Genomic DNA, 56734 nt, shown 5'->3' with positions numbered 1-56734 from the left:
AAAACAGTCAAAATTGGAGATACCCCCTTATGTATAAGTTTGTCATGGTCGCCGCTGTCGCTACTGTCCTGGCTGGCCAGGCAATGGCCGCCGAATGCACGCCGATCACCGAAAAGCAGGTGGAAGGCCTCTTCGATCGCTGGAACACGTCGCTTGCAACGCTTAACCCCGAGAAGGTCGTCGAGAACTATGCCCCGGACGCGGTTCTCCTGCCGACGCTCTCCAACAAGCCGCGCCTGACGCAGGAAGAGCGGGTGACCTACTTCACGGACTTCCTGAAGAAGAAGCCGCAGGGCAAGATCGACAGCCGCACCATCAAGATCGGCTGCGACAAGGTGATCGACACCGGCACCTATACCTTCACGCTTGCCGACGGCACGAAGGTTCCGGCCCGCTACACCTTCACCTACAAGTTCGAGCATGGGAAATGGCTGATCACCTCGCACCACTCGTCGGCGATGCCGGAAACCCATAGCTAACACTGGGCCGCAAGATGCGTTCCGATGCGCCGGAAACAGGGCGCATCGGAATTGCTCTTACCAACTCGGCCGCTGACCACCGAAACGGGTTCAGCCACGTGAGGAGCTGGTTGGCGGCATGCTCTCTTCCGGCAGAGGCGAGCGATACGGCTCGCCGCCACGACGCTCGAGAAGCTCCTGCTTCGCGCGGATCAACAAGTCCGGATTACCGATAGCCCTTGCACCCGTCGCCGCCATCACCTTGGCGGCGGTGACCATGGCCTTGTGAGCCGCAGGCAGCTTGCCCTGCGTGACGGTCTGCCATGTATGAAACGGCGTGCCGATTGCCGCCGTCGCCGTCAGGCATTGGGCCGTCGGCACGACCCAGCTCACATCCCCGACATCAGTGGAGCCCGAGAGCAGTCCCGGCTTGTCCCGCAGCGGCAAAATCGCATCATGCAGCGATTTCGGATAGTCCGCAGGTCCTCCGAATGCTTCGGCACCTGCACGGACATCCGCATCCGTCAGCGCGGCGGCCCGCAGACGATCGGCGAAATCGAAATCGGCGGCATCGAAATCCGGGGGTCCAAGCGTCGTGAACGCCTCGTGCATGGCCTCTTCCAGCGCCCGGTTGGGCAAGACGTTGGATGTGGAGCGGTCAAAGACCATTTCGACCCGCGTCTCTGTCATCAGTGCCGCGCCTTCGGCAATCTTGCGGACACGCTCGAACAGGATGCGGGCGTCGGCGATAGCCGGCGCGCGCACCAGATAAAGCCCTTCGGCGGAAGCCTGTACGACGTTCGGAGAGACGCCGCCGGTCTGGGTGATGGCATAGTGGACGCGCGCCTCCGAGGGCATATGCTCGCGCATGTAGTTGATGCCGATATTCATCAGTTCCAGCGCATCAAGGGCACTGCGGCCGAGATGCGGGCTGACGGCGGCGTGGGCGGCGCGGCCGCTGAAGCGGAAATAGGCCTGGACATTGGCAAGCGTCGAGGACGACATCACCGCATTGTAGATGCAGGGATGCCAGCAGAAGGCGGCGTCAAGGTCGTCGAAGACGCCGGCGCGCACCATATAGGTCTTGCCGGAGCCGCCCTCTTCCGCCGGGCAGCCATAATAGCGTATTCGCGCCTTCACCCCACTTGCAGCAACCGCATCGCGCAGCGCCACCGCCGCCAGCAACGACGCCGCACCCAGGAGATTATGGCCGCAGCCATGGCCGTTGGCGCCCGGCGTCGTGGTCTTTTCTTCCGTGACACCCGCATCCTGCGAAAGACCCGCCAGCGCATCGAATTCGCCCAGAAAGCCGATCGTCACATCGCCTTCGCCTGCTTCCGCCATGAAGGCGGTCGGCATGCCGGCGATATCGCGGGTAATGCGGAAGCCTTCGGCCTTCATGGCGGCGATGTGCTCTTCGACCGAGCGATGCTCTTCGAAGCGCAGTTCCGGCATGCCCCAGACGCGGTCGCTCAGGTCGATAAAGGTTTTTGCTTTTGCGTCGGCGCATTCGGCGATATGGCCGGCGGTGAGAAGGCCGTTATGTCCGGCCTTTGGCAGTCCATCTTGCATATCAGTCATTCCCTCGGCTTTGAGAAAGATTGGCGCCCACACATCCATCCGTTCCGAAGGAAATAAGACAACCATCAAAGTCTTGGATCAAACATCAAATCTCCGGAGTAGTCGACAGCACCGCTTCCTTGAGCGCCCGGGAATAGGGATGCTGCGGATTGTCCAGAACAGCCCGCGCCTGCCCTTGTTCGACGATCTCGCCTTTCTTCATGATGACGATGCGATCGCTGATGTAATAGGCGGTCGCCAGATCATGCGTGATGTATATGATCGATAGGCCCAGATCCTTCTTCAGCTGGCTGAAGAGATTGACAATCGCCATGCGGAGCGATGCATCGACCATCGAGACAGGCTCGTCGGCGACCAGAAGCCGCGGTTGCGGTATGAGCGCGCGGGCAATCGCCGTGCGCTGTAATTGCCCGCCGGAGAGCTCATGGGGAAACCGGCCCTTTACCTCGGCTAGGCTCAGACCGATATGCGACAGCGCGGTATCTGCCATGCGCTCGATTTCCTCTCGGCTCGGCCGCTTGCCGTCGGGCGCGAAGCTCCTTGCCGTCTCGAAGAGATAGCGGTCCACCCGTTTCAACGGGTTGAAAGCCTCGAACGGGTTTTGCAGCACCGGCTGGACCTGCCGCATGAAGGCGCGGCGCTCGACCCTGCCGTGAACGGCGACGGGGCTGCCCCGGAAATCCAACCGTCCTTCACTCGGCGCCGTCTGGCCGAGGATCATCGCCGCAATGGTCGACTTCCCCGAACCGGATTCGCCGACAATCGACAGGATCTCCGGCTCCTGCCCGAGCGTCAGGCTGACGTCCTTGACGGCGGTGATATGGCGTCCGCCGAGCAGACCGCCCTGCCGGTAGATCTTGGTGACATGCGAAAGCGAAAGCAGATCCGTCAAACCCGTTCTCCCGTCACCGCAAAGCAGGCCACGCGCCGGTCCGGCTCAACCGTGACCATCGGCGGTACCTCGCGGCTGCAAATATCCATACGCTTCGGACATCTCGGATGAAAACGACAGCCTTCCGGCGGCATGGCAAGATTGGGCGGGCGCCCTTCCAGCGACGGCCGGGTGCTTGCATCGCCGATGCGCGGAAGGCTCGCGACCAGATGCTGCGTATAAGGGTGCAGCGGCAGATGAAAGAGCTTGCGGGTCGGCGCCTCCTCGACCAGGCGGCCGGCATAGACGATGCCGATGCGGTCGGAGACGGCGGCATGAACGCCCATGTCATGGGTGACGAACAGGAAGGAGGAGCCCATGTCACGCTGGATCTCGCGGATCATCGTCAGCACATCGCGCTGCACGATAACATCGAGGGCCGTCGTCGGTTCGTCGGCGATGATGAATTCTGGCGTCAGGATGGTGGCAAGTGCGATGGTCATGCGCTGGCGCATGCCGCCGGACAATTCGTGGGGATAGGCATCGAGAAGCTGGGGATCGAGCTTCAGCCGCTGAAGATGGCTCCCGACCCGGTCGAGAAAAGTAGCCCTGTCGACCTTCATGTGGCGAAAGGCGAAATCCGTGAACGAGTGGCGAATGCGCCGCACGGGATTGAGCACGTTCATCGAGCCCTGCATGATGTAGGACAGATGCCGCCACCGGAGCGCCGCCCTCGCCTCCGGTGTCATGCCATAGATGTCCTGCGTGCCACCGTTGAAGTGAAAGGTGACACTGCCCTCGACAACCCTCAATGGCGGACGGATGGCGCCGGCGATGGTCTTGATGAGCGTCGTCTTGCCGCTACTCGATTCCCCGGCAACGCCGTAGATCTCGCCGCGACCGATCGTCAGGCTGATATCGTCGACGGCGCGCACCTCGCGATCGACGCCATAGAGGAAGGCTTTGTAATAGGCTTTGAGGTTCCTGACTTCGACCACAGCGTCCATGACTTAGCCCCCCATCCGGTTCAGCCGGCTGCGCGGATCGTTGTATTCGTTCATCGACATCGACAGCAGGAAGAGCGCCGTGAACAGCACGACGATGGCTGCGACCGGTGCCGCGACCCACCACCATACCCCGGCGATCAGCGCCGAATGCGCGTTCGCCCAGTAGATCATCATGCCCATGGTCGGGGTTTCGATATCCGTGAAACCGAGCACCGACAGTGTGATTTCCATGCCGATCGACCAGATCATGTTGTTCATCGTCGTGGCGAAGACGATCGGCAGGACATAGGGCAAATGCTCCTGCACGAGGATCTTGTACATGCTCATGCCGGAATAGACGCTCTGGGTCGTGAACGGCCGGCTCTTGAGGCTGATCGCCACCGAGCGGATCAGGCGTGCGTCGTAAGACCATCCGAGCGAGGCCATCACCACGATGAGCACAGTCCAGGTCATTCCGTCCTTGAGCACGAAATAGAACAGGATCAGCAGCGGAAACTGCGGAATGACCATGATGCTGTCGTTGATCGCCATCAGCACGCGGTCGACCGCACCGCCGAGGTAACCCGCCACGAGACCGACCACCAACGAGATGATGCGGGACAGAAACGCCACCCCGATGCCGAAATAGAGCGTGTTCCTGAGAGCTGTCGTGAGCTGCCAGAAAACATCCTGGCCGCGCGAGGTCGTGCCGAGCCAATATTCGCCATCGGGCGGCATGTCGGGCGGCAGGACATAGATGTCCGAGGGACCATAGGGCGAAAAATAGGACAGGATCACCAGCGCGACGATCACCGCGAAAAGCAGCAGGCCGCAAAGGAATTCCGCATTCTGGCGGGCGAGGTCGCGAACGATCGTGAACATGCTTTATTCCACCCTGATGCGCGGGTCGATCAGCGGACCCAATATATCGATGATGAATACGGCGGCGGCGACGCCAGTGATGGAGAGTGCGCTCAACCCCAGCACGAGGCTGTAATCGCCGGCGTGCACCGCTGAAATCAGCAGGTTTCCGATGCCGGGATAGCCGAAGACGATCTCCGTGATGATCGTGCCGTTGAAGACCGCCCCCAGCGACATGGCAAGGCCGGTAAACTGCGGCACCATGGCATTGCGCGCGATGTAGGACCGCAGGATACGGTTCTTCGGTACGCCGCCGAGCTCGGCGAAGGTCACATAGTCCTCGGTGATGATATTGGAGACCAGCGCCCGCATGCCGATCAGCCAGCCGCCTGTGCCGACAAGGATCAGCGACAGCGCCGGCAGGATGGAATGCTTCAGAATGTCGAGAACCAGCGCAAAGGACATTTGCAGATTGGTGTTCATCTCATATCCGCCGTTGATCGGCAGGATCGGCCATAGATAGCCGAAGAGGATGATCAGCACGAAGGCGAGAATGTAGTAGGGGATCGGCTGCATCGCGATGAAGACGAGGCTGACAGCTTTCAGCACCATGCTCTTGCGATAATAGCCCGCAAGCGCGCCGATCATGTTACCGAGGATGAAGGTAAACAGCGTCGCAACCGTCATCAGGCCGATCGTCCACGGCAAGGACCGCAGGATGATGGTCGAGACGGGCGTCGGAAAGGCGGAGAGAGACGGTCCGAGATCGCCGGTCGCAAGACGCGTCCAGAAATGCACATATTGCTGCCAGAGCGAGCCCTCCATGCCGTAGAGTTCGCGGAGCGACTGGCGCATGAGGTCGACGGCGCGCGGATCGGACTGCCCCATCTGCTGGATGGCGCCGATACTCTGCTCGACGGGATCGATCGGAGTCATATGGGTGATGAAGAAGGTCGCGGAAATGCCGAGAAAGACAACGAGCAGGAACTGGCCAAATCGCTTCAATACGAAAATGGGATAGGACGCCATGCCGTCGTTTTCCTTGCTGCTTGCGCTTCATCACTCTTCAAAAAAGGGTCGCCGGACTCGCTTAATGTCCGGCGACAGGTGCCCGACGCGACAGAGCCGCGTCAGGGTTGGGAGGATTTATGGCTGCGCCGGCTTCAGCTTGACCATCATCAGCCGGGAATTCGCCCAATTGGGAACCGGATCGGTATAAGGGTCGGCGATCGTCGGGTAGCCTTTCCAGTAGGTCGTATCCATCGACGTGAAGACGTTGTAGGACATCAGCGGAATGGTCGGCATTTCGCGAGCGACAAGCTTCAGATAGTCCTTGCCAAGCTCGATACCCTTCGGATCGTTAGCACTCACCCGACGGATGCTCTCGATGATCTTGTCGAGCTCCGGATTGGACCAGCGCTGCCAGTTGCGGGCCGACTGGTTCTCGCCCTTCTTGGCAACGAAATCCGAATGCCAGCTTTCCAGGAAGAACGACAGGTCCGGATCGCCACCCCATGTCTCAACGCTCCAGGCGATCGCGCATTGGAAATCGCCTGTTGCCAGCCCCTGCCAGACGGCGGAGGACGGAGCAGCCTTGGAGTCGATGCCGAAGGCTGCCCATTGCTGGGCGATCAGAGTGCCCGCGCGGGTGAAGACCGAGCGCGTATCGCCTTCCACCGTCAGGCGGATCTTGAAAGGCTGGCCATCCGGCGTCATCCATTTGCCGCCAACCTTCTTGAAGCCGGCCTTTTCCAGGAGTTCAGTGGCGGCCTGCGGATCGGGCTTCCACCAGCCATAGCCGAAGGCCGTGCTGATAGCGGCCGGATCCGTCGGGATCTGATCCTTGTATTTCGGCTGCTTGCGCAGCATATCGGCGACCTGCTGGCCGATCGTCGGATCATAGGGCTTGATCTTGCGCTTGCCGGTATCGACTTCAAAATCCTTGAGCCAATCCTGCAACGGCGCCTGATAATCCTTCATTGCAATGGCCGTAGGCGGAACGCCAAGCGCTGAAAGCGTGGCGGCACCGCGATAGCTCGCCATGTCGACTGCCTTGATATCGATGAGCAGTGCGAGAGCCCAACGGACATCGGCGTTCTTGAACAGCGGGTCCTGCGTGTTGAAGATGACCGCCGGCAGTGTCGGATCGGGATGGGCGAAGGGGAAACCCGGGAACCAGCTTTCAATCGTCTTGGATTTATCCTTCAGCGTGAACATGCCCTCGGGCGTGTTATCGTGAATGATATCGAGATTGTGCTCCAGCTGAGCAATGGTGCGTTTATCCGGCGGGCCAGGATCGACGTAAGTGACGTATTTCGGACCCGGCTCGCCAAGGCGGGCAAGCGAGGTGCGCTGCCAATCATCGCGTTTTTCCCAGGTGTACCATTTGCCCTGCGGATCAAAACTTTTCAGCTTGTAGGCGCCGAGCGAGACCGGATTGGCGAAATCGTAGCGAACCGGATCGGCGACTTTTTCAAAGACATGTTTTGGCATGATCCAGGCGCCGTTCCACCGTACGGTGAAGATGGCGTGGAACCGCGAATTCGGCTTTTTGAGCTTAAAGACGACGGTATAGGGGTCCGTCGCCTCGACGCTGGCGACCTGCACGGAAAAGGCGGCGCTCCAGTTCATACCCGGATGATCTATCTGGGTCTTGACCGTATAGACCACGTCATCAGCGGTGAACTCGACGCCGTCGCTCCAATAGAGCCCCTTGCGCAGCTTGACCGTCATCTGGGTGAAGTCGTCATTATATTGCGGCTTGTCGGCGGCGAGAGAATTGTCCCAGGCCGAACCACCGAGCCCCTGTTCAGGATCGATGTACCAGAGCGTATCCATGGTCAATTGCTGCAGGCCGGTCGAGACACCGCCGCCGCCATTGACCCAGACGTTGAACCAGCCGGGATTCTTGATCGTCCCTTCCGGGTTTTCGACGATCAGCGTCTCCTTGCGTGGCAAGGTCGTATATTCTTGTGCCTTGGCCGCCGCGACCAGGCCGAACGTGGCCAGCGCGACACCAAAAGCAAGCCTCTTCCACTTCTGCATGATCTCCTCCCTAGTTATCCATCGGACGACACGCCAAACGACGTGCCGTGACTTTCAAACTCCCTGCGTTAGCCGGACCTTGAACATCGGATGTCCAAACCAGCTCGCAACAGATCACCGTACCAACATGTATCGCCTCCTCGCGACATGTCGGACGTCATTGCAGGCCGGGGCGCGTTCAACCGCGTCCCGGCAACCAGCTATCACACCGACAGCCGGATCACGTTATAGGACAGTGGCTTCAGCGTAGCGCGAAGCCGGCCATCCTCGACCTTGGCGTCACCCGTCTTGGCGGGAACGACGGCATTGGGCCGGGACGCCGTGTTGACCGCCTCAAGCTTCTCGTGAACCATCTCGTACTGCTCGATGACGCGCGCGCCGGGGAAACCTTCCAGCCGGGTGTCGAGATCGAGTGCAGAGTCCAGATGGCGGTTCACGGCAAACAGGGTGACCGTATTCCCCGTGGCGTCATGAACGGCGGAGACATCGAGATAGGGCACGTCGTCGGCCTCGTCGCTGTCGTAGGTCGGGCCGTCGGTGACCAGCCGAAGCGCGAAGCCCCGGCCGTATTTCGAGGCGAAATAGAGCGGATAATAGATGGTCTGCCGCCAGGCGGGACCGCCATCTTCCGTCATAATCGGCGCAATGACGTTCACAAGCTGGGCGATGCAGGCGATGCGGACCCGATCGGACCGGCGGATGAACGTGTTCAGAATGCCGCCGACCTGAAGAACGTCCTCGAAATTATAGACGTCTTCGAGGAGGTGCGGCGCATCCGGCCACTCGTCGCGCGCAAGGATGTCCTTGTCCTGCTGGTTCGAGTGATACCAGACGTTCCATTCGTCGAAGGAAATGCCGATCGTCTTCTTGGAGCGCTTCTTCGCCTTGATATAGTCGATCACACCACCGATCGTGCCGATATAGCGATCGAGCTTCTCCGCCTTGGCGAGATAGTTGAGCGTGTTCTTCTCACGATTGGCGAAGTACATGTGCAGCGAGATATGGTCGGCGCTGTCGTAGCACTGTTCCAGAACCTGCGCTTCCCAATCCGGATAGGTCTTCATTTCCGAATTGGACGAACCGCAGACGACCAGCTCCAGCGACTTGTCGAAGCCGCGCATGGCCTTGGCCGTCTCGTCGGCCAGGCGGCCATATTCGTAAGCCGATTTATGACCAACCTGCCACGGACCGTCCATCTCGTTGCCGAGGCACCACAGCTTCACGCCATGGGGATCGGCCCAGCCATGCTTGCGGCGGAGATCCGACCAATAGGTGCCGCCCGGATGATTGCAATATTCAAGGAAGTTGCGTGCGTCATCAAGACCGCGCGAGCCCAGATTGACGGCCAGCATCGGCTTGGTGTTGGCCTTCTTGCACCAGTCGACGAACTCGTTGACACCGATCTGGTTGCTCTCGCGGGTACGCCAGGCAAGATCAAGACGCACAGGACGCTCGGAACGGGGACCCACCCCGTCCTCCCAATTATAGGCGGATACGAAATTGCCGCCGGGATAACGGCAGTAAGGTGAATTCAGTTCGCGGACCAGTTCGATAACGTCCTGACGAAATCCGTCCGCATCCGCAGTCGGATGGCCGGGCTCATAGATGCCCCCATAGATCGCCCTGCCCAGATGCTCCAGAAACGAGCTGTAGAGCCGATCGTCGATATCGGCAATCCGGAAATCGCGATGGATGACCACTTGCGCCTTCACTGCTATCCTCCCGTATATGTATCAAATATTTCGTTCTTATACCTAGATGCTGATACACTTTTGGCAAGTCGTCAACGCCAATTTATGCGCCATCAAAGCTAAAAAATCGCCTCGCACTGCGGAAAATATAGACAAAATTTAGCAAATTCAATGAATTGCGCGAAAATTGCCCGAAACCATCATTCCATAGGAACGCCGGCTATATATCACAATTTATGATTTGAACTTACGAGAGATCAATCCGCATCAGGATATCGCGGCCATAATTGCCGAAGCCCCGGCCGAATATGTTCACGCCGCCCGTGTGGCGTGCATCGTCGGCGATGCCGATCCGAAGCCGGATCGAGGAATGCTGGCCGATGGCAAGATCATCGATGGTGACATCCGAGGCGGCGATGCCATCGATGAACGTACCCTTTTTCGAGATCCGCCAGGTCTTGAGTTTGCCGTATTGGGAGCCCTCAAGCTTCCACCAGGCCGGCGTGAAGGCGCCACGCTTGTCGCCATAATCGCCCGGCGACGTCCACATGCCCACAGCAACGCCATTGACCCAGATGGTGATATCGGAGGGCCAGTCGGGATTGGTGCCGGGAACTTCGGAAGACAGTTCCACCGAGAACTCGATGGCATTGACATTCTTGTTCAAGATCTTGGCATTATTGGGGAATTTATATTCCACATGGCCACGCCCAAACCACAGCAAACCGGCCTGCATGCGCTGAGGATCAAGGAAATAGTCGGGAACGTCGAGCAGACCGATCACGCCTTCGGTGGAGCAGAGACCACACGGCGCATGGGTCTCGCAGCTCGTATAGAGACCGATCGGCATCGCCACCTCGATCACATCCTCGTCGTGCTTCAAGGCGGGATCCTCGAAGCTGACAAGGATCTCGTCATAAAGCGCGGAGCAGATCTTCTGATATCCCTTGCGGGCTTTTGCAGCCTTGGTTTCGACCAAGCCGGCCTCTTCCAGGATCATGATCCCGGTCGCAACCGTCGACTGCGGCAGATCCAAAGCCCGTGCGATTTCATTCACATTCAGGGGGCCTTTGGAGCACAGCAACCTGAGCATGTCCACGCGCGCGGGCACTGAGAGCGCCCGCAACGCCGCAGCATTCTCACCGGCATAGATCGTTAGAAAGCCGCGCTTCATCGTTTCCTGCGTGCCCCATCAATTACCTTCATTTATATCAGCATTTCTGATTTAACAAGGCCATCGATGAACAGGGATGGATTTCGAGCTTCGCGGATTAATCTCCTGTGTGTGGCTGCTGCGGCCTGACTGACTGGGAGTTATTCGGCGCTCACAATGTCGGTGTCTTGGATCGCGTCAAAATTCTGGCCAAAGTCCTGAGGTACGTCCGCTCCCCTCGCCCAGGCTTCCGCCTGGTTCATCAGGGAGACCATTTCCTGTTTCAACACATGCGATCGCAGGATATCGATCGCGTGATTGGGGTTGGTACGCGGATTGTAAAAGGCTCCGATATCCTCGCCGGTCTCCCGCCTTGCCGTTTCCAGGCGCGCTTTCAATTCACTTACGTCGGCCTTCACCACAAAGTACCGTCTCATCGTTTCGATAAGGCTCCGGTCGCTTTCATTCAACGTCATCAATTTTCCGTCTCGCTATTGTCGACCCGGCCTATTGATCTGATTCGAATGGCGAAATCTGGATTATGATGTCGCCAGCGGGAGAGCAGCCATGGATGGAGCCAAGAGCGCGGCCGGCGATAGATCTCTCCCCACACAGCCGGCATTTATAAGATTTTTATATCTTTCCCCTCCCCGCCGTCTCGAACCTTAATGCAGTTTGGGCGCATATTGACATTAGAGATATCTAAAGGATGATCTCCATGCCGGGAAGAAACGAAAGGCGCCTTCTTTGAAGGTGCCTTCGGTCCATTTCGGTGTTCAACAAGAACAGTCAAGGATCAACGATCGATGATGGACATTCTTCTTATCGGGATCGGCGTTTTATTTTTCATTCTGTGCATCGCTTATACCAAAGCCTGCGACAGCCTCTAGTCGGAGAGACACCAATGCTCCTGGATTATATTCTCGGCGGCGGCGTGACGCTCTTTCTCACCGCTTACCTGATCTACGCTCTCATTCGCCCTGAGCGCTTTTAATTTTTAGCGCCAGATAGGGAAAGTTACCCCCATGACCTTCAATGGATGGCTTCAGATCCTGATCTATATCGGGATCCTCCTTGTGCTCGTCAAACCGCTCGGCGGTTACATGACGCGTGTCTTCACGGGCGAGCGCACACTTCTCTCCTACGTCCTCGGTCCGCTGGAACGGGGGCTTTATCGCATTGCGGGAACGGATGAGCGCGAGGAACAGCACTGGACGACCTATTCGATCTCCATGCTGCTTTTCAGCCTCGCCGGCTTCTTCGTGCTCTATATGCTGCAGCGGTTCCAGGCGAGCCTGCCCTACAACCCGGCGGGCATGAGCTCGATCGGTCCGGAGCTCTCGTTCAACAACGCCGCCAGCTTCGTGACCAACACCAACTGGCAGAACTACGGCGGCGAAAGCACGATGTCGTATCTCGTGCAGATGGCCGGCTTGACCGTCCAGAACTTCGCCTCCGCCGCGACCGGCATCGCGCTGGCCATTGCGCTGATCCGCGCCTTCTCGCGCGCCTCGGGCAAGGCGATCGGCAATTTCTGGGTCGATCTGACCCGGGCGACGCTCTATGTCCTGCTTCCGGCCTGCATCGTCATGACATTGGTCTTCGTCTATCTCGGCGTGCCGCAGACACTCGGCCCCTATGTCAACGCGACCACGCTCGAAGGCGCGCAGCAGACGATTGCCGTCGGCCCGGTTGCCTCGCAGCTTGCGATCAAGATGCTCGGCACCAATGGCGGTGGCTTCTTCAACGCCAACTCCGCTCATCCCTTCGAAAATCCGGATGCGATCTCCAACATGATCCAGATGCTGGCGATTTTCGCCATCGGCGCGGCGCTCACCAACGTCTTCGGGCGCATGGTCGGCAACCAGCGTCAAGGCTGGGCAATCCTCGCCGCGATGGGCACGCTGTTCATCGCCGGTGTCATCGTCACCTATTGGGCTGAAGCTGCCGGCAATCCGCTGGTGCATGCGCTCGGCGTCCAGGGTGGCAATATGGAAGGTAAGGAAGTGCGCTTCGGCATCACCATGTCGTCGCTCTTCGCGGTCATCACCACGGCGGCGTCCTGCGGCGCGGTCAATGGCATGCTCGGCAGCTTCACGGCGATTGGCGGCATGATCCCCTTGATCAACCTGCAGCTCGGCGAAGTCATCGTCGGTGGCGTCGGCGCCGGTTTCTACGGCATCCTGATGTTCGTCATCATCGCCATCTTCGTCGCCGGCCTGATGGTCGGGCGCACGCCGGAATATCTCGGCAAGAAGATCGAGGCCAAGGAAGTGAAGATGGCGATGCTCGCTGTTCTCTGCTTGCCTGCCGGCATGCTGATCTTCACCGCGATCTCCGTCGTCCTGCCTAGCGCGGTCGCGGCCATCGGCAACCCCGGTCCGCACGGTTTCTCGGAAATCCTCTACGCCTACAGCTCGGCAGCCGCGAATAACGGCTCGGCCTTCGCCGGCCTCTCCGCCAACACGACCTGGTACAACATCACGCTTGGTGTCGTCATGCTGATCGGCCGCTTCCTGGTCATCGTTCCCGCACTTGCCATTGCCGGTTCGCTGATCGCCAAGAAGACAGTTCCGGCCTCGGCCGGCACCTTCCCGACGGACGGTCCGCTATTTGTCGGCTTGCTGGTTGGCACGATCCTAATCGTCGGTGGTCTGACCTTCTTCCCGGCGCTCGCGCTCGGTCCGATCGTCGAGCATCTGTCGATGATCGCCGGCCAGGCCTTCTGAGGAATATGGCGATGACGCAGCCACTCATGCCTAAGCTTCGAAAGCTCATCGATCCACGCCCCTTGGACAGTGGGCGTGGCCCGGCCCGAACGGCCTGCGCTTCCGATGCCATACTGGTGGCGATGGTCACGCTGTTCCTCGGCCTTGCCGTCTTCGGATTCTTACTTGGCTGACCGGGCAATCCCGGTCTCCCTTTTCCCTCTTCACGCTGGAGTCTCTTATGAGCCAGTTAAAATCCGCGAGTATTTTGGATTCTCGCATCCTCGTTCCGGCCGTGGGCGCCGCTTTCAAGAAGCTGAACCCGCGGACGCTTGCCAAGAACCCCGTCATGTTCGTGGTTGCCGTCGTCTCGGCGCTGACCACCGTGCTCTTCCTGCGCGATCTTTTGACCGGCGGTGGCAATCTCGGCTTCTCGCTCCAGATCAATATCTGGCTCTGGTTCACCGTGCTGTTTGCCAACTTCGCCGAAGCCGTCGCCGAAGGCCGCGGCAAGGCCCAGGCCGACTCGCTGCGCAAGGCGCGCACCGAGACGCAGGCCAAGCTTCTCTCCGGCAATAGCCGCTCCGATTATAAGATGGTGCCCGGCACCAGCCTGAAGGTCGGCGATGTCGTACTGGTCGAAGCCGGCGACATCATCCCCTCCGACGGCGAAGTCATCGAAGGTGTGGCCTCGGTCAACGAAGCGGCGATTACAGGTGAATCGGCGCCTGTCATCCGCGAATCCGGCGGCGACCGCTCGGCCGTCACAGGCGGCACGCAGGTGCTCTCCGATGAGATCCGTGTTCGCATCACCGCGGCTGCCGGCTCGACCTTCATCGACCGCATGATCGCGCTCGTCGAAGGTGCTGAACGTCAGAAGACCCCGAACGAGATTGCGCTCAACATCCTGCTCGCAGGCATGACGCTGATCTTCGTACTCGCCACGGTGACGATCCCGAGCTTTGCGACCTATGCCGGCGGCTCGATCCCAACCGTCGTTCTCGTCGCTCTGTTCGTAACGCTGATCCCCACCACCATCGGTGCGCTCCTCTCCGCCATCGGCATTGCCGGCATGGACCGCCTTGTGCGCTTCAACGTGCTTGCCATGTCCGGCCGTGCCGTCGAGGCCGCCGGTGACGTCGACACGCTGCTGCTCGACAAGACCGGCACGATCACCCTCGGCAACCGCCAGGCCACCTCGTTCCGCCCGGTCAAGGGCGTGACGGAGCAGGATCTGGCCGATGCGGCACAGCTCGCTTCGCTCGCCGACGAAACGCCTGAGGGCCGTTCCATTGTCGTGCTCGCCAAGGAGAAATACGCGATCCGTGGCCGCGACATGACCAGCCTGAAGGCCACTTTCGTGCCTTTCACCGCCCAGACCCGCATGAGTGGCGTCGATGTCGAAGGCTCTTCCATCCGCAAGGGTGCGGTGGACGCGGTGTTGGCCTATGTCAACGGCAGCGCCACTGCTGCCTCCAGCGCCGGCGCGACAGTGATTTCGCGCACCAGCAGCGAGACCGTCCGCGAATTGCAGGCGATTTCGGACGAAATCTCCAAGGCCGGCGGCACACCGCTTGCCGTTGCCCGCGACGGCCGCCTGCTCGGCGTCATCCAGCTCAAGGACATCGTCAAGGGCGGGATCCGCGAGCGTTTCGCCGAACTGCGCCGCATGGGCATCCGCACGGTGATGATCACCGGCGACAACCCGCTGACGGCTGCAGCCATCGCCGCGGAAGCCGGCGTGGACGATTTCCTTGCCCAGGCAACGCCGGAAATGAAGCTGGCGCTGATGCGCGAGGAGCAGGCGAAGGGCAAGCTCGTTGCCATGTGCGGCGACGGCACCAACGACGCCCCGGCACTTGCCCAGGCCGACGTCGGTGTCGCCATGAACACCGGCACGGTTGCCGCCCGCGAGGCCGGCAACATGGTCGACCTCGACAGCGACCCGACGAAACTCATCGAGATCGTCGAAATCGGCAAGCAGTTGCTGATGACCCGCGGCGCGCTCACCACCTTCTCAATCGCTAACGACATCGCCAAGTACTTCGCCATCATCCCGGCGATGTTCATCGCTTTCTATCCGCAGCTGAAGATGCTGAACGTCATGGGGCTAGCAACGCCGCAGAGCGCCATTCTCTCCGCCATCATCTTCAACGCGCTGATCATCATTGCGCTGATCCCGCTGTCGCTGAAGGGCGTTCGCTATCGTCCGATCGGCGCCGGCGCCCTGCTCAGCCGCAATCTCTTGATCTACGGCCTAGGCGGCATCATCGTGCCCTTCATCGGCATCAAGGCCATCGATATGGCGATCACCGCCATCGGCCTGGTCTAAGGAGTCTTTCCCATGCTGAAACTAATCCGACCGGCCATCGTCATGATCGTGGTCACCACCGCCGTCACCGGCCTTGCCTATCCGCTTGCCATGACAGGGATTGCCCAGGCGCTCTTCCCGCATCAGGCGAACGGCAGCCTCGTGGAGAAGGACGGAAAGGTGATCGGCTCCAGCCTCATCGGCCAGAGCTTCACCGCCGACCGCTACTTCCATGGACGTCCGTCGGCGACGACCGGTGCAGACCCGAACGACGCAACCAAAACAGTTGCCGCACCATACAACGCGGCCAACTCCATGGGCTCCAATCTCGGCCCGACCAGTTCGAGCCTGATGACCCGTATCAAGGGCGATGTCGCAACGTTGCAGGCGCAGAACCCGAATGCCCCTGTTCCGATCGATCTGGTCACGACGTCCGGCAGCGGCCTCGATCCGCATATCTCGCCGGAGGATGCCTATTTCCAGATCCCGCGCGTCGCCAAGGCGCGCGGCCTGGATGAGGCCAAGCTCCGCGCGACCGTCGACGCTGCCGTCGAGCCTCGCGAACTCGGTGTTTTCGGCGAGCCCGTCGTCAACGTCCTGGCATTGAACCAGGCGTTGGATGCTTCTATGACTCAATAAGACCAAGAGGTTGAGGCGGCCATCACCGCCTCGACCACCGCCCGTCGAGAAAGACCGATCGATGCCAGATGATAGCCGCGACACGCTGAACAGGCCTTCCCCCGACGCGCTTCTGGAGAAGGCTCGGCAGGAAACGCGCGGCCGCCTGAAGATCTTTCTGGGTGCGGCGCCCGGCGTCGGCAAGACCTATGAAATGCTGCTTTCCGGCAAGGCCAAGATTGCCGACGGCGTCGATGTCGTCGTCGGCGTGGTCGAGACCCATGGCCGGCGCGAGACGCAGGCCTTGCTCGAAGGCTACGAGATCATTCCCCGCGTCAACATCGACTACAAGGGCCGCGCGCTCGACGAGATGGACCTCGATGCCATTCTCAAACGCCGGCCCGGCCTTGTGCTGGTCGATGAACTCGCCCACTCCAATGCCCATGGCAGTCGGCATCCGAAGCGCTATCTCGACGTCAAGGAATTGCTCGATCGCGGCATCGACGTCTATACGACGCTGAACATCCAGCATGTCGAGAGCCTCAACGATGTCGTATCGCAGATCACCCGCGTCCGCGTTCGCGAAACCGTGCCGGATTCGATCATCGACCTGGCCGACGATGTCGAGATCATCGATCTGACCCCCGACGACCTGATCAAACGCCTGCACGACGGCAAGGTCTATGTGTCGAGAACCGCCGAGCGGGCGCTGACCAATTATTTCACCCCCGGCAATCTGACGGCGCTGCGCGAGCTGGCGCTGAGGCGCACGGCGCAGCGGGTTGACGACCAGCTTCTGACCCATATGCAGGCGCATGCGATACCCGGTCCTTGGGCTGCGGGCGAACGCGTGCTGGTCTCCATCGATCATCATCCGCGCTCGGCTTCGCTGGTGCGCTATGCCGCCCGCATGGCCTCGCGCCTGCGGGCGCCCTGGGCGGCCGTCTATGTCGAAACCAACCGGGCGATCAGCCTGACCGAGGCGCAGCGTGATACCATCGCCGCGACACTCAGGCTTGCCGAGCAGCTTGGCGGCGAGGCCATTACCATTCCCGGCCGTGAAGTCGCCGAGGAGCTGCTCCGTCATTCGGCCAGCAACAATGTCACCCATATCGTCATCGGCTCGCCGAAGGTCGGCACGTGGCGGGATTGGTCCAGGGCTTCGGTCTCCTACGAATTGATCCGCAAGGCCGGCGACATCAGCGTTCACGTCATCTCCGGCACTGACGCTGAGGCGTCGAGGGCGAGCCACGGCGTCAAGTCGGCGCCAGTGCCAACCCCGTTCCAGCTTCGTGGCTACATCCTTGCGACGCTCTATGTCGCCGTCGCCCTCGGTGTCTGCGTCATTCTCGACCAGGTTCTCGACGTCCGGAACCTGGCGCTGGTATTCCTGATGGCGGTGCTCGCCACGGCCGTCACCCAAGGCCTGCGGCCAGCGCTCTATTCCTGCCTGCTCGGCGCGCTCGCCTTCAACTTCTTCTTCCTGCCGCCGCGCTATACGCTGACGATCAGCGATCCTGAAAGCGTGCTAGCCTTCTTCTTTTTCCTCGGCGTCGCCATCATCGCCAGCAACCTGACCGCGACTGTGCAGCGGCAAGCGGCATCGGCGCGACAGCGGGCGCGAACGACCGAAGATCTTTATCTTTTCTCGAAGAAACTCGCCGGGACCGGAACGCTTGATGACGTGCTCTGGGCAACGGCCTTCCAGTTAGCATCGATGCTGAAAGTGCGCGTGGTGCTGCTTCTACCCGAGGACGGCACGATCGCGGTCAAGGCCGGCTATCCACCCGATGATACACTCGATGACGCCGATATCGCCGCGGCACGCTGGGCCTGGGAGCACAATCACGCCGCCGGCCGTGGCGCCGATACTCTGCCGGGCGCTAAGCGCCTTTATGTGCCGCTGCGCACCGGCCGCACCGCCGTCGGCGTCATCGGCCTTGATAGCGACCGTCGCGACGGGCCGCTTTTGACGCCGGAGCAGCAGCGGCTTCTCGATGCCCTCGCCGATCAGGCCGCCCTTGCCATCGAGCGCGTACAACTCGTCGCCGATGTCGACCGCGCCAAGCTGGCCGTCGAGGCCGACCGGCTACGCTCGGCCTTGCTGACCTCGATCTCGCATGACCTGAAAACACCGCTTGCCGCCATTCTCGGGGCTGCCGGCACCTTGCGCGACTATCTGGAAACCATGTCGCATGAGGATCGCGTCGATCTGCTATCGACGGTGGTCGACGAGTCCGAGCGGCTGAACCGCTTCATCGCCAATCTTCTCGACATGACCAAGATCGAGTCCGGCGCGATGGAGCCGAATTATGCTCTCCACTATGGTGGCGATATCGTCGGCAGTGCGCTTCGGCGTGGCGCGAAAATCCTTGCCCGACATCGCGTCGAGACACAGATGCCGGCCGATCTGCCGATGGTGAAGGTCGATCCCGTGCTCTTTGAGCAGGTGCTGTTCAACCTGCTCGACAATGCCGCCAAATACGCGCCCGAAGAGTCCACCATCCGCCTGGAGGCCTGGGCGGATGTCGACAATGTCGTCTTCCGGATCATGGACGAAGGTCCCGGCATTCCGCCCGCCGACCTCGAACGAGTCTTCGACACCTTCTACCGTGTGCGCAAGGGCGATCAGGTGCGGGCCGGCACGGGCCTCGGCCTTTCCATCTGCCGCGGCTTTATCGAGGCCATGGCCGGTACGATTACGGCCGGCAACCGCACGGACCGTCAGGGCGCGGTCTTCACCATTCGCCTGCCGAAACCAACAGATTTCCCTAAGCTGGATGAATTGAAATGAACACGACCGCCGTCAAGATACTCGTTGTCGATGACGAGCCGCCGATCCGCAAATTGCTGCGTGTTGGCTTGAGCGCCCAGGGCTATCTGGTCAACGAGGCCCCGAACGCCGCGGCGGCAAAGCAATCGGTGGAGGAAGATCGGCCCGACCTGATCATTCTCGACCTCGGCCTGCCTGACAAGCCCGGCCATGACCTGCTACAGGAATGGCGCGAGGACGGCTTGGAGATACCGGTCGTCATTCTTTCAAGCCGCACCGACGAAGCCGGCATCGTCAAGGCGCTGGAAACCGGCGCCGACGATTATGTCACCAAGCCTTTCGGCGTGAATGAACTCGCCGCGCGCATCCGCGTCGCTCTGCGCCATCGCCTGCAGCAGCAGGGCGAGAAGGCTATTTTCCAGACCGGTGGCCTGTCGCTCGATCTCGTCAAGCGCATCGTCAAGGTCGACGGCAAGGAGGTAAAGCTCTCGCCGAAAGAATACGACATCCTGCGGGTGCTGGCGCAGCATGCGGGCAAGGTGTTGACGCATCAGTTCCTGTTGAAACAGGTCTGGGGGCCGGCGGCGGATGTGCAATATCTGCGCGTCTACGTCCGCCAGCTCCGGCAAAAGATCGAACAGATTCCGGATCAGCCGCAATACATCACCACGGAGACCGGCGTCGGCTACCGCCTGCGTGAGCCGGAATGACGCCATGATCCCGTGGCTGCGCACCAGGCAGCGCCTCGTCGTAGAGACCGACGAGGCCAAGTCATGTTCGAATTATCGATGTCCGAGCCCGAGAGTGACCATGGACCTTTCCACCATCATCCTGCCCGAACACGTCTTCGTCAGCGTTTCAGCACCGACAAAGTGGCGGGCGCTGCAGCTTCTTTCCTCGAAGGCGGCCCGTTGCCTTGATCTCGATGAGGGCTCGGTCCTGCAGGCATTAGAGGGACGGGAAAATCTGGGAACGACCGGGATTGGCAACGGCATAGCCGTCCCGCATGCGGCAATCCCGGGAATGACGCGGCCGCGCGGATTGATGGTTCGTTTCAGCCAGCCCGTCGACTTCCAGGCGATCGATGATGTGCCGACGGACCTCGCCTTCGTCCTGCTCTTTGGCGAAAACGGCCGCAGCGAATATCTGAATGTGCTCGCTGCCATCGCCAGACGGCTCAGAGCCGAAGGCGTGCTGCCGGCCATGCGGCAGGCAAAAACCGCCGACGAACTCTACTCGGTTTTCATGTCTGACTCGATTTGATAGCTTGCTAGCTGTTGGCCGCAGTCAAAGCGCAGGAATGTGATTTCACATTCCTTGATTATATGGGATTCCGTTCTATGTATGCGCGCTAAGCGGGAACAATCTTCGTTACTTTATACGACCAAGTTGATAGGGTTTAAGTAACAACGAAGGAGGTCACCCATGCAGACGATAAAGCTTTCCCGGCTTCTCGCCACCGCAGTTCTCATTGGCAGTTTCTCACTGGCTGGCGCCGTAGCGCCGACATGGGCCGCAGACAAGACGCTTCTCAATGTTTCCTACGATCCGACGCGCGAACTGTACAAGGACTTCAACGCAGCCTTCGCCGCCAAGTGGAAGAAGGATACTGGTGAAACCGTCAATATCAAGGCGTCGCATGGCGGCTCGGGCGCGCAGGCTCGCTCGGTCATCGACGGCCTTGATGCCGATGTCGTGACGCTGGCGCTTGAGGGCGACATCGACGCCATCGCCAAGGCCACGAAAAAGATCCCCGCCGACTGGAAGACCAAGTTCCCGAATAACAGCGTTCCCTACACGTCGACAATCGTATTCCTGGTGCGCAAGGGCAATCCGAAGGGCATCAAGGATTGGTCTGACCTCGTCAAGGACGGCGTCGAAGTCATCACGCCGAACCCGAAGACCTCCGGCGGCGCCCGCTGGAACATCCTGGCGGCCTGGGCCTGGGCCAAGCAGGCCAATGGCGGCGATGACGCCAAGGCGCAGGACTATGTCGCCCAGCTTCTGAAGCATGTGCCCGTGCTCGATACCGGTGCCCGTGGCGCGACCACGACCTTCGTCCAGCGCGGCCTCGGCGACGTTCTGCTCGCCTGGGAAAACGAGGCCTATCTGTCGCTCGAAGAACTCGGCCCGGATAAGTTCGAGATCGTAACGCCCACCGTTTCGATCCGCGCCGATCCGCCGGTCGCCGTCGTCGATGGCAATGTCGACACCAAGGGCACCCGCAAGGAAGCAGAGGCTTACCTCAACTACCTCTATTCCGACGAGGGCCAGAAGATCGCGGCCAAGCATTACTACCGGCCGATCAAGCCGGAAGCGGCCGATCCCAAGGATATTGCACGGTTCCCTGCATTGAAGCTTGCAACCATTGACGATTTTGGTGGATGGTCTCAAGCTCAGCCGAAGTTCTTCGCCGATGGCGGCGTCTTCGACCAGATTTACAAGCCGGGACAATAATTCTGAATGCATGCAATAACCCGCAAACGGTGGCGGTTTCGGCAGCCGAGTGTCATTCCGGGATTCGGATTGGCGCTCGGCGTTACCTTGACTTGGCTTATCCTGATCGTTCTCATCCCGCTTTCGGGATTGCTGTGGAAGAGCAGTTCTCTCGGTTGGTCCCAATTCTGGGCGATCGCGCTTGATCAGCGCACGCTCAATGCCTTGCGCATGAGCTTTGGCGGCGCCTTCATCGCGGCGATCGTCAATGCCGTCTTCGGGCTGATCATGGCCTGGGTCCTGGTGCGCTATCGTTTCCCCGGCAAGCGCATCATCGACGCGATGGTCGACCTGCCCTTCGCGCTGCCAACCGCGGTTGCCGGTATCGCGCTGACGACGCTTTATGCGCCGAACGGCTGGATCGGGCAGTTCTTGGCACCGCTCGGCATCAAGATCGCCTTCACACCCATCGGCATCGTCATCGCACTGATCTTCGTTGGCCTGCCCTTCGTGGTGCGGACGGCGCAGCCGGTCATGGAGGAGATCGACCGCGAAGTTGAAGAGGCCGCGGCAACGCTCGGCGCCAGCCGCTTCCAGACGATCACCCGCGTTCTGCTGCCGGGCCTCGCGCCAGCTGCCCTCACCGGCTTTGCGCTCGCTTTTGCGCGTGCGGCCGGCGAATATGGCTCGGTGATCTTCATCGCCGGTAACAGGCCCTATGTTTCCGAGATCGCGCCATTGCTGATCGTCATCAAGCTCGAGGAATATAATTACGCCGCAGCCACGGCGATCGCGACGATGATGCTGATCATCTCTTTCATCATGTTGCTGATCATCAATCTCATTCAATCCTGGAGCAGAAGGAGGTACGGCTATGGCGCATGATGCCCCCTCCTCTGCAGACGCGGTTCATTCGGTCATCACCGAGAGCCGGTTCGCGCGCTGGATTTTCGTGGCTATCACGCTTGCCTTCCTGACGCTGATGGTGCTGATGCCGCTCGCCGCGGTCTTCGTCGAAGCTTTCCGCAAAGGGGTCGAACAGTTCTTCAGCTCGCTGGTGGATGAGGAGACGTTTGCTGCCATTCGACTGTCGTTGATCGTCGCCGGCATCAGCGTGCCGCTTAATCTCGTCTGCGGTGTTGCCGCCGCCTGGGCGATCGCCAAGTTCGAATTCAAGGGCAAGGCGTTCCTGACGACGCTGATCGATCTGCCATTCTCCGTGTCACCGGTTATCTCGGGCCTGGTCTTCGTGCTGCTGTTCAGCTCGAACAGCACGCTCGGCCCCTGGCTCCAGAGCCATGGCATCCAGATCCTGTTCGCGGTTCCCGGTCTCGTGCTGGCGACGATGTTCGTGACCTTCCCCTTTGTCGCCCGTGAGTTGATCCCGCTGATGCAGGAGCAGGGAAATGCGGACGAGGAGGCGGCCCTGTCGCTTGGGGCCAATGGCTGGCAGACCTTCTGGCATGTGACGCTGCCCAACATCAAATGGGGTCTGCTTTACGGCGTATTGCTCTGTAATGCCCGTGCCATGGGTGAGTTTGGTGCCGTGTCGGTCGTTTCCGGCCATATTCGCGGTGAGACCAACACCATGCCGCTGCAGGTCGAAATTCTCTATAACGAATATAATTTCTCGGGGGCTTTCGCGGTAGCCACGCTTCTCGCCCTGCTCGCCCTTGTCACACTTATACTGAAGACGCTGCTGGAATTGCGCTATAGCGATGAGATCGCAGGCAGCCGGCGTCACTGAAGGATTGTTAATGGAAGTTCGCGTTCAAAACCTCCGCAAGGAATTCGGTCGCTTTCCGGCGCTGCATGATGTCTCCCTGGATATCCGCTCCAGCGAACTGATCGCGCTGCTCGGCCCTTCCGGCTCGGGCAAGACGACGCTTTTGCGTCTCATTGCCGGATTGGAATCGCCGACCGAGGGCCAGATCTTCTTCGGCGAGGAAGACGCATCGAGGAAGACGGTGCAGCAGCGCAATATCGGCTTCGTGTTTCAGCACTATGCGCTGTTCCGCCATATGACGGTGCTGGACAATATCGGCTTCGGTCTGAAGGTCCGCTCGGCATCACGCCGCCCTCCCCGCGCCGAAATCCATCGCCGCGCCGTCGAATTGCTGGAACTGGTGCAGCTCAACGGTCTCGAGAAGCGCTACCCGGCGCAGCTGTCCGGCGGTCAACGGCAGCGCGTGGCGCTGGCCCGCGCCATGGCGGTTGAGCCGAACGTGCTGCTTCTGGACGAGCCTTTCGGCGCACTGGACGCGCAGGTTCGCAAGGATCTGCGCAAATGGCTGCGCGAGATCCACGACCGGACCGGCCACACCACCGTTTTCGTGACCCATGACCAGGAAGAGGCACTCGAATTGGCCGACCGCGTCGTCGTACTCAACAAGGGCGCGATCGAGCAGGTGGGCACGCCGGACGAGATCTACGACACGCCGAACTCGCCCTTCGTCTACGGTTTCATCGGCCAGTCCAACCGTGTGAAGGTGCGCGTCACCAATGGTGAGATCTGGTTCGAGGATCGTCCGCTGGGCTTGAGCACCCCGCACGAGCCCGATGGCGAGGCCTATCTCTATTTCCGCCCGCACGATATCGAGCTGCATGAGGGCGACGGCGGCTGTATCGCCGGTCTGCTGACCTCCAGCCGCCGCGTTGCCGGCACCCGTCACATTGAAATGAACATCGGCGCCCAGCACGAGACCATCGAAATCGAGCTGTCGCCGGACAAGGCCGACGCGCTTGACCGCAACCGCATCGCCTTCAAGCCAACACGCTGGAAGCTGTTCCGCAACGTTGATTGAGGTTGTCTAAGCCCCTCAATCCTCCGGGTGTCCCGCTGCCGCAAAGCCGCCGCCCTGATAGATGACGGCCGGATCGGTCGGGTCTTCGGGAGTGGTGTTTGCCAATATCTGCTCGCGCCAAGCCGCGGCGCTGTCCTGCGGCTTCCAGCCGAGGAATGCGGCGTTGCGGTTGTCCCACCATTGCTCGTCATTGTTGGAGGCGCCATAGACGATCGTGTGCCCGAGGCGGGATGTCTCAAAGGCGCGGCCGCAGAGCGACAGAAAATCGCGGACGCTGAACCACGTCGCCAGCATGCGCGGATTGCGCGGCTCGGGAAAGCAAGAGCCGATGCGCACCGACAGCGTCTCCTGCCCGAACTTATCGAAATAGAGGCTCGCCACCGCTTCGCCATAGACTTTCGAGACGCCATAGAGCGAATCCGGACGCGTCGGCACGGCGCTGTCGATGCGCTCGTCCCGGCGGTAATAGCCGATCGCATGGTTGGAGCTGGCGAAGATGATGCGCGGCTTGCCGGCTTGCCGGGCCGCCTCGTAGAGATTGTAGAGCCCGATGATATTACCCTGCAGGATGAGGTCGAAGGCCTTTTCGGTTGAGACGCCGCCGAGATGGATGATGCCGTCGACACCCTGGACCAGCGCATCGACGCCGCTGCGGTCGGCAAGATCACAGGCAACGAAGCGCTCGTTAGGGCGCAGATCGTCCACCGCGACAATGTCGGAGAGCACGACGTTTTCGGCGATCTCTGAAAGAAGTGGTCTCAGCACCTGACCGACGCCACCAGCGGCTCCGGTCATCAACAGGGTCTTCAGCATGGGTTTCCTCCCTTATGGGTCTCGTCGAAGCGGAACCTATAAGATGGGCTTTCGCTCGTCACCAACTATCCGTATCGTCCGCGCCTGAAAATCTGGAGATGCGGGATGCCGCGAGGCGCTCGAGCAATACCGACTGAAGGATTGAGGCGGATAGGTCTATTGCCCAGCCTTCGGTGCCACTGTCAGCTCGGAACCATAAGCCTCGCGCAATTCGGTCTGCCCCGCGATCCGATCAACCGCCTTATGGAGCAAAATTGACGTATAGCCGTCCTTGAGGCTTCCCTCGATCAAGGTGACATCGGCATTTCCGGGATTGTCCGAACGCTCGAACCAGTCGACGGAATGGTGCAGGAAATTCATTTCGAACGCCCTGTTGGTAACGCCGTGGCCAACCATGATGACGTTGTCCTTGCCATTCTTCGCGTCGTGCATGACGGTCTGAAGGAACAGGCGGACGCGCTGGGCCACATCGGCCCGGCTCTCGCCGTCCGGCGGCCGCGCGTAGAACTTCCCGCTATTATTGCGCAGTCTCGCCCATTTTTCGAACTCCTCGGGAAACTTCCGTTTCTGTTCGGCATGATCGTAGATCTCGGTAAAGAGGCCGAAATCCTGTTCCCGCAACAGATAATCCTCGCGAACATCCTCAACCAATGCGTTCGGCAAGGCTTCCAGCAGGGCATCCTTGCTCTGTCGCGTCCTGAGATAGGGCGAGTACCAAATGCTCTGTTTCCGCACTTCAGCGGCCGGCAAACCCTCCAGATAGGACGCGATCACCCGTCCGGCCTCGAGCGCCTGCCGATAGCCCCACTGCGTCAAAGGAACATTGTGATCACCGAACTGCCGGTAGGCCTGGTCGCTGATGTTACCCAGGGATTCGCCGTGTCGAACGAGAAAGATACGCATCAGCAGTCCGCAGTGTCGGATGAGGATTCGAGATCATCATGGACGGGAAGTGCATTGCGCGCAACGGTTTAGCCTGCCCGCGCCCGGATGATTTCGAGAGTGTTCGCCTTTCAGGCCGTTGCGGCGCGCGCCTCGGTCTCGGCCCTCAACGTCTCAAGGCTGACCACGGCCTTGATCGGCAGATGATCCGAGGCGACGCGCGCCAAGGGAGAGTCATGGACTTCGACGGTCGAGATCAACCCGCTTCGGTTTGCCATGATGCGGTCCAGCGCCAAAAGCGGCAAAGTGGACGGAAAGCTGGGGACCGCTGGCGGCAATGGACCGAACGCGGCCTGGAAAGTGTTGAGCGACGAGCGGTCGCCGAGCCGCCATTCGTTGAGATCGCCGAGCAGGATGGTCGGCGTGTCGTTATCCCTACTCATCAGCTCGACGATCAGGCGCGCCTGCTGAGCGCGGGATCGAAGCAGCAGCCCGAGATGGGCGGCGATGATCCGGAGCACTCCACCGCGCGCCAGTTCGATTTCGGCAAGCAGCGCGCCGCGCGGCTCGAGCCCCGGCAGGCTGATCTGATGCACATCGCGCACCGTGCCCTGCTTGAACAGCACCACATTGCCGTGCCAGCCATGCGCCTTACTGGCGCCCGCCACGGGCACGGGAATAAGCCCGGTCTCGCGCTCCAGCCGGCGCAGATCGAGCAGGCCCGTGCGCTCGCCGAAGCGGGTGTCGGCCTCCTGCAGGCCGATGACATCGGCGTCGATTTCATGGATGACCCGGCTGATCCGCTCCGGATCGAAGCGACGGTCGGCACCGACGCATTTGTGGACATTGTAGGAAGCGATCAACGTGCCTTCCGGACGCGTCCGATCGCCAGCCTGCTTTGCCCGCGACTTCTTTCGGTTCTTCAGGGACTCGAAGATGCTTGTCCGAAGATTTTCGTTGTTTTTTCGCATCTGTCCGTTGGCCGTTTCCGTTTTCAAAGCCCCCCAAGCTATGTCTCAGCGAGTATATGAACCGATTGCCGGCCTTGTCATGTGAAAAGGCTCGTTACAGGAAAGACGGACCGCTGCATTTTGTTCAAAGATAAGGCGAACCGAGCCAAAGAATCTTTTCAATCAGCCGGACGATGAACGGGCGCGCTCGAAGCTTGGCCAGGTCGACCGGCTTTGCCGCTTCAAGAACAGTGGCGATGCGGGCTTCGATCGCGCGGGCAAAGCCATGGTCAATCACTTCCAGATCGACCTCGAAGTTCAGCCGCAGGGAGCGCGGGTCCATGTTCGAGGAACCGACATAGGCCCAGGTGCCATCGATTGCCATAAGCTTCGAATGGTCGAAGGCGCCCTCGGCGCGCCAGATGCGGCAATAATTCTTCAGCATCTGGTCGAACTGCGCCGTCATGGCGCGGTCGACCAGCACGAGATTGTTGGCGGCCGGCACGACCACATCCACCTCGACGCCGCGCCTTGCCGCCGTCACCAGCGCGCTGATCAACTCGCGGTCCGGCAGGAAATAGGGTGACATGATGCGGATGGAGGTGCGGGCGATCGACAGCGCGCCGATGAGCATCTTGTGGTTCGTCTCAAGGCTGCGATCGGGTCCGGAGACGATCACACGCATGAAGACCGGCGCGCCGGGCTCGTTCGCTGGCGTCGCAATCCGCCAGTGATCGCCGCTCAATACTTCGCCGGTCACAAAACGCCAATCTTCGGCAGCGGTGTTGAAAAGGTCTGCCACAGCCGGGCCGGTGATGCAGAAATGCGTGTCATGGGCGCAATGATCGGCGGCAAATTCCCGGGTGAAGCCCTGGCGGATGTTCATGCCGCCGGTAAACGCGATGCGGCCGTCGACGACCAGGATCTTGCGGTGGGTGCGCAGGTTGGCATAGGGCAAGCGCAGGCCGATGATGACGTTGCCGTTGAAGACGTAGACCTCAACTCCGCCTTTGCTGAGATAGCCCATGATGCTCGGGACCGAATAGCGGGCGCCGACGGCGTCGATCAGCACGCGCACGCTGATACCACGCTTGACAGCGGCGATCAGCGCGTCGGCGATGCGCAGGCCGATGGGATCGCGATCGAAAATATAGGTCTCTAGCAGAATACTGCGCTCGGCACCGTCGATGGCCGCTTTCATCGCCGCATAGGCGGCATCGCCACTTTCCAGCATCTCGATGGTGTTGCCGGTGCTCATCGGATAGCGCGACACGCGATCGCCAAGCGTCTTCATCGATCCGAACCGTTCGCCGAAGGTCCGGCGTACGATGTCGCCCTGCGCGTCGAAGCTGGCGAGCTCGCCCGCCGCGTCCTTCTGGAAGAGAACACTACGCTGCGAGCTCAGCGATGCCCGGCGGATGCGGTTGATGCCGGCGACCGCATAGAGTACCGCCCCGACGATGGGCGATAGGATGATGACGCCGACCCAGCCGATCGCGGCGCGAACATCCTCCTTCGTCATCGCCGCATGGATGGCGGCCACCGTCCCCATGGCGATGGACAGGACGGCGAGGAATTGGCCCCAATGGGCAATCAGCAAATCGAACATGCGCGGAGTATAACTTTGCCTACAAAAGCTGCAATCAGCCGTATGCTTCATCTACGCCGCTCGACCGGTAGCAGTAAGGATGTGGATAGGTTGTGCATTAGATATTTTTAATTGAACGATGGTCGTGCTGTCGTCATATTGATTGTTCGGCCGCTTCGCTACCGTGCACAATGGTAGGTTATATTTCTCGTACGAAGCGCCCGCCGTGGTTCGGGAGTCGAGACTTGAATTTCTCCATGGCTCGTCGGAGCCAGCGTCTCGGATGCTCGGGGGAGGCATGCAAGCCCGCGTTTCAAGAACGGGTATTTTTCATCAACCAATGTTCAATGATGCGAACGGAGATCGGCAATGTTGGAATCGCGGGATGAATGGATCGAGAAACGTGCCTACGCCATATGGGAGGCCGAAGGTTACCCTTCCGGCCGTGATGCGGTTCACTGGGAGCAGGCAAGCCAGGAGCGCATCGCGCTTGAGAAAAGCACCGGCAAGGGCAAGAAGAGCGCCGCCAAGCCCAAGGCGAAGATCGACGTCAAGCCCAAGGCAACGCCTAAGGTGAAGGTTACCGCGGCTGCGCCGGCCAGTGACGTCGCCGCCAAGGCCGCGCCGAAACGAGCATCGAAAAAAGCCGTTGAAGCGAAGGTTTAAGGCGCTTTTTGCTTTTGATGATCAGTCGATGAAGTGAGCGGCCCGGTGTCAAACACCGGGTCGTTTGCTTGGAGCTGCCAGCCATCGAAATTCTCAACAATTTCGGCTAATTGCCCGCTCGTCACAAACAGATGTCACACATCGATGCTATCGGGTGAAGAGGGAGCTTGATCATCATGAGCGACAGGTGTGTGGATTACATGCGACGTCTCTGTTCCGACCATAGTCGTGGCAGCTTGGCCTCGCATGGCCGCGCCGATGTGACGCCATGACATCGCTCCTTATTCTCGCAACGCTCTATCTTCTAGTGACGCTGGTGGTGATCCTCATCATCGACCGTTCCGTCGGCATCATGTTTCCCGCATCGGGCAAGGAAAGCCGCACAGCCACCCGCCGGCCGCTTCCGGATGTGTCGAAGCAGTCGTCGGCACCCCACTAAGATCGGAACTTTTTCCATGGCGACGGGTTGGTCTCCTCATCCACAATGAGGAGAAAGATCATGCCAAGAGGAGACAAATCCGCTTACACCGACAAGCAGAAGCACAAGGCCGAGCACATCGAGGAAAGCTATGAAAGCCGTGGCGTTTCCGAGGATGAGGCCGAACGCCGCGCCTGGGCGACCGTCAACAAGGAAAGCGGCGGCGGCAAGAAATCCGGCTCTGGCCGAGGTCATCCCGAGAACCATGCATCGTCCGAAAAGGGTGGTCGGATCGGGGGAAAAGCCTCCGCGAGCCGCTCCGCAGCAGAACGTTCAGCATCCGCGAAGAAGGCGGCTGCTACCCGCAAGCGCAATGAGCAACAGGCTCATCATTAGCCCGGCATTTGCGGAAAGCATCCAAGCGGCCCGAATCGAGAAGAAATGGTCGCAGGTCCAGCCCCTTCCGTTCCGCCACGCCGATGCTAAGCTTTCATGACGATTGTGCGGGAACAGCAGGCGGCACACGGGACGGGAGGATCTTCGAATGGCCTATGAGCTCTACTACTGGGACGGCATCCAGGGCCGTGGCGAATTTGTGCGTCTGGCGCTTGAGGAGGCTGGTGCCGATTACGTCGACGTCAGCCGTGGCCCGACGAGCGAGGGCCAGGGCATGCGTGCGATGTTTGCCGTGATGGAGAGCAAGTCGGAGGCGCATATTCCGCTCGCCCCGCCCTTTCTGAAGGATGGCGATCTCGTCATCTCGCATGTCGCCAATATCCTGATGTATCTGGGTCCCAAACTCGGCCTTGCGCCGGAGGATCAAGGCCATCGCCATGTGGTCAACGGCCTGCAATTGACGATCACCGATCTCGTTGCCGAGGTGCACGACACGCACCACCCGATCGCCATCTCGAAATATTATGAGGAGCAAAAGGAGGAAGCCAAGGCCCGCGCCGCCGAGTTTCTCGACAATCGCATGCCGAAATTCCTCGGCTATTTCGAGCGCGTCCTGGAGCAGAATCCGAAGGGGCCAATACACATATTCGGCAACCGGCTTACCTATGTCGATCTGTCATTGTTTCAGGTGTTCGAAGGGCTGCGCTACGCCTTCCCGCGCGCAACGGCGCATCTGACCGACGAGTATCCACACTTGGCGGCTTTGCGCGAGACCGTTGCAAAACTCCCGAACATTGCCCGCTACCTCACATCCGAGCACCGCATTCCCTTCAACGAAGATGATATCTTCCGGCATTATCCCGAGCTGGACAGGAGCGCGGCATGAGCGAAGCACGGTTACTCGCGCTCTTCTTTCCGGCCTGCTGGAGCATCTGGGGATTGATCTGGGCTACCGCAGCGTTCAGCGTCAAGAAGACGATGCGGAGCGAGGATCCATTGTCGCGGTTTTCGAACACCGCCCCGATCTGGATATGCGGCCTTCTGCTGTTGGTGCCCCCGGCCCGGCTTGGCCCACTCTCATTCCAGATTGTTCCGCAGAATCTGATCTATTATGGCATTGGCGCGGTGCTAATGGTCGTCGGCCTAAGCTTTGCCGTCTGGGCGCGCTATCACATCGGCCGCAACTGGAGCGGCGTGATCACAGTCAAGGAGGATCATGCGCTGATCCGCACTGGTCCCTACGGCATCGTCCGTCATCCGATCTATTCCGGCCTGCTGCTCGCCATCATCGGTTCGGCGCTCGCGCGTGGCGATGTCGCCGCCTTGCTGGCGATCGCCTTCATGCTCCACGCCGTCCTGCGCCGCGTCAGCATCGAGGAACGCTGGATGAGAGAGACATTCGGGCAGGCCTATGTGGACTATAAGGCCACGACACCGGCGCTGGTGCCGTTCATTCGATAGAGGCTAGGCTTTCAGCGGGTTCGCAGCTTCGAAGAATTCAGCCCATGGATCGGCCGAGCGGTCGTCCAGCCGCGAAGCCGCATTCTTGACGGTGAAGGATGCCGGACCGATCTTCTCGGTCAACTCCTCCCAGGCAAGCGGCATCGAAACAGCCGCCCCCGGCCTTGCGCGTGTCGAATAGGGCGCGACGGCGGTATTCCCACGGCCATTGCGCAGGTAATCGATGAAGATATGGCCGGTCCGTTTCGCTTTCGCGGCAACCGAGAGATATTTTTCGGGGCTGTCGGCGCTCATACCATGCGCGATCGCTTCGGCTACGGCCTTGACATCCGGCCACGTCGCTTTCGGCTTGAGCGGAGCGACTACATGTAATCCCTTGCCGCCAGACGTCTTGACGAAGGAGGCAAGGCCCATCTCCGCAAACCGCGCCTTTATCTCCTGCGCGCCTGCGATGACCGCGCTCCAGGCGATGTCATCGCCGGGGTCGAGATCCATGATGATCATGTCGGGCTTTTCCCAATGAGCCGTCGTCGTGCCCCAGGGATGGATCTCCAGCGCGGCGGATTGGACAAGTGCGGCAAGTCCGTCGAAATCCCTGATCCGCAACAGTTTTTCGCCGTCCTTGTCCTGCGGATCAGCGATTTCCTCGATATGCGGATTGATGCCCTTCCAGGCATGCTTCTGGAAGAAACGCGGGCCTTTTATACCATCAGGGCAGCGCAGCAGCGCCAGCGGCCGATCGACGACGAAGGGCGCCATGCGTGGCCAGACGAGCGCATAATAGTCGACAAGATCCTGTTTGCTGACGCCGTCGTCCGGCCAATAGATCCGCTCCGGATGCGTCAGCTGCACGGAGGTCTTCGCAAGGTCCTGTGTGGGCGTCTTTGCCATCCGCATACGCTCCGTCATCGATGCTCCGCCGGGCATAGATTACCATTGCCCGGCGCTAAAAGTCGATTGCCGGCCGCACCTCACGGCATCAGCTGGCCGCCGTTGACCTCGATCACCTGGCCGGTGATGTAGCCGGAAAGGGTTGGCGAGGCGAGGAAGAGGTAGGCACCGACGCAGTCTTCCGAGGTGCCGACGAAGCCCATCGGGATAGTCTTGCGCTGCAATTCCATCTGCTCGTCATTGGTATAGCGCTCGTGAAACGGGGTCGCGATAACGCCCGGCGCCACGGCGTTGACGCGGATCTTGTCACCGACGAATTCCTTGGCGTGGCCATGGGTGATGGTCGAGACGAAGCCCTTGGAGGCGGCATAGAGAATAGCGCCGTTGCCGCCGCCATTGCGGGCCGCGATCGAGGTGGTGTTGATGATAAAACCGCCCTGCTTCTTCAAGTACGGGTGTGCGGCCCGGGTTGCGGCGAGCACCGAGCGGGCATTGAGGTTCATCACGCGCTCGTAATGTGCATCACTCATCTCGGACGTCGGAACACGGCCAAGCATGCCGCCGGCATTGTTGACCAGACCATCGAGGCCGCCGAAGGCTTCCGCCGTCTCATTGACGACACGCTCGGTCTCGCCATCCTGCGAAACGTCGCCCTGGATCAGATACACCTGCCCGCCGGCGGCAGTGATCTCAGCGGCGAGCTTTTCGGCCGGCTCGCGGCTGGCATTGAAGTGGATGCCAACCTTCATGCCCTGCTGCGCAAAAGCGCGGGCAAGGGCCGCACCGATGCCGGTCGAGGCGCCGGTAATCAGCACCCGCCTGCCGGCGAGGTCGGGAATGCGAATGGATGCGAGGGATTGCGCGAGTTCTGTCATGATGGCTCCTCCTGAAAGTCGACACTAAATCATACGACGAAATCGCGACTGTAATATCAGGCGGAAGCGCGGCGCGGCAATGCGCGAGAGGCAAACAAAAGCGTGCCGCCCGGAACATTCCGCGCGGCCCGCCGTCAATTCAACGTGAGCGGTTCAGACCCGCTCGAGCGCGATGGCAATACCCTGGCCGACGCCGATGCACATGGTCGACAGCGAGTAGCGTCCGCCGGTTTCCTGCAGCTCCAGCGCTGCCGTGCCGGTGATGCGAGCGCCGGACATGCCGAGCGGATGGCCAAGCGCGATGGCGCCACCGTTGCGGTTGACGCGGGCATCGTCGCCGGCAATGCCGAGCTCGCGCAGGACAGCGAGACCCTGCGAGGCGAAGGCCTCGTTGAGTTCGATGACGTCGAACTGTTCCTGGCGCAGGCCGAGGCGAGCCATCAGTTTGCGCGAGGCCGGGACCGGGCCGATGCCCATGACGCGCGGCGGCACACCGGCGGCAGCGCCCCCGAGGATGCGGGCAATCGGCGTCAGGCCATATTTCTTCACTGCCGCTTCCGAAGCGATGATCAGCGCCGTGGCGCCGTCGTTGACGCCGGAAGCATTGCCGGCGGTGACCGTGCCGCCCTCCTTCTTGAACGGCGTACCGAGCTTTGCCAGTGCTTCCATGGTCGTGGCGCGCGGATGCTCGTCCTTGCCAACGACGACGGCATCGCCTTTGCGCTGCGGGATCGTCACCGAGGTGATCTCCCTGGCGAGACGGCCATTCTCCTGCGCGGCGGCGGCCTTGGCCTGCGAGCGGACGGCGAAGGCGTCCTGATCCTCGCGGCTGACCTTATAATCCTCGGCAACATTCTCGCCGGTTTCCGGCATGGAATCGACGCCATACTGCTTCTTCATCAGCGGATTGACGAAGCGCCAGCCGATAGTGGTGTCGTAGATTTCTGCATTGCGTGAAAAGGCGCTCTCGGCCTTGGGAATAACGAAGGGCGCCCGCGACATGCTTTCGACGCCGCCGGCGATCATCAGTTCGGCTTCGCCCGCACGAATGGCGCGCGCGGCGGCAATGACGGCATCCATGCCGGAACCGCATAGGCGGTTGATCGTCGTGCCAGGAACAGAGACTGGCAAGCCAGCAAGCAGAAGCGACATGCGCGCAACGTTTCGGTTGTCCTCGCCCGCCTGGTTGGCACAGCCATAGATCACGTCGTCGACGGCTTCCCAATCGACGGAACCGTTGCGCTCGATCAGTGCCTTCAAGGGCACCGCACCGAGATCGTCGGCGCGCACGGAGGAGAGCGATCCGCCGAAACGGCCGATGGGGGTGCGGATATAGTCACAGATGAAAGCTTCGGTCATGGTCTTTTCCTTAAAGCGCCGGCACGACGAGGTCGGCGACGGGGCGGTCGGTATGGAGCGGAGCGCCGGTCATCGCCTGCAACTCGTCCATGGTCATGGCAGCCAGCTTCTCACGCACGACGAAGCCTCCGTTGACGATATCGATGACGGCATGGCTCGTATAGACGCGGGTGATGCAGCCAACGCCGGTGAGTGGGAAGGTGCAGGCGTCCACAAGTTTCGGCTTGCCGTCCTTCGTTACATGCTCGGTGATGACGAAAACCTGCTTGGCGCCATGCACCAGATCCATCGCCCCGCCAACGGCAGGCACGCCCTTGGAGCCGACACGCCAGTTGGCGAGGTCGCCGTTCTGCGCCACCTGGTAGGCGCCGAGGATCGCAACATCCAGATGGCCGCCGCGCACCATGGCAAAGCTATCGGCATGGTGGAAGAAGGCGGCGCCGGGCTTCAGCGTGACGGCCTTCTTGCCGGCGTTGATCAGATCCCAATCCTCCTCGCCCTCCGCCGGCGGCTCGCCGAAATCCAGAATGCCGTTTTCCGTGTGAAAGATTGCCTGGCGCCCCGGGGGCTGGTAGCGGGCAACCATTTCCGGGAAGCCGATGCCGAGATTCACATAGGCGCCGTCTTCGATGTCCTGAGCTGCACGCCAGGCGATCTGGGCGTTGGAGAGCTTGATGTCGTCGCGTGTGTCGATGGTCATGCGTATACCACTCCGGCCCGAATGAGGCTTTCTTCCTGTTGCGGATCGGCGACTTCGACGACGCCGTTGACGAAGATGCCGGGGGTAACGATGTGCTCCGGATCGAGTTCGCCGAGGGCGACGATTTTCGAGACCTGCGCGATCGTCCTGGCGGCGGCCATGCACATCAGCGGATTAAAGTTGCGACCGGCCTTGTTGTAAATAAGGTTGCCGTGGATGTCGCCTAGTTGGGCTTTGACGATGGCGAAATCGGCTTTCAGCCAGCGCTCCTGAACATAGTTGCGGCCGTCGAATTCGGCGATGACCTTGCCGTTGGCAAGCTCAGTGCCATAGGCGGTTGGGGTATAAAAGGCCGGGATGCCGGCACCGCCGGCGCGGATGCGTTCGGCCAGCGTCCCCTGCGGCACCAGTTCCAGCTCGATTTCGCCGGCCAGATAGCGGTCCGTGAAAGCGCGTGGGTCGGAGGAGCGCGGGAAAGAGCAGATCATCTTCTTGACCATGCCCGCATCGATCATCGCCGCAATGCCGATACGCCCGTTGCCGGCATTGTTGTTGATGACAGTCAGGTTCTTCGGACCCTTGTCGATTAGCGCATGAATGAGTTCGATCGGCGCGCCGGAGCCGCCGAAGCCGCCGATCATGATGGTCGCGCCATCGCCGATATCCGAGACGGCAGCCGCCGTGCTCGCGATTGTCTTGCCCATGCAGAAACTCCCGTTTGCCATTGCGGGCGGATAAAAACGGCCCGTCCTCTCCCTTCGAAATAGAACAGCGCAGGCTGGACGGCAATTGATTTGTGCGTTATTTGATATTTGTTCATATATCGCACAAATTGAAGGCAAATTTGGAGAGCATCATGCGGGAAACCGACTTTGTCAGCGGCTTTGCCAGGGGCCTGAAAGTCATCGAGGCTTTCGGCGAGACTCAGCAGCGCCTGTCGATCGCCGAAGCGTCGAAGCTGACCGGCCTCGATCGCGCCACCGTACGCCGCTCGTTGCTGACGCTGGCTGAACTTGGCTATGCCGACTATGACGGCAAATTCTTCACGTTGACGCCGAAGATCCTGCGGCTCGGCCATGCCTATCTCGCCGCCACGCCGCTGCCAACGATCATCCAGCCCTATCTCGATCAACTTGCAGAACAGGCCGGCCACAATGCCTCGGCCTCGGTGCTCGATGGCACAGAGGTCGTCTATATCGCCCGCGCCTCGCAGCGCCGCGTGATGTCGATCAATCTGACGCCAGGCAGCCGCCTGCCCGCCTTCTGCGCCTCCATGGGCCGCGTTCTGCTTGCCGCCTTGCCAGAGGGCGAAGCGCGCGCCGTTCTGGCCCGAACGGACCTCAAGGCGAATACGCCGAATACAAAGACAGACCCGGAGGAGCTGTTAGCCGAGTTTCGCCGGGTGAGAGTGCAGGGCTACGCCGTCATCGACCAGGAACTGGAAATCGGCCTCTGCTCCATCGCCGTCCCGGTGGAAAACGACCGTGGCCAGACGGTAGCAGCCATCAACATCGGCGCCCCGGCCGCCTATGTCGCCGCCGCCGAAATGACAGAACGCTTTCTGCCGCTATTGAGGGAGACGCAAAAGGCGTTGCGATTGGTTTTGCGCTGAGACGCGCTACACCCCAAGCCTATCCCGCTCGGCAATGCGCCAGGCGCGCGGCGTCTCTCCGGTCTGCTTCAGGAAGAAACGTGAGAAATAGGCGGGATCGGCAAAGCCGAGCCGGTATCCGATCTCCTGCACCGAGCCGAAGGTGAAGACCAGTTCGCGCTTGGCTTCGTCGATCAGTTTGCGGGCGATCAATTCGTGGATGGCTTGACCTGTCTTTCCGCGCACGATGCGGTTCAAATGCGTCGGCGAGATGCCGAGGGCTTCGGCGTAAAAGGCAGCCGGCTTGTGGGAGCGGAAATGGCGCTGGATCAGGCCGTATAATACTTCCATCCGCCGCTCGCTTTCGTCGGAAGCGCCCTGTCCTTCGCCCTCCTGCTGAGACAGGCGGGCGGTCAGGAGCAGCGCCGATGTGAGATAGGCTTCGAGCAGATCGTTGCGGCCACCACGCCGGTTTGCGAATTCGCCGCCGAGGCGCCTCAACGTTCCGGCGACATACGCCGCGTCCTCGTTGTCCATATCGAGCCGCGTCAGGTGCGGCTTGGCCAGCCATTCGCCGAGCCGGCTGCGGTCGCCGGGTGAGGTCTTGAGGTGCGAGATCAGCACCGTGATGACGAAGCCGTCTATATCTCGCGAAAAGCGGAAGCCGTGGTTGAGGCGCGGCGGCACGGTGATGACGGCGGGCGGCATGATCGCGTGGCTTTCGCCGTCGAAGACCGCGTCGCCCGAGCCGGCGTCTATGTACAAGATCTGAAAGAAACTCTCGTGGCGGTGTGGCCGGATTTCCCAATGATGCAGGCTGCTACGCGAGGGTATGGTTTCGCAATGCAGCCAGAAATCGGGCTTCCGGCCGGTATTTTCACCATAGAGTTCATAGGTTGGCACAGGTCTCGACATGGCTTTCTCCCTCCGCCATGTTCGATTTGTGCAATTTCTCGGGTGAAATGTCCATTGTTCCCGCCCTCTCCGCCGCGCAGAATTCGACAAAAGACGAAGCGCGGGAGGAGACTATGCGTACCCAGGTTGCCATTATCGGTTCCGGCCCTTCCGGCCTCTTGCTCGGCCAATTGCTGACGGAAGCCGGCATAGACAACGTCATTCTCGACCGCGTCGGCAAGGATTACATTCTCGGCCGCGTGCGGGCCGGCGTATTGGAGGAAGGCACTGTCTGGCTGTTGGACAAGGCACAGTCCGCGGCGCGCCTGCATGCCGAAGGCTTACCGCATGACGGCTTTTCGCTGGCTTTCGACGGCCGTGATCACCGTATCGATCTTCATGGCCTGACCGGCGGCAAGCGCGTCATGGTCTATGGCCAGACAGAGCTGACCCGTGATCTGATGGCACGCCGCGAACAAAGCGGGGGACTGACGATCTATGATGCGGCCAATGTTCAGCCATATGCTTTTGACGGTGCCGCCCCCTTTATCACCTATGAAAAAGACGGCGTCACCCACCGCATCGACTGCGATTTCATTGCCGGCTGCGACGGCTTTCATGGCGTCAGCCGCAAATCGGTTCCGGAAAAATCAATCCGAAGCTTCGAGAAGATCTATCCCTTCGGCTGGCTTGGCCTGCTTGCCGACGCCCCGCCCGTCAATCATGAATTGATCTATGCCAACCATCCGCGCGGCTTTGCGCTTTGCTCCATGCGGTCGATGACGCGCAGCCGCTATTACATCCAGTGCCCGCTGGATGAGAAGGTCGAAAACTGGAGCGACGACCGCTTCTGGGACGAGCTACGCCGCCGCCTGCCGGCACACCATGCCGAGGCCCTGATCACCGCGCCCTCGTTCGAAAAGTCCATCGCACCGCTGCGCTCCTTCGTCACGGAGCCCATGCGCTTCGGCCGCCTGTTCCTTGTCGGTGATGCCGCCCATATCGTGCCGGCGACGGGCGCCAAGGGCCTGAACCTTGCGGCGAGCGATGTCCATTATCTCTTCTCGGGCCTTGCAGAACATTATCAGGATCACTCCAACGCCGGCCTGGACGCCTATTCCGCCCAGGCGCTTGCCCGCGTCTGGAAGGCGGTGCGCTTTTCCTGGTGGATGACGACGATGATGCATCGCTTCCCCGAAACCGGCGATTTCGACCAAAAGATCCAGGAGGCGGAGCTGGACTATCTTACGCACTCGCGTGCCGCCTCGACAGCTCTTGCCGAGAATTATGTTGGCCTACCCTATTGAGATTGAGGTGGCTTAGCGCTTCTTCGCCACCTCATCGGCCGCCTCGCGGATCGTTTGCATCAGGATCGACAGTGGCATGCTGGGAATGGCGTCGGTGCGCATGGTGAGCCCAACTGGTCCCCTTGTCTCGCTGGTGTCGATCGGCAGCAGGCTCAGCAGACCATCCTCGACGTCGCCGGCGACGACGCCGGTCGAAATGATCCAGACCGCATCGCTGGAGCGCACGAAGGCGCGACCGAAGGAATCCGATACCGTCTCGATCTGGTTCGGCAGGCTTGCGACACCGTTGGCGATCAGGAAACTTTCGACAGAGGGCCGGATGATCGAGCCGCGAGAAGGCATCAGGATCGTGTATTTGCCGAGATTGGAAAACAGCGATTGTCTTGCCCTTAGCAGCGGATGCCCTGCCCGCACCACGAAGACGACCTGTTCGGAATAAAGATGCTCGAAGGAAAAACCTGCCATCTTGTCTGGGCTGCTCAGGCGCCCGACCACGAGATCGAGATCGCCGACGCGGAGCTGCTCCAGAAGCACGGCATTCTCGCCGGTGACGATCTTGATGCGGCTCCAGGTTTCTTCCTTCAGGAACAGTTCCATGGCCCGCGGCATGATCCGCGTCGAGACCGTCGGCAGAGCGCCGATCCGGATCGGCGGCGCCTCGCCGGATCGCTCCTGCGAAACGGAATCGAGGCCCTGCCTCAGCGCCGTCAGCGCAGCGCCCGCATGGCGCAGGAAGACTTCGCCGTAGCGGGTGATCTTGATGCCACGCCCGTCGCGCTCGAACACCGCGACGCCCAGCGCCTCCTCCAGTTCGCGGATGGTCTTGGTCACCGCCGGCTGGCTGACATGCAGGAGACCGGCCGCCTTGACCACGCTTTTCTGCCGCGCGACCTCGACAAAAGTCTGGAGATGGCGGAATTTGACGCGCGTGTCGATCATGGATTTAATAACCTTTTGGTTATCGGAAAGCCATAAAATATCATTTTACTTAACCAGATTAAACCTACAATCTCGCTGTCGAGGAGATTTTCAGTGCAGTTCGCCCGTATCAACGACGTCACGATCCATTATCAGATCATCGGTGCTGCCGGTGACAAGCCGGTGCTTGTCTTTGCCAATTCGCTTGGCACGGATTTCCGCATCTGGCGCGACGTGATCGTCAGGCTCGCCGGCGATTTCGCCATCGTGCTCTATGACAAGCGCGGCCACGGTCTCTCCGATATCGGCCAGGTACCCTATGCCATCGAAGATCATGCCACCGATCTCGCCGGGCTGCTTGATCTCCTCAATGTCAAGAACGCCATCATTTGCGGCCTATCGGTCGGCGGGCTGATCGCGCAGTCGCTCTACCAGAGACGGCCGGATCTGGTCCGGGCGCTGATCCTTTGTGACACCGCCCACAAGATCGGCACTACCGATAGCTGGAATGCCCGTATTGCGCAGGTGGAAGCTCAGGGCATTGAATCGATCGTCGACGCAGTGATGGAGCGCTGGTTCACCCCGGCTTTCCGCCGTCCGGAAAACACCGCCTTTGCCGGCTATTCCAACATGCTCACCCGTCAGCCGGCGGCTGGCTATACGGCAACCTGCGCCGCTTTGCGCGATGCCGATTTTACCGAGGCGGCGAAGAAGATCGCGGTGCCGACCATCTGTATCGTCGGCGATCAGGACGGCTCGACATCGCCGGACCTGGTGTTGTCGACCGCCAAGCTCATTCCAAACGCGCGCTATGAAGTGATCAAGGATGCGGGGCACATTCCCTGCGTCGAACAGCCCGAGGCGCTGACCGCCGTCATTCGCGCTTTCATCGATTTCGCCTTGCATGGAGAAAAGGCCCATGAATGAACCCAACGCTCCGTCCGAGCGCTATCGCCAGGGCATGGCGACGCGACGCGCCGTTCTCGGCGACAGCCATGTCGACCGGGCCCAGTCAGCATCGACGGAGTTCGACCAGCCTTTCCAGGAGTTGATCACCGAAGCCGCTTGGGGTCATGTCTGGTCGCGTCCGACGCTCAGCAAGCGTGAGCGCTCGATCGTCACGATCGCGCTTCTGGCGGCACTCGGCCAGGATGACGAAGTGGCGATGCATGTCCGCGCGACGATCAATACCGGCGCGACACGCGACGATGTCCGCGAAGCACTGCTGCATGTGGCAATCTATGCCGGCGTGCCGGCGGCCAATCACGCGATCAAGATCGCCAAGCAGGTTTTCGAACAGATGGACGCCGAGAAGGCGGCCTGAAGCGAGGCAAAGATGTCTGACAAAAGCAATAGCAGGCCCGAAACCGGCGCCTTTTTCGCCCGCGATCGCGCCTGGCACGCGCCGGCCTTAACGCCTGGCTACAAGACGTCGGTGCTGCGCTCTCCGCAGCGCGCGCTGCTGTCGCTGGACGGCACGATCTCCGAAATCACCGGCCCTGTCTTCGGGCATTCCATTCTGGGCGAGCACGACAACGACCTGATCCATAACTTCGCCAAACCCGGCGAAAGTGCGATCGGCGAGCGCATCATCGTGCATGGCCGCGTGCTCGACGAGCGCAATCGGCCGGTTCCGGGCGCTCTCCTCGAATTCTGGCAGGCCAATGCCGGCGGGCGGTATCGCCACAAGAAAGAAACCTATCTCGCCGCCCTCGATCCGAATTTCGGCGGTTGCGGCCGTGCCATCACCGACGAGGACGGCCACTATGCCTTCCGCACGGTGCGGCCCGGCGCCTATCCCTGGCCGAATGGCGTCAACGACTGGCGCCCAGCGCATATTCATTTCTCCGTCTTCGGCCACGGCTTTGCGCAGCGACTGATCACACAAATGTATTTCGAGGGTGATCCGATGATCTGGAAATGTCCGATCGTCGGCACGATCCCCGACAAAAAGGCGATCGAGCAGCTGATCGCGCCGCTCGACTGGGGCAACACGATCCCAATGGACGCGCGTGCCTATAAATTCGATATCGTATTGCGCGGACGCCGCTCGACCCTGTTCGAAAACCGGCTGGAGGGCAACTGATGGTGCAGGAACTCGGCTACCTCAAGGAAACTCCGTCGCAGACGGCTGGCCCCTATGTCCATATCGGCCTGACGCCAAACTTTTGCGACATTGGCGGCGTCTACGACGTCGATCACGGCGTGTCCATGGTCAACGACAAGACGCTGGGGCAACGCATCACGGTCAAGGGCCGGATTTTCGACGGCGCCGATACACTGGTGAAGGATGCCGTCGTCGAGATCTGGCAGGCCGACAGCGCCGGCCTCTACAACAGCCCTTCGGAGATGCGCGGGACGGCCGATCCGAACTTCACCGGCTGGGGCCGCTGCCCGACCAGCGCTGAAGACGGCGTCTTCTCCTTCGAGACGGTGAAGCCCGGCTGCGCTCCCTATAAGGACGGGCGCAAGATGGCGCCACATATCACCCTCTGGATCGTGGCGCGCGGCATCAATATCGGCCTGCATACCCGGATGTATTTTCCCGACGAGGCCGAGGCCAATGCCGAGGACCCTCTGCTGGCCCGCATCGAGCATCGCCAACGTGTCGCCACCCTGATCGCCAGCCAGGAGGGGACGGTCTATACGTTCGACGTGCATTTGCAGGGCGACAAGGAAACGGTTTTCCTCGATATATAGACCATGAGCATTTCCGCCTTCGACCATCCGTTTCTCTCCGGCCTCCTCGGCGACGAGGAGATTTCCGCTTATTTTTCAGCGGAAGCCGATATCCGCGCCATGCTCGCTTTCGAGGCCGCACTCGCCAAGGCCGAGGCGCGGCATGGTGTCATTCCACAAGACGCGGCTGAGCGGATCGCGGCAGTCTGCGGCACCTTCCAGCCGGACATTGCCAGCCTGAAATTGGCGACGGCCACGGACGGGGTCGTCATTCCCGACCTCGTCAAGCAGTTGCGCAAGGCTGTTGGCGGCGAGGCCGCGAAGCATGTGCATTTCGGCGCCACCAGCCAGGATGTCATCGATACCAGCCTGATGATGCGCCTGAAGGCGGTCTCTTTCCTGTTCACCGGCCGTCTTTTCGCTGTCACCGCTGGGATCGAAAAACTCGACAAGCAATTCGGCAAGAACCAGTTTATGGGCCGCACCCGCATGCAGGCCGCCATTCCGATGACGGTCTCCGACCGGCTGCGCGCCTGGCGCATCCCGCTCGACAAATATCGAGACCGGCTGACGCAGGAGAGCTTTCCGCTCCAGTTCGGCGGCGCGGTCGGTACGCTGGAAAAATTGGGATCGAACGCTGCCGCTGTTCGTGCATCGCTGGCGCAGGAACTCGACCTCACCGACGAACCGCAATGGCAGAGCCAGCGGGGAGGCATTGCCGAGTTCGCAGGCCTGCTCTCGCTGATGACTGGCAGTCTCGGTAAGGTCGGCCTGGACATCGCCCTTCTGGCGCAGACAGGCGAGGAAATCGAGCTTGCCGGCGGCGGCGGCTCCTCGGCCATGCCGCACAAGCAGAACCCGGTCGCCGCCGAGACGCTGGTCGCGCTTGCCCGCTTCAACGCCGTTCAGCTCTCCGGCATTCATCAATCCATGGTGCATGAGCAGGAACGTTCGGGCGCCGCCTGGACGCTCGAATGGCTGCTGTTGCCACAGATGGTGATGGCAACAGCCGCGTCGTTGCGATCGGCGCCGGAGTTGATCGGGAACGTGAGGCGGTTGGGAACAAACTTTTGAGATGAAATTCAAGAAATAAACATAACCCTGGCATTATCGATGCAAGCATTTATTTCATTTTACATCACTGTTTCGTATGCCAGATTGACCTTAACAGATCTGCGTAAAAGCAAGCTGGCCCGGGGAGCAGGCCGGTAGGGGAGGAAGAAATATGAAACGGGTTATTCTGGCCGCAATCGCGGCTATCGCCATCAGCAGTGCCGCCTATGCCGACACGATCAAGATTGGCGTCATCGGGCCGTTTTCGGGGCCATTCGCCCTGCAGGGCAAGAATTTCAAGGCCGGCATCGATGCCTATATGGCCATGCATGGCAGCAAGGTTGGCGACAGCGAGGTCGAGGTGATCTACCGCGACGTGCCACAGGCCGATCCGGCGCAGTCGAAGTCTTCAGCGCAGGAACTGGTGGTCAAGGAGCATGTGCAATATCTGGCCGGCTTCTATTTCACCCCGGACGCCATGGCGGTGACGCCGATCCTCAAGCAGGCCAATGTGCCGATGGTGATCTTCAACGCCGCGACATCGGCGATCGTGACGAAGAGCCCGCTGGTGGTGCGAACCTCGTTCACAACCTGGCAGACATCGACACCGATCGCCAAGGTCGCGCATGACGGCGGCGTCAACAAGGTTATCTCCGTCGTCAGCGACTACGGTCCCGGCGTCGATGCGGAAAATGCCTTCAAGGCCGGTTTCGAGAAGGTCGGCGGCCAGGTGGTCGAGACGGTACGCATGCCGTTGTCGACCAACGATTTCAGCCCGATCATGCAACGCATCAAGGATTCCGGCGCGCAAGGCGTCTTCGCCTTCCTGCCCTCCGGCCCGACCACGCTCGGCTTCGTCAAGGCTTACAATGAAAACGGCCTGAAGGGCGCCGGCATCAAGCTGTTTTCGCCCGGCGACCTAACGCAGGAATCCGATCTGCCGGCGCTTGGCGACGCGGCACTCGGCATGCAGACGACCTTCCACTATGCGATTTCGCATGACTCCCCGGAAAACAAGGCCTTCGTCGCCGCTGCCGACAAGGCAATCGGCAATCCGGCCGAACTCACCTTCCCGGCGGTCGGCGCATTCGATGGCATGCATGTCATCTACAAGATGATCGAGGCGACCGGCGGCAAGCAGGATGCACAGAAGGCCGTCGACGCGGTGAAGGGCCACTCCTGGGTCAGCCCGCGCGGCCCGGTGACCATCGACCCGGAAAGCCGGCATATCACCCAGAACATCTATCTGCGCGAAGTCGCCAAGGCGGCCGACGGCACCTATTACAACAAGGAAATCCAGACCTTCGAAAAGCAGGGCGACCCCGGTTTGGCGGCGGTGAAATAGAACCGCTCTTCCTGCGTCCTTCGACATGGCCAGGGAACGGGCGGCTTGCGCCCGGTCCAGCGGCAGAGGATTAAGGGAAGAGCAGAAGAAAGCAAACGGACCAGCCCGATCCATGCAAACCGTGTTCAGCATTGCAGTCGATGCCCTCGCCTACGGCATGGTGCTGTTCGTGATTTCCATTGGCCTCTCCGTCACCATGGGGCTGATGCGCGTCGTCAATCTCGCGCATGGCGCCTTTGCCATGATCGGCGGCTATATCGCCTCCTATGCGGCGCGGGATCTCGGGCTGGGTTATGCCGCCGCGGTTCTGCTGGCCGTCGTCGGCACGGTAATCATCTCAATCCCGATCGAGCGGCTGCTCTACCGCCGTATCTATGGCGCGCCGGAGCTGACGCAGGTGCTGATGACAATTGGCATTACCTTCTGCATCATCGGCATCGCCAACTATGTCTTCGGCCCGACGCTGAAGACCATCCCCTTGCCAAGCGAGCTGCAAGGCTCTGTCGATCTCGGCTTTCGGACCATTGGCACGCATCGCATCTTCGCAATTGTCTGCGGGCTCGTTGTCGCCCTGGCGCTATGGTTCACCATCGAGAAGACCTCGTTCGGGGTGAAGCTGCGCGCCTCCGTCGACAATGCCTCGATGGCGGCGGCCCTCGGCGTGCGTACCGAGATCGTCTATGCCGTTAGCTTCGCCGTCGCCGTCGGGCTTGCCGCCTTCGGTGGCGTCGTCGGCGCCGAACTGCTGCCGGTCGAGCCCTATTATGCCCTGCGCTATATGGTGACCTTTCTTGTCGTCGTCTCAATCGGCGGCGCCGGTTCGATCGGAGGGGCGCTGCTTGCCTGCCTCATCCTTGGCGGCATCGACACTACCGGCCGCTATCTGATGCCGGAATATGGCGAGTTCTTCTTCTATCTCGCCGTCATCGCCATCGTCTGCATCTTCCCGCGCGGTCTAGCCGGAAGGGCGAAGTGATATGGCATTGACCATGGACCGAGAAAGTATAGCCGCCATGAGCAACCGCCTCGCACTCAAGCGCGATGGTATTGCCATAGCGGTCATCCTCGTTCTGGCAGCCGCCGGCTATCTGCTGTTTCCCGACAATCTCGCGCTCCTGACACGATTGATCGCCATTGCCCTGCTTGTCCTGTCGCTCGATCTGGTCACAGGTTATTGCGGCGTGGCGACGCTCGGCCATGCGGCCCTGTTTGGCGCCGGCGCCTATGCCGCCGGCATCGCCTCGGCGCATTACGGCATCAATGATCCCTTGCTGATGACACTGGTCGGCATCGTCGCCGGCGCGGTCGCGGGATTGATCTGCGGCATTGTCATTCTGAGAGCGCATGGCCTGCCGCAGCTCGTGCTGTCGATTGCGCTGATTTACCTCTTCCATGAATTCGCCAACAAGGCATCCAGCTGGACGGGTGGCAGCGACGGGCTCTCCGGCATCTCCACCGACCCGCTGTTCGGCCTGTTCGAATTCGATCTCTATGGGCATACGGCCTATCTCTATGGCGTGGCGTTGTTGCTGGTCACGCTGGTCCTGCTGCGTTTTCTGGTACGCTCGCCCTTCGGGATGCTCTGTCGCGGCATAAGGCAGGATCCCCTGCGCATCCGGGCCATGGGCGTCTCGCCGAAGGTCACGCTCATCAAAATGTATGTGATCTCAGGCGCCGTCGCCGGCGTTGGCGGCGCGCTGAATGCGATCTCGACCCAGGTGGTCGGGCTCGATAGCCTCTCCTTCACGCAATCGGCCGAGGCCCTGGTCATGCTCGTGCTTGGCGGCACGGGTTCGCTGTTCGGGGCGCTCGCCGGCACGCTGGTCTTCATGCTGTTCGAGGATTATGTCTCCGCCGCCAATCCATTCCACTGGCTGACCATCGTAGGCCTGCTGCTGATCCTCGTGGTGCTGTTCGCGCCGAAGGGCATTTACGGCACGGCCGCGGCCTATCTCGCGCGGCGCCGGGAGGCTCGTTCATGAACGCAGTCTTCGAAGTCAGTCATCTGAAGAAAGCCTTTGGCGGATTGACGGTGACCAATGATGTCAGCCTGTCGATGGCGCCGGGCGATCGCGTGGCACTGATCGGCCCCAATGGCGCTGGCAAGACCAGCTTCGTCAATCTGGTCACCGGCAATCTGCGGGCGGATGCTGGCGAGGTCAGTCTTGGCGGCGAGAGAGTGAGCAAAATCGACGCCATCGGCCGCGTTCGGCGTGGACTGGTACGCTCCTTCCAGGTGACCCGGCTTTTTCAGGACATGACGCCGGCCGAGCATGTGGCGCTTGCCATCCTGCAGCGCTCCGGCCGCTCCGGCCGCATGTTCGGCAATTTCCTCGCCATGCGCGACGTCATGGCCGAGACTGGTGATCTGCTGGGCAAGCTCGGCCTTGCCGATCTCATGCATCGCAAGGTCAGCGAAATCGCCTACGGCCAGCAGAGATTGCTGGAGATCGCCGTCGCCATGGCGCTGAAGCCGAAAGTGCTGTTGCTCGACGAGCCTGCCGCCGGCGTGCCGCAGAGTGATACCGGCCGCATCGAGCAGGCGCTGGCCGATCTGCCCAAAGACCTTGCCGTACTGATGATCGAGCACGACATGGATTTGGTCTTCCGCTTCGCCAAGCGCGTCGTCGTGCTTGCCGCCGGCACCATCATCTTCGACGGCTCACCCGCCGACGTCACCAAGGATGCGCGGGTGCGCGAGGCCTATCTGGGGAGCTACGCCAATGCCGGCCACACCGCTTGAAGTGGAAAACCTTTCAGCCGGTTACGGGCCGACGCGGGTGCTGGAAGGCGTATCCCTTTCCGTTCCGGCCGGCGCGCGGCTTGCCGTGCTCGGTCGCAATGGCATGGGCAAGACGACGCTGCTTGCCACACTTGCCGGCCAGACGCGCCGCTATGAGGGCAGCATCCGCCTGGGGTCTACCGATGTCACCGGCCTGCCGAGCGCCAGGCGCGCGCATCAGGGTCTCGGCTACGTGCCGCAGACGCGCGATGTCTTTCCGACGCTGACGGTGGAGGAAAATCTCTCCGTCGGTTTGAAGGGTCGCCCTAAGGCCGCGCTGCAGGAAGCCTACGACATGTTTCCGCGCCTCAAGGAGCGCCGCAAGAACCTGGGCAACCAGCTTTCCGGCGGCGAGCAGCAGATGCTGTCGACCGCCCGCACCATTCTCGGCCGCCCCTCGGTACTGCTTCTCGATGAACCGCTGGAGGGTCTCGCCCCCGTCATTTGCGAGGAACTGATGGCAGCCTTTACCAATCTCGCCAAGACCGGCGACATGACCATCCTACTGGTGGAACAGCGCATCCAGAGCGCACTAGACTTCGCCGATCAGGTAATCATCCTCGAACGCGGTCGGCTCGCTTGGCAGGGAACGCCCGGTGCGCTCGCTCAGGATCATGCAACGGTCGAGCGCCTGCTCGGCGTCGGCGGTTTGCACTAGGCGATTTCACAGGCAGCGCCAACGGACTTCGACAGCCTACCTCCTTTCAAGTGGTTTTGAGCGGCTAAGGGCGCCGAGATCGGGTTTTGTTATTGACGACAAAACGTTGACGATTTATCGATATTTTATCAGTGAATTTTCGAACGATTTTGATGGAGGCAGTCTTGGCAGGCAGCGTAGCGGGTCATTGGGATTTCTGGATTGATCGTGGCGGCACTTTCACCGATGTCGTGGGGCGTGATCCCTTAGGAGAACTGCACGCCCGCAAGGTCCTGTCGGAAAATCCCGAGGCCTATCGCGATGCCGCCGTCTATGGCATTCGCCTGCATCTTGGTCTGGCAAACGGCGAGCCGATCCCGGCCGGCCTCATCGGCGAGGTGCGCATGGGCACGACGGTCGCCACCAACGCGCTTCTGGAACGCAAGGGCGAGCGGCTGGCGCTGGTGACGACCAAGGGCTTCCGCGACGCACTGCGCATCGGCTATCAGGAGCGCAAGAAGATCTTCGCGACCGAGATCATCAAGCCGGAAGCACTCTATGACGATGTCGTGGAGCTTGACGAGCGCGTGCTGGCCGACGGCACGGTGGAGCAGGCTATCGACGAGCAGGCGGCGGAAGCCGCGTTGCGGGACCTGCGCGCCAAGGGCTATCGCGCCGTCGCCATCGTCTTCATGCATGCCTATAAGTTTCCCGCCCATGAGGCGGCAGTTGCCAGGATCGCTCGGAATATCGGTTTCGAACAGGTCTCCGTCAGCCACGAGGTCTCGCCGCTGATCAAGCTGGTCGGCCGTGGCGACACAACAGTGGTGGACGCCTATCTCTCGCCAGTGCTCGGCCGCTATATCAACCAGGTATCCGACGAGCTCGATATCGCCCGTACGGGCGCGCGCGTCATGTTCATGATGTCGTCGGGCGGGCTGACGGCCGCCGATATGTTCCAGGGCAAGGATGCCATTCTCTCCGGCCCGGCCGGTGGCGTGGTCGGTCTCGCCAAAACCGGCGAACAGGCCGGTTTCGGCAATGTCATCGGCTTCGACATGGGCGGGACATCAACAGACGTCGCGCATTTCGACGGCGAATATGAGCGCGCTTTCGAGACGGAAGTTGCCGGCGTCCGCGTCCGTGCCCCGATGATGCTGATCCATACGGTGGCGGCCGGTGGCGGCTCGATCCTGCATTTCGATGGCGACCGTTTCCGCGTCGGCCCGGATTCCGCCGGTGCCTTTCCCGGTCCCGCCTGTTACCGCAACGGCGGCCCCTTGGCAGTCACCGACGCCAATGTCATGACCGGCAAGCTGCTGCCGGAATTCTTCCCTGCAATCTTCGGGCCGAACCAGGACCAGCCGCTGGACGTCGAGACCGTGCGCGGCAAGTTCGGGGAGCTCGCAGCCAAGATCGGTGACGGTCGCGGCCCGGAAGAGGTGGCGGACGGTTTCATACGCATCGCCGTCGCCAACATGGTCGAGGCAATCAAGAAGATTTCGGTGCAGCGCGGCTATGACGTGACGCGCTATGCCCTCAACTGCTTCGGCGGTGCCGGCGGGCAGCATGCCTGCCTGGTCGCCGATGCCCTGGGCATGAAAAGCATTCTGCTGCATCCGATGTCCGGCCTGCTCTCGGCCTATGGCATGGGCCTCGCCGATATCCGCGCCACGCGTCAGAAAGCACTCGGCGTGCCGCTCAACGATGCCGCGCCGGCCGCCATCGCCGCGCTGGGCAAGGCGTTGCAGGGCGAATGCCTGCCGGAGCTGGAAGCGCAGGGCGTAGAAGCCGACGATATCCGCACCGTCCAGCGCGCCCATATCCGCTATGCCGGCACGGACACGATGCTGGCGGTGGAAGTGACCTTTCCCGAGCTCGACGATCCCGCGCGGCTGCGCGGCGAATTCGAAGTTCTGCACAAGCGCCGCTTCGGCTTCGTCGCCGAGGATAAGCCGCTGGTGGTCGAGGCCATCGAGGTCGAGACCATCGGGGGAGCAGCCGCCGAGATCGATCTCGAGCGGAAAGAGGTGGGCAAGGGCGAAGCCGATGCGGCTCGCCGCACCTCCTTTCATTCCCAGGGTGAGAGCCATGACGCAGCCGTCGTGCTACGCGAGGCGATCCTGCCCGGCCAGACCGTGACTGGGCCGGCCATCATCATCGAGCCGAACCAGACCATCGTCATCGAGAACGGTTGGCAGGGGAAGCTGACGGCGAAGGATCACATCGTTCTCACCCGCATCAAGGCGCTGCCGCAGCGTACCGCCATCGGCACCAAGGCCGATCCGGTGATGCTGGAGATCTTCAACAATCTCTTCATGTCGATCGCCGAGCAGATGGGCGTCACGCTGCAAAACACCGCCTATTCCGTCAACATCAAGGAGCGACTGGATTTCTCCTGCGCCGTCTTCGACGCCGAGGGCAATCTCGTCGCCAATGCGCCGCATATGCCGGTTCATCTCGGTTCCATGGACGCCTCGGTCGCGACCGCCATCCGCGAGAACCCGGTCATCCATCCCGGCGACGTCTTCCTGATCAATGCGCCTTACAACGGCGGCACACACCTGCCCGACCTCACCGTCTGCACGCCGGTCTTCGACGATGCCGGCAAGGAGATTCGCTTCTGGGTCGCCAGCCGCGGCCATCACGCCGATATCGGCGGCATTTCGCCGGGCTCGATGTCTCCGCTCGCCACCCATATCGAGGAGGAAGGCGTCTATATCGACAATTTCAAGCTGCTCGACCGTGGCCGCTTCCGCGAGGCAGAATTGTCGTCGCTCTTGCTTGGCGCGCGTTATCCCGTGCGACAACTGGCGCAGAACGTCAACGACCTGAAGGCACAGGTCGCGGCCAATGAGAAGGGCGTCACTGAGCTGAAGAAGATGATCGTCCACTTCGGCGAAGACGTGGTCGACGCCTATATGGGCCATGTCCAGGACAATGCCGCCGAAAGCGTGCGCCGCGTCCTCGACCGCCTGCCGGATGGCGAGTTCAGCTATGAGATGGATCAGGGCTGCAAGATCGTCGTCAAGATTTCGATCGACAGGGACAAGCGCGAGGCGACGGTGGATTTTACCGGGACGTCCGAGCAGCGTGCCGACAATTTCAACGCGCCTCAGCCAGTGACGCGCGCCGCCGTGCTCTATGTCTTCCGCGTTCTGGTCGAGGCCGATATCCCGATGAATGCCGGTTGCCTGCGGCCGGTTCGGATCATCATTCCCGAAGGCACGATGCTGACGCCTAGGTATCCGGCCGCCGTCGTTGCCGGCAATGTCGAGGTGAGCCAGGCCGTCACCAACTGCCTGTTCGGCGCGGTCGGCACACTTGCCGCCGCGCAAGGGACGATGAACAATCTGACCTTCGGCAACGACGCCTATCAGTATTACGAGACGATCTGCTCCGGCGCTCCAGCCGGCCCCGGCTTCAACGGCGCCGATGCGGTTCATACCCACATGACCAATTCGCGCCTGACCGACCCGGAAATCCTTGAAACCCGCTTTCCCGTGGTGCTCGAAGACTTCCATATCCGCCCGAATTCTGGCGGACGCGGACAGTGGAATGCCGGCAACGGCACGCAACGCACCATCCGCACCCGGGAAAAGCTGGAATTCGCGGTGCTCTCCGGCCATCGCCGCGTCGCACCCTTCGGCGTCAAGGGCGGCGAGCCGGGCCAGACCGGCCGCAACTATGTCCGACGCAATGACGGCACGGTCGAGGAATTGATCGGTTCCGCCCATACGGTGCTGGAGACAGGCGAGGCCTTTACCGTGGTCACGCCGACCGGCGGCGGCTACGGCAAAAAAGACCGATAGGAGCGCTCTTTGGACAAGTCGAAAGAAGCAAAATCTCCGCGTGACCTGATCGTGTCGTCCGCCCATCTGGCGGTCGGCACCTCTCCGGCCCTCTCTGAGCTCGAATACGGATCGATCCTGTTTTCGCACGCGTTCAATCGCTGGATGGTACGCTGCATGGCAGCTGCCGGCGTGCCCGGCCTCTCGCCGATCGAGATCCTGATCATTCATTCCGTTCGGCACAGGGACCGACCGAAGACACTCTCCGATCTCTGCCTCGTGCTCGACATCGAGGACACGCATGTCGCCAACTACGCCGTGAAAAAGCTGGAGGCCGCCGGCCTCGTCAAGACCGGCAAGAGCGGCAAGGAAAAACAGATCCAGGTAACCGACAAGGGCCTGGAGGCGCTGACGCGCTATTCCGAGATCCGCGAGCGATTGTTGGTCGAGGCGACCAAGGTTTCCGGCCTGTCGCAGGACGATCTTTCCGGGATCGCATCGCATCTGAGGACGCTGTCAGGCTATTACGAACAGGCAGCCCGGTCGGCCGCGACCCTGTGAGGACAGTGCACCAACCGTGAACCAAAGCGCTTATTTTTGCTTCAGTTTTCTCGCAATCGGTAGACATTGCTCATGGATTAGGCAACGTCCTGAGGGACCGGTTTCACGATGATCTCAATCCAGCGGGGCAACGATGACCACTATTCTCGATCTTGATGTCCCGCGTACGCTCGACGAGCTGCTTTCCCAGCTGCTCGCCCGCCCGCCGGCCCATCCGGTCGAGGCATGGTTGTTCGATGACGGCCCGTCGCGCCGGGCAGCGGAGGAAACGCTCGCCGCCGCCGGCGTCAGGGCCCGCATCCGCAGCGCCTACAAGCCGTTGGTCCATTTCTTCCTGGAAGAGGTCGACATCTCCTCCCTCGCGCGGGTCGAAATCGGTTACCCCGTGCATGCCACCGCCGATCCGCACCGTTTCCTGATCGAAGCCTATCCGCTGGCAGCACTTCTCGGTGACGCCGAGATATCGTTCCATGCCAACGAACTCGATCTCGTCTACGACGTCGCGCTGACGGCAAAGAACGGCGGGACGAGCACCCATGCGGTCTTTGCCCCGAATGTCATCGAGGACGACCATGTCGGCCGGCCAGTGCTGCGCTGCTGCGGCTGGCGGCGGGCAGTCGGCATCGCGGACAGTGGTCAGCGGCTGAAGACCGATTTCGAGATCCTGTTTCTCGCCGCGGTCGATGCCGTCAAGCAGCATCCTTGGGAGCGGCGACACCCCTATTTCGACCGGCTGCGGATCACCGTCGATCTGCCGGCAGACGATCTCGCACTCGATTTCTTCAGCGAAAGCATCAGCTTGCGCGAGGCGATGCATGAAGACCTGTTCTTTGCCGTGCGCGAATGCCTAAACGCGGACATGGGCGCCATGGCCGACCGTGAGGCGCGGCCCGGTCAGGTCGTGCCGGATATTCGTGCAGCAAAGGGCAGCCCACGGATCGTGATCACCGTCGAGGATTTCGGCGAACATGATGAAACCACCGGCCCCGACATCGCCATTAAAACCGCCGACCGCCCGCTGAAGATCGGTCAGATCAGAAGAGAACTATCGAAGATCGGAGGCGAGCCGATCAGCGCGGTCTCGCTCGAAGGCCGCGACGTGCTCGGCCGCTATCGCAAAGGCACCGGCCCGGCCATCTTCATCTCGTCGGGCCAGCACGCCAATGAGACCAGTGGCCCGGTTGGCGCGCTAAGGGCTGCGCAGGTTCTGGCGGCCGACCCCGACGCCCACTTTGCCATCGTGCCCGTGGAGAATGTCGACGGCTACGAGCTGCATCAACGCCTGATCGTCGAAAACCCGCTTCATATGCATCATGCCGCACGCTATTCGGCGTTTGGTGACGATATTTCCTTCAGCGTCTCCACACTCGCCTACGAGCGCGATGCACGGACGGCTGCCCTGGGGATGTCTTCGGCCAAGCTGCACCTTAATCTGCACGGTTATCCGTCGCATGAGTGGACACGGCCGATGTCCGGCTATCTGCCGCGGGGCTACGAGCTTTGGACGATCCCGAAGGGTTTCTTCCTGATCCTCGGCGTGCATCCAGGCTGGGAAGCGATTGGCGACGCGCTACTCGATGAGGTGGCACGGAGGCTGGCCGAGGACGAAGATCTCGTCGCCGCCAATGCCCGGCAACTCGCCTGCGTCAAGGTCCACATGCCGAACGCACCCTTCGAGATACGCTACGGCATCCCCTGCATCAGCGTCGTGGGCATGCGCTACCAGGCGCCGTTGACGATCGTTACCGAGGCGGCTGACGAGACGGTCTATGGCCAGACCTTCGTCGATTGCCACGAGGCGCAGACGCGGACAGTGCTCTATGCGATCGAAGCCTACAGGCGGCTGGCTGAAGACGGCGCCTTTCCCACGGCGTGAGACCACGCTGTTACCAGCCCCATGCGGCCTCCTCAAATTTCGGCGGGGAGTACCTATATTAGGTGCATGCGATCCATCGTTGGACATCGACCCGAAACACTCGCGTCGATGAAACGACAGAATTTAGTTTCTCCCGGAGCATGACTTTTGTGAAAATTGCTGGCTTCGCACGGTAGGAAAAGTGTGCTTACGTTGACGGAAAGGGGAATGGTGTCAAAACTTCTATGAAAAACGATAGTTTCGAGCTTAAATTCTGGGGTGTACGGGGAAGTATCCCCGTATCAGGACCGGAATTCGAGCGTTACGGCGGAAATACTTCCTGTATCGAATTGCGACATAACGGCAGGCACATTCTTTTTGACGCCGGTACCGGAGCGCGAGAAGCAGCCTTGTCGCTCGCGAAGGCAGGCGTCAACGATGTCGATGTCTTCTTCACCCACTCGCATTACGACCATATGATCGGCCTGCCTTTCTTCAATCCGATCTATGATCCCAAGGTCAGTGTCGATCTTTGGTCGGGCCATCTCGCCGGCAAGACGACGACACGGCAGCTGATCGGCCAATTCATGCGGCCGCCATGGTTTCCGGTAGAACCGGATATCTGTCGCGCCACCATGGGTTTTCGTGATTTCGCAGCTGGCGATACGCTGAAGCCGCATCCCGGCATCGTCATCCACACCGCCAAGCTCAACCATCCGGGCGGTTGCGTTGGCTATCGCGTCGAATGGGGCGGGCGGATCATCGCGCTGGTCTACGATACCGAGCATGTGAACGGTCACCTGGACGAAGCGGCCCTCTCGCTGATGGCCGGCGCCGATCTCGCCATCTATGACGCCACCTATGTCGAAGCGGAGATGCAGAAGCATCTGGGGTTCGGGCACTCCACCTGGCAGGAAGGCGTCAAGCTGGCCAAAAAAGCAGGCGTCAAGCGTCTCGCGCTCTTTCATCATGCGCAGTGGCGCACGGACAAGCAGTTGGACGACATGCAACGGGAGGCTCGGGAAAGCTTCCCCGAGACCTTTGCCGCTTTCGACGGCCAACTCCTCGAACTTTAATTGACGAAATCGCCGACCGGGCGCCAGTCGACGGCGGCATTGCCGGACGTCTCCTGAAATAGCGCCTCGATGAAATCCCAGGCAAGCGCATCATGGACGAGATGATGCGTTAGGATGCCGATCGGCTCGTCATTGCCCCCGAAGCGGTTCTTGAGCTCGCCGATCAAAACCTCTACCAGCTCCCCATGCGGACGCCCGCCACGCGTGCCGTGCCAGTCCATGATGTCGACATGGGTATTGACCAAGGCGATCGGCCTTGGTTTGGCCAGCCCGTAGACGGAGACGGCCCGATAGCCGAAGGGGGCGAGCTCCGGCAGCAGCGCCTTGTCGATGCGGTTCCACGGGGGCACCAGCATCGGTACGAATTGCTGAGGATAGAGTTCTCTCAATTTCTCGAACCCCTGGCGGAGTTCATCGAGCACGACCGCCTGCGGGCGGTGCAGGCCGAGTTCCTGCTTCTTCGTCTCATCCGGCGCATAGTTGTGATGCGTCCAGCCATGCACGGTCACAGTCACGGCTTTCTGGCGTGCCAGACGCTCCGCGAGTGGCTGGCCGGTCGGGCCGGGAATGACCGCCAGAGCCATGGGCACACCGTATCTGTCCGAGAGCGCCAGCAATTGGTCGAGGGCCGCCGTCGGCTCGATGGCATCGTCGTCGCGGAACCATAGCTTCGCCTTTCGCCCCGCCTCGGCCCAGCGCTGCAATTCATCGCGCAGAGGCTGCCATTCAGCTCTATCGCTCATAGTAGGGATCTCCCAGATGTTTCCGCAGAATGGTCTCAAGCCGTTTCGAGGCCGCGATCAAGGACCTCTCCACGTGAACGAAGCGATGGGCCGCCTTGGCCATCGCTTGCCGCGACCGGTCATCGCCCAGCAACCGCGCGATCGCGTCGGCATAGGCACTCAGATCACCTTCGGGTGTCAATATTCCCGTTACCCCGTTCATCACCA

Annotated in this window: 56 protein-coding genes (1 of these 56 running past the window's edge); 34 read left to right on the top strand and 22 right to left on the bottom strand. The window is 61.0% G+C overall.

The window, feature by feature from the left end; all coding sequences use genetic code 11:
- Positions 1–83 precede the first annotated feature (83 nt).
- The gene (locus AB6803_RS01515; RefSeq protein WP_371107686.1) at positions 84–479 is read left to right on the top strand and encodes an SgcJ/EcaC family oxidoreductase; all 396 of its coding nucleotides are present in this window, start codon (positions 84–86) and stop codon (positions 477–479) included.
- A gap of 90 nt (positions 480–569) precedes the next feature.
- Here the strand turns inward: AB6803_RS01515 and AB6803_RS01510 are convergent, their stop codons facing one another.
- The 9 genes from AB6803_RS01510 to AB6803_RS01470 all read right to left on the bottom strand — a co-directional run bounded on the left by AB6803_RS01510 (position 570) and on the right by AB6803_RS01470 (position 11122).
- Positions 570–2030 carry a M20 family metallopeptidase gene (locus AB6803_RS01510; RefSeq protein ID WP_371107685.1) on the bottom strand — a complete coding sequence of 487 codons (1461 nt, stop codon included), beginning with the start codon at positions 2028–2030 and terminating at the stop codon, positions 570–572.
- A 94-nt stretch (positions 2031–2124) separates the two neighbouring features.
- Entirely contained in the window at positions 2125–2931 is an 807-nt protein-coding gene (locus AB6803_RS01505) for an ABC transporter ATP-binding protein (RefSeq protein WP_371107198.1), read from the bottom strand.
- On the bottom strand, positions 2928–3917 hold the full coding sequence (locus AB6803_RS01500; RefSeq protein WP_371107197.1) for an ABC transporter ATP-binding protein: 990 nt from the start codon (positions 3915–3917) through the stop codon (positions 2928–2930). The genes AB6803_RS01505 and AB6803_RS01500 overlap by 4 nt, the downstream gene beginning before the upstream one ends.
- A 3-nt stretch (positions 3918–3920) precedes the next feature.
- Entirely contained in the window at positions 3921–4778 is an 858-nt protein-coding gene (locus AB6803_RS01495; protein ID WP_371107196.1) for an ABC transporter permease, read from the bottom strand.
- A gap of 3 nt (positions 4779–4781) precedes the next feature.
- The gene (locus AB6803_RS01490) at positions 4782–5786 is read right to left on the bottom strand and encodes an ABC transporter permease (protein WP_371107195.1); all 1005 of its coding nucleotides are present in this window, start codon (positions 5784–5786) and stop codon (positions 4782–4784) included.
- Positions 5787–5903: 117 nt separating this feature from the next.
- Positions 5904–7802 (bottom strand): ABC transporter substrate-binding protein, encoded by a 1899-nt coding sequence (locus AB6803_RS01485; RefSeq protein WP_371107194.1) that lies wholly within the window; start codon positions 7800–7802, stop codon positions 5904–5906.
- A gap of 203 nt (positions 7803–8005) precedes the next feature.
- Positions 8006–9514 (bottom strand): alpha-N-arabinofuranosidase, encoded by a 1509-nt coding sequence (locus AB6803_RS01480; RefSeq protein ID WP_371107193.1) that lies wholly within the window; start codon positions 9512–9514, stop codon positions 8006–8008.
- A gap of 226 nt (positions 9515–9740) precedes the next feature.
- Positions 9741–10667, bottom strand: coding sequence for an ArsR/SmtB family transcription factor (locus AB6803_RS01475; RefSeq protein WP_371107192.1), 927 nt, complete (start codon positions 10665–10667; stop codon positions 9741–9743).
- 140 nt (positions 10668–10807) lie between these two features.
- Positions 10808–11122 (bottom strand): hypothetical protein, encoded by a 315-nt coding sequence (locus AB6803_RS01470; RefSeq protein ID WP_371107191.1) that lies wholly within the window; start codon positions 11120–11122, stop codon positions 10808–10810.
- Positions 11123–11550: 428 nt separating this feature from the next.
- Between AB6803_RS01470 and kdpF the strand changes: the two genes are divergently transcribed.
- The 12 genes from kdpF to AB6803_RS01410 all read left to right on the top strand — a co-directional run bounded on the left by kdpF (position 11551) and on the right by AB6803_RS01410 (position 24296).
- On the top strand, positions 11551–11640 hold the full coding sequence (kdpF, locus tag AB6803_RS01465) for a K(+)-transporting ATPase subunit F (RefSeq protein ID WP_034509905.1): 90 nt from the start codon (positions 11551–11553) through the stop codon (positions 11638–11640).
- 31 nt (positions 11641–11671) lie between these two features.
- Positions 11672–13375, top strand: a complete 1704-nt coding sequence (gene kdpA / locus AB6803_RS01460) for a potassium-transporting ATPase subunit KdpA (protein ID WP_371107190.1) — start codon at positions 11672–11674, stop codon at positions 13373–13375.
- Between the two features lie 11 nt (positions 13376–13386).
- Positions 13387–13548, top strand: coding sequence for a hypothetical protein (locus AB6803_RS01455; protein ID WP_371107189.1), 162 nt, complete (start codon positions 13387–13389; stop codon positions 13546–13548).
- Positions 13549–13595: 47 nt separating this feature from the next.
- Positions 13596–15686 (top strand): potassium-transporting ATPase subunit KdpB, encoded by a 2091-nt coding sequence (gene kdpB / locus AB6803_RS01450; protein WP_371107188.1) that lies wholly within the window; start codon positions 13596–13598, stop codon positions 15684–15686.
- 12 nt (positions 15687–15698) lie between these two features.
- Positions 15699–16304 carry a K(+)-transporting ATPase subunit C gene (locus AB6803_RS01445; protein ID WP_371107187.1) on the top strand — a complete coding sequence of 202 codons (606 nt, stop codon included), beginning with the start codon at positions 15699–15701 and terminating at the stop codon, positions 16302–16304.
- A gap of 61 nt (positions 16305–16365) precedes the next feature.
- Positions 16366–19077 (top strand): DUF4118 domain-containing protein, encoded by a 2712-nt coding sequence (locus AB6803_RS01440; protein ID WP_371107186.1) that lies wholly within the window; start codon positions 16366–16368, stop codon positions 19075–19077.
- The gene (locus tag AB6803_RS01435; protein WP_174164999.1) at positions 19074–19766 is read left to right on the top strand and encodes a response regulator transcription factor; all 693 of its coding nucleotides are present in this window, start codon (positions 19074–19076) and stop codon (positions 19764–19766) included. The genes AB6803_RS01440 and AB6803_RS01435 overlap by 4 nt, the downstream gene beginning before the upstream one ends.
- A gap of 100 nt (positions 19767–19866) precedes the next feature.
- Positions 19867–20319: a PTS sugar transporter subunit IIA gene (locus tag AB6803_RS01430; protein ID WP_371107185.1), complete on the top strand. Its 453-nt coding sequence runs from the start codon at positions 19867–19869 to the stop codon at positions 20317–20319.
- 162 nt (positions 20320–20481) lie between these two features.
- Positions 20482–21513: a sulfate ABC transporter substrate-binding protein gene (locus AB6803_RS01425; RefSeq protein WP_371107184.1), complete on the top strand. Its 1032-nt coding sequence runs from the start codon at positions 20482–20484 to the stop codon at positions 21511–21513.
- Positions 21514–21519: 6 nt separating this feature from the next.
- Entirely contained in the window at positions 21520–22377 is an 858-nt protein-coding gene (cysT, locus tag AB6803_RS01420) for a sulfate ABC transporter permease subunit CysT (protein ID WP_007691788.1), read from the top strand.
- Positions 22367–23239, top strand: coding sequence for a sulfate ABC transporter permease subunit CysW (cysW, locus tag AB6803_RS01415; protein ID WP_007691789.1), 873 nt, complete (start codon positions 22367–22369; stop codon positions 23237–23239). The genes cysT and cysW overlap by 11 nt, the downstream gene beginning before the upstream one ends.
- A gap of 10 nt (positions 23240–23249) precedes the next feature.
- A complete protein-coding gene (locus AB6803_RS01410; protein WP_371107183.1) occupies positions 23250–24296 on the top strand; it encodes a sulfate/molybdate ABC transporter ATP-binding protein in 1047 nt (348 codons plus the stop codon).
- A 15-nt stretch (positions 24297–24311) separates the two neighbouring features.
- Here AB6803_RS01410 and AB6803_RS01405 read toward each other — a convergent pair whose 3' ends face one another.
- The 4 genes from AB6803_RS01405 to AB6803_RS01390 form a co-directional block, all read right to left on the bottom strand.
- Entirely contained in the window at positions 24312–25109 is a 798-nt protein-coding gene (locus AB6803_RS01405; protein ID WP_371107182.1) for an NAD-dependent epimerase/dehydratase family protein, read from the bottom strand.
- 156 nt (positions 25110–25265) lie between these two features.
- Complete coding sequence (locus tag AB6803_RS01400) at positions 25266–26012, bottom strand: histidine phosphatase family protein (protein ID WP_371107181.1); 747 nt, start codon at positions 26010–26012, stop codon at positions 25266–25268.
- Positions 26013–26122: 110 nt separating this feature from the next.
- Entirely contained in the window at positions 26123–26962 is an 840-nt protein-coding gene (locus tag AB6803_RS01395; RefSeq protein WP_371107180.1) for an endonuclease/exonuclease/phosphatase family protein, read from the bottom strand.
- A gap of 124 nt (positions 26963–27086) precedes the next feature.
- Positions 27087–28550 carry a phospholipase D-like domain-containing protein gene (locus AB6803_RS01390; protein WP_371107179.1) on the bottom strand — a complete coding sequence of 488 codons (1464 nt, stop codon included), beginning with the start codon at positions 28548–28550 and terminating at the stop codon, positions 27087–27089.
- A gap of 348 nt (positions 28551–28898) precedes the next feature.
- Between AB6803_RS01390 and AB6803_RS01385 the strand changes: the two genes are divergently transcribed.
- From AB6803_RS01385 to AB6803_RS01365, 5 genes are all read left to right on the top strand, one after another.
- Entirely contained in the window at positions 28899–29195 is a 297-nt protein-coding gene (locus AB6803_RS01385; protein WP_371107178.1) for a DUF2934 domain-containing protein, read from the top strand.
- A gap of 268 nt (positions 29196–29463) precedes the next feature.
- Entirely contained in the window at positions 29464–29634 is a 171-nt protein-coding gene (locus AB6803_RS01380) for a hypothetical protein (protein WP_371107177.1), read from the top strand.
- A 60-nt stretch (positions 29635–29694) separates the two neighbouring features.
- Positions 29695–30009: a plasmid stabilization protein gene (locus AB6803_RS01375; protein WP_371107176.1), complete on the top strand. Its 315-nt coding sequence runs from the start codon at positions 29695–29697 to the stop codon at positions 30007–30009.
- A 148-nt stretch (positions 30010–30157) separates the two neighbouring features.
- Positions 30158–30895, top strand: coding sequence for a glutathione S-transferase (locus tag AB6803_RS01370; RefSeq protein ID WP_371107175.1), 738 nt, complete (start codon positions 30158–30160; stop codon positions 30893–30895).
- Entirely contained in the window at positions 30892–31470 is a 579-nt protein-coding gene (locus tag AB6803_RS01365) for an isoprenylcysteine carboxylmethyltransferase family protein (protein WP_371107174.1), read from the top strand. Before AB6803_RS01370 ends, AB6803_RS01365 begins: the two co-directional genes overlap by 4 nt.
- 3 nt (positions 31471–31473) lie before the next feature.
- Here the strand turns inward: AB6803_RS01365 and ligD are convergent, their stop codons facing one another.
- The 5 genes from ligD to AB6803_RS01340 form a co-directional block, all read right to left on the bottom strand.
- The gene (ligD, locus tag AB6803_RS01360) at positions 31474–32361 is read right to left on the bottom strand and encodes a non-homologous end-joining DNA ligase (protein WP_371107684.1); all 888 of its coding nucleotides are present in this window, start codon (positions 32359–32361) and stop codon (positions 31474–31476) included.
- Positions 32362–32441: 80 nt separating this feature from the next.
- On the bottom strand, positions 32442–33236 hold the full coding sequence (locus AB6803_RS01355) for an SDR family NAD(P)-dependent oxidoreductase (RefSeq protein ID WP_371107173.1): 795 nt from the start codon (positions 33234–33236) through the stop codon (positions 32442–32444).
- A 153-nt stretch (positions 33237–33389) separates the two neighbouring features.
- Complete coding sequence (gene pcaF / locus AB6803_RS01350; protein ID WP_371107172.1) at positions 33390–34595, bottom strand: 3-oxoadipyl-CoA thiolase; 1206 nt, start codon at positions 34593–34595, stop codon at positions 33390–33392.
- Positions 34596–34605: 10 nt separating this feature from the next.
- Positions 34606–35295 (bottom strand): CoA transferase subunit B, encoded by a 690-nt coding sequence (locus AB6803_RS01345; RefSeq protein ID WP_371107171.1) that lies wholly within the window; start codon positions 35293–35295, stop codon positions 34606–34608.
- Complete coding sequence (locus AB6803_RS01340; protein WP_371107170.1) at positions 35292–35999, bottom strand: 3-oxoacid CoA-transferase subunit A; 708 nt, start codon at positions 35997–35999, stop codon at positions 35292–35294. The genes AB6803_RS01345 and AB6803_RS01340 overlap by 4 nt, the downstream gene beginning before the upstream one ends.
- Positions 36000–36151: 152 nt before the next feature.
- On the opposite strand from AB6803_RS01340, the gene AB6803_RS01335 reads away from it, so the two are divergent.
- Positions 36152–36907: an IclR family transcriptional regulator gene (locus tag AB6803_RS01335; RefSeq protein WP_371107169.1), complete on the top strand. Its 756-nt coding sequence runs from the start codon at positions 36152–36154 to the stop codon at positions 36905–36907.
- A gap of 6 nt (positions 36908–36913) precedes the next feature.
- Here AB6803_RS01335 and AB6803_RS01330 read toward each other — a convergent pair whose 3' ends face one another.
- Positions 36914–37801, bottom strand: coding sequence for a helix-turn-helix domain-containing protein (locus AB6803_RS01330; RefSeq protein WP_371107168.1), 888 nt, complete (start codon positions 37799–37801; stop codon positions 36914–36916).
- Between the two features lie 113 nt (positions 37802–37914).
- Between AB6803_RS01330 and pobA the strand changes: the two genes are divergently transcribed.
- Positions 37915–39087: a 4-hydroxybenzoate 3-monooxygenase gene (pobA, locus tag AB6803_RS01325; protein WP_371107167.1), complete on the top strand. Its 1173-nt coding sequence runs from the start codon at positions 37915–37917 to the stop codon at positions 39085–39087.
- Positions 39088–39099: 12 nt separating this feature from the next.
- Here pobA and pcaQ read toward each other — a convergent pair whose 3' ends face one another.
- The gene (gene pcaQ / locus AB6803_RS01320) at positions 39100–40026 is read right to left on the bottom strand and encodes a pca operon transcription factor PcaQ (protein ID WP_371107166.1); all 927 of its coding nucleotides are present in this window, start codon (positions 40024–40026) and stop codon (positions 39100–39102) included.
- A gap of 93 nt (positions 40027–40119) precedes the next feature.
- Here pcaQ and pcaD point away from each other — a divergent pair, with 93 nt between their 5' ends.
- From pcaD to AB6803_RS01250, 14 genes are all read left to right on the top strand, one after another.
- The gene (gene pcaD, locus AB6803_RS01315; protein ID WP_371107165.1) at positions 40120–40932 is read left to right on the top strand and encodes a 3-oxoadipate enol-lactonase; all 813 of its coding nucleotides are present in this window, start codon (positions 40120–40122) and stop codon (positions 40930–40932) included.
- Positions 40925–41329: a 4-carboxymuconolactone decarboxylase gene (gene pcaC / locus AB6803_RS01310; protein ID WP_015917817.1), complete on the top strand. Its 405-nt coding sequence runs from the start codon at positions 40925–40927 to the stop codon at positions 41327–41329. The genes pcaD and pcaC overlap by 8 nt, the downstream gene beginning before the upstream one ends.
- A gap of 12 nt (positions 41330–41341) precedes the next feature.
- A complete protein-coding gene (pcaH, locus tag AB6803_RS01305) occupies positions 41342–42091 on the top strand; it encodes a protocatechuate 3,4-dioxygenase subunit beta (RefSeq protein ID WP_371107164.1) in 750 nt (249 codons plus the stop codon).
- Positions 42092–42093: 2 nt separating this feature from the next.
- Entirely contained in the window at positions 42094–42705 is a 612-nt protein-coding gene (pcaG, locus tag AB6803_RS01300; protein WP_371107683.1) for a protocatechuate 3,4-dioxygenase subunit alpha, read from the top strand.
- 3 nt (positions 42706–42708) lie between these two features.
- Positions 42709–43758 (top strand): 3-carboxy-cis,cis-muconate cycloisomerase, encoded by a 1050-nt coding sequence (locus AB6803_RS01295; RefSeq protein WP_371107163.1) that lies wholly within the window; start codon positions 42709–42711, stop codon positions 43756–43758.
- A gap of 151 nt (positions 43759–43909) precedes the next feature.
- Positions 43910–45082: an ABC transporter substrate-binding protein gene (locus tag AB6803_RS01290; RefSeq protein ID WP_371107162.1), complete on the top strand. Its 1173-nt coding sequence runs from the start codon at positions 43910–43912 to the stop codon at positions 45080–45082.
- A gap of 112 nt (positions 45083–45194) precedes the next feature.
- A complete protein-coding gene (locus AB6803_RS01285) occupies positions 45195–46058 on the top strand; it encodes a branched-chain amino acid ABC transporter permease (protein ID WP_371107161.1) in 864 nt (287 codons plus the stop codon).
- A 1-nt stretch (position 46059) separates the two neighbouring features.
- A complete protein-coding gene (locus tag AB6803_RS01280) occupies positions 46060–47064 on the top strand; it encodes a branched-chain amino acid ABC transporter permease (RefSeq protein WP_371107160.1) in 1005 nt (334 codons plus the stop codon).
- Positions 47061–47825: an ABC transporter ATP-binding protein gene (locus AB6803_RS01275; RefSeq protein ID WP_371107159.1), complete on the top strand. Its 765-nt coding sequence runs from the start codon at positions 47061–47063 to the stop codon at positions 47823–47825. Before AB6803_RS01280 ends, AB6803_RS01275 begins: the two co-directional genes overlap by 4 nt.
- Positions 47806–48522 carry an ABC transporter ATP-binding protein gene (locus AB6803_RS01270; RefSeq protein ID WP_371107158.1) on the top strand — a complete coding sequence of 239 codons (717 nt, stop codon included), beginning with the start codon at positions 47806–47808 and terminating at the stop codon, positions 48520–48522. Before AB6803_RS01275 ends, AB6803_RS01270 begins: the two co-directional genes overlap by 20 nt.
- A gap of 164 nt (positions 48523–48686) precedes the next feature.
- Positions 48687–52313, top strand: a complete 3627-nt coding sequence (locus AB6803_RS01265; RefSeq protein ID WP_371107157.1) for a hydantoinase B/oxoprolinase family protein — start codon at positions 48687–48689, stop codon at positions 52311–52313.
- Between the two features lie 9 nt (positions 52314–52322).
- Positions 52323–52853: a winged helix DNA-binding protein gene (locus tag AB6803_RS01260; RefSeq protein WP_371107156.1), complete on the top strand. Its 531-nt coding sequence runs from the start codon at positions 52323–52325 to the stop codon at positions 52851–52853.
- A 133-nt stretch (positions 52854–52986) separates the two neighbouring features.
- A complete protein-coding gene (locus AB6803_RS01255) occupies positions 52987–54729 on the top strand; it encodes a M14 family zinc carboxypeptidase (RefSeq protein WP_371107155.1) in 1743 nt (580 codons plus the stop codon).
- 224 nt (positions 54730–54953) lie between these two features.
- On the top strand, positions 54954–55784 hold the full coding sequence (locus tag AB6803_RS01250; RefSeq protein WP_371107154.1) for an MBL fold metallo-hydrolase: 831 nt from the start codon (positions 54954–54956) through the stop codon (positions 55782–55784).
- Here AB6803_RS01250 and AB6803_RS01245 read toward each other — a convergent pair.
- Positions 55781–56527 carry a polysaccharide deacetylase family protein gene (locus AB6803_RS01245; protein WP_371107153.1) on the bottom strand — a complete coding sequence of 249 codons (747 nt, stop codon included), beginning with the start codon at positions 56525–56527 and terminating at the stop codon, positions 55781–55783. The genes AB6803_RS01250 and AB6803_RS01245 overlap by 4 nt on opposite strands.
- Positions 56517–56734, bottom strand: the 3' portion of a protein-coding gene (locus AB6803_RS01240) for a glycosyltransferase family 4 protein (protein ID WP_371107152.1). 886 nt of this gene lie beyond the right edge of the window; 218 of the gene's 1104 nt are visible here — the last part of the coding sequence; its start codon lies off the right edge, out of view; the stop codon is at positions 56517–56519. The genes AB6803_RS01245 and AB6803_RS01240 overlap by 11 nt, the downstream gene beginning before the upstream one ends.

Origin of the sequence: Rhizobium sp. RCC_161_2, from assembly GCF_041355235.1 — a bacterium.
Taxonomy (GTDB): domain Bacteria; phylum Pseudomonadota; class Alphaproteobacteria; order Rhizobiales; family Rhizobiaceae; genus Rhizobium.
Note: the sequence above shows the minus strand (reverse complement) of the source record. Positions and strands in the feature narration are given on the sequence as shown.

Excerpts from the sequence above, each read along its gene's own strand:
- AB6803_RS01515 (WP_371107686.1), top strand. The coding sequence starts at position 84 with ATGGCCGCCGAATGCACGCCGATCACCGAAAAGCAGGTGGAAGGCCTC.
- AB6803_RS01510 (WP_371107685.1), bottom strand. The coding sequence starts at position 2,030 with ATGCAAGATGGACTGCCAAAGGCCGGACATAACGGCCTTCTCACCGCC.
- AB6803_RS01500 (WP_371107197.1), bottom strand. The coding sequence starts at position 3,917 with ATGGACGCTGTGGTCGAAGTCAGGAACCTCAAAGCCTATTACAAAGCC.
- AB6803_RS01495 (WP_371107196.1), bottom strand. The coding sequence starts at position 4,778 with ATGTTCACGATCGTTCGCGACCTCGCCCGCCAGAATGCGGAATTCCTT.
- AB6803_RS01490 (WP_371107195.1), bottom strand. The coding sequence starts at position 5,786 with ATGGCGTCCTATCCCATTTTCGTATTGAAGCGATTTGGCCAGTTCCTG.
- AB6803_RS01485 (WP_371107194.1), bottom strand. The coding sequence starts at position 7,802 with ATGCAGAAGTGGAAGAGGCTTGCTTTTGGTGTCGCGCTGGCCACGTTC.
- AB6803_RS01475 (WP_371107192.1), bottom strand. The coding sequence starts at position 10,667 with ATGAAGCGCGGCTTTCTAACGATCTATGCCGGTGAGAATGCTGCGGCG.
- AB6803_RS01470 (WP_371107191.1), bottom strand. The coding sequence starts at position 11,122 with ATGACGTTGAATGAAAGCGACCGGAGCCTTATCGAAACGATGAGACGG.
- kdpF (WP_034509905.1), top strand. The coding sequence starts at position 11,551 with ATGCTCCTGGATTATATTCTCGGCGGCGGCGTGACGCTCTTTCTCACC.
- kdpA (WP_371107190.1), top strand. The coding sequence starts at position 11,672 with ATGACCTTCAATGGATGGCTTCAGATCCTGATCTATATCGGGATCCTC.
- AB6803_RS01455 (WP_371107189.1), top strand. The coding sequence starts at position 13,387 with ATGACGCAGCCACTCATGCCTAAGCTTCGAAAGCTCATCGATCCACGC.
- kdpB (WP_371107188.1), top strand. The coding sequence starts at position 13,596 with ATGAGCCAGTTAAAATCCGCGAGTATTTTGGATTCTCGCATCCTCGTT.
- AB6803_RS01445 (WP_371107187.1), top strand. The coding sequence starts at position 15,699 with ATGCTGAAACTAATCCGACCGGCCATCGTCATGATCGTGGTCACCACC.
- AB6803_RS01440 (WP_371107186.1), top strand. The coding sequence starts at position 16,366 with ATGCCAGATGATAGCCGCGACACGCTGAACAGGCCTTCCCCCGACGCG.
- AB6803_RS01435 (WP_174164999.1), top strand. The coding sequence starts at position 19,074 with ATGAACACGACCGCCGTCAAGATACTCGTTGTCGATGACGAGCCGCCG.
- AB6803_RS01430 (WP_371107185.1), top strand. The coding sequence starts at position 19,867 with ATGGACCTTTCCACCATCATCCTGCCCGAACACGTCTTCGTCAGCGTT.
- AB6803_RS01425 (WP_371107184.1), top strand. The coding sequence starts at position 20,482 with ATGCAGACGATAAAGCTTTCCCGGCTTCTCGCCACCGCAGTTCTCATT.
- cysT (WP_007691788.1), top strand. The coding sequence starts at position 21,520 with ATGCATGCAATAACCCGCAAACGGTGGCGGTTTCGGCAGCCGAGTGTC.
- cysW (WP_007691789.1), top strand. The coding sequence starts at position 22,367 with ATGGCGCATGATGCCCCCTCCTCTGCAGACGCGGTTCATTCGGTCATC.
- AB6803_RS01410 (WP_371107183.1), top strand. The coding sequence starts at position 23,250 with ATGGAAGTTCGCGTTCAAAACCTCCGCAAGGAATTCGGTCGCTTTCCG.
- AB6803_RS01405 (WP_371107182.1), bottom strand. The coding sequence starts at position 25,109 with ATGCTGAAGACCCTGTTGATGACCGGAGCCGCTGGTGGCGTCGGTCAG.
- AB6803_RS01400 (WP_371107181.1), bottom strand. The coding sequence starts at position 26,012 with ATGCGTATCTTTCTCGTTCGACACGGCGAATCCCTGGGTAACATCAGC.
- AB6803_RS01395 (WP_371107180.1), bottom strand. The coding sequence starts at position 26,962 with ATGCGAAAAAACAACGAAAATCTTCGGACAAGCATCTTCGAGTCCCTG.
- AB6803_RS01390 (WP_371107179.1), bottom strand. The coding sequence starts at position 28,550 with ATGTTCGATTTGCTGATTGCCCATTGGGGCCAATTCCTCGCCGTCCTG.
- AB6803_RS01385 (WP_371107178.1), top strand. The coding sequence starts at position 28,899 with ATGTTGGAATCGCGGGATGAATGGATCGAGAAACGTGCCTACGCCATA.
- AB6803_RS01380 (WP_371107177.1), top strand. The coding sequence starts at position 29,464 with ATGACATCGCTCCTTATTCTCGCAACGCTCTATCTTCTAGTGACGCTG.
- AB6803_RS01375 (WP_371107176.1), top strand. The coding sequence starts at position 29,695 with ATGCCAAGAGGAGACAAATCCGCTTACACCGACAAGCAGAAGCACAAG.
- AB6803_RS01370 (WP_371107175.1), top strand. The coding sequence starts at position 30,158 with ATGGCCTATGAGCTCTACTACTGGGACGGCATCCAGGGCCGTGGCGAA.
- AB6803_RS01365 (WP_371107174.1), top strand. The coding sequence starts at position 30,892 with ATGAGCGAAGCACGGTTACTCGCGCTCTTCTTTCCGGCCTGCTGGAGC.
- ligD (WP_371107684.1), bottom strand. The coding sequence starts at position 32,361 with ATGGCAAAGACGCCCACACAGGACCTTGCGAAGACCTCCGTGCAGCTG.
- AB6803_RS01355 (WP_371107173.1), bottom strand. The coding sequence starts at position 33,236 with ATGACAGAACTCGCGCAATCCCTCGCATCCATTCGCATTCCCGACCTC.
- pcaF (WP_371107172.1), bottom strand. The coding sequence starts at position 34,595 with ATGACCGAAGCTTTCATCTGTGACTATATCCGCACCCCCATCGGCCGT.
- AB6803_RS01345 (WP_371107171.1), bottom strand. The coding sequence starts at position 35,295 with ATGACCATCGACACACGCGACGACATCAAGCTCTCCAACGCCCAGATC.
- AB6803_RS01340 (WP_371107170.1), bottom strand. The coding sequence starts at position 35,999 with ATGGGCAAGACAATCGCGAGCACGGCGGCTGCCGTCTCGGATATCGGC.
- AB6803_RS01335 (WP_371107169.1), top strand. The coding sequence starts at position 36,152 with ATGCGGGAAACCGACTTTGTCAGCGGCTTTGCCAGGGGCCTGAAAGTC.
- AB6803_RS01330 (WP_371107168.1), bottom strand. The coding sequence starts at position 37,801 with ATGTCGAGACCTGTGCCAACCTATGAACTCTATGGTGAAAATACCGGC.
- pobA (WP_371107167.1), top strand. The coding sequence starts at position 37,915 with ATGCGTACCCAGGTTGCCATTATCGGTTCCGGCCCTTCCGGCCTCTTG.
- pcaQ (WP_371107166.1), bottom strand. The coding sequence starts at position 40,026 with ATGATCGACACGCGCGTCAAATTCCGCCATCTCCAGACTTTTGTCGAG.
- pcaC (WP_015917817.1), top strand. The coding sequence starts at position 40,925 with ATGAATGAACCCAACGCTCCGTCCGAGCGCTATCGCCAGGGCATGGCG.
- pcaH (WP_371107164.1), top strand. The coding sequence starts at position 41,342 with ATGTCTGACAAAAGCAATAGCAGGCCCGAAACCGGCGCCTTTTTCGCC.
- AB6803_RS01295 (WP_371107163.1), top strand. The coding sequence starts at position 42,709 with ATGAGCATTTCCGCCTTCGACCATCCGTTTCTCTCCGGCCTCCTCGGC.
- AB6803_RS01290 (WP_371107162.1), top strand. The coding sequence starts at position 43,910 with ATGAAACGGGTTATTCTGGCCGCAATCGCGGCTATCGCCATCAGCAGT.
- AB6803_RS01285 (WP_371107161.1), top strand. The coding sequence starts at position 45,195 with ATGCAAACCGTGTTCAGCATTGCAGTCGATGCCCTCGCCTACGGCATG.
- AB6803_RS01280 (WP_371107160.1), top strand. The coding sequence starts at position 46,060 with ATGGCATTGACCATGGACCGAGAAAGTATAGCCGCCATGAGCAACCGC.
- AB6803_RS01275 (WP_371107159.1), top strand. The coding sequence starts at position 47,061 with ATGAACGCAGTCTTCGAAGTCAGTCATCTGAAGAAAGCCTTTGGCGGA.
- AB6803_RS01270 (WP_371107158.1), top strand. The coding sequence starts at position 47,806 with ATGCCGGCCACACCGCTTGAAGTGGAAAACCTTTCAGCCGGTTACGGG.
- AB6803_RS01255 (WP_371107155.1), top strand. The coding sequence starts at position 52,987 with ATGACCACTATTCTCGATCTTGATGTCCCGCGTACGCTCGACGAGCTG.
- AB6803_RS01250 (WP_371107154.1), top strand. The coding sequence starts at position 54,954 with ATGAAAAACGATAGTTTCGAGCTTAAATTCTGGGGTGTACGGGGAAGT.
- AB6803_RS01245 (WP_371107153.1), bottom strand. The coding sequence starts at position 56,527 with ATGAGCGATAGAGCTGAATGGCAGCCTCTGCGCGATGAATTGCAGCGC.